The sequence below is a fragment of the Hymenobacter cavernae genome (genome assembly GCF_014641455.1).
GTDB classification, from domain to species: Bacteria; Bacteroidota; Bacteroidia; order Cytophagales; family Hymenobacteraceae; genus Hymenobacter; species Hymenobacter cavernae.
This window is the reverse complement of record NZ_BMHT01000001.1, coordinates 57,672-114,670: the sequence shown is the minus strand read 5'-3', so window position 1 is coordinate 114,670 and position 56,999 is coordinate 57,672. Positions and strand designations below refer to the sequence as shown.

Below are 56,999 nucleotides of genomic sequence, written 5' to 3'. Positions count from 1 at the left end.
GCGAAGTTTACCTTCGGCCCTTGATGAAGCTGCTCCGTGTTTCTGCCAGTTGGCTAATAGGCCTAGGTCTGCTGAGTAGCTGCGCGCTACGCTCGCAGTCTGATGGGAAGCTGCAACTAGAAGCTGGCTACTGCGACCCGCCGCAACTCTACTCGTACGATTCTGCGTTGGCGCCGCTGCCCGCTATTCAGCCGCTGCTCGATAGTGCCATCACCGCCCGGTATTCGCGACGCAATTTATTGATAGCCAACGCCGCCGGAGTGCTGCCAACCCTCAAAGTGCTCGTGCAGCTGGAGCGGGCCGCCCGGCAGCAACCCACCGAAGCCAACAAGCTTGCCACCGCTGCCCAGCGCCAGAAAGTGCTGGCTCACTTGCAGCTCATGACGGCCGCCATTGCCAGCACCGCCGCCGAACTGGACTGCGAAGGCGAGCGGGCCGACCAAGTGGCGGGTTACCTGGCCGAGCAGGAGAGCCAGCGCGCGCAACGCCTGACGGTACTGTCGATCGGCGTGGGTGCGGCGGCGGGTGTCGGCACCACGGTTTTTGAGCGGAAGGCCCCGCAATACGCCTTTGGTATCGGGGGTGGGTTGCTCACGGCCGGGCTAGGTTTGCTGACTCTGACCTCGCACCGCAAGATTGCCTTTGCGCACCCGCGTAACTTACTCACGGATGTGTGGACGGAAAAGCACACGTCGGCGCTGTATCCGCCGAGCGTGTGGTATTGCTTGCAGCAAAAAGCCTTCAGCAACCGCGGCGAAACCTCCGTGGCGCACAATACGCGGCAGCGCTGGCAGCACTACGGTCAGCTCGCCCAGCCTGATTCGCCGGAAGGCCGGCGCCAACAAGCGTTGTTCTTCGGGGAAGGCGGCACGTATAGCATGGAGGAACTGCGCATCCGGGCCAATATGCTCAACGAGCTGCAAGCTGCCGTACGGCTTATCAACCAGGATTTGCAAGCCTTACTGCTCATGCTCACGCGGACTTCCTAGCAGCTCCTGTACGGCCTTTTCTATCGTGGGCCACACCGGAGAAGGTGGATAAACCAGATCAAAATGACCAGCGTTGGGAAGTAGGACTACGCGTGCATCATCGCCCTTCGCTTGCGCTAGCGTGGCGAAATCCTGTGCCTGGCTCACGGGTACTATCGGGTCCTGATTGCCCTGGATGAGCCGTTGCGGCACGCGCAAGGGCAACAGTTGCGAGGGCGCCGCCGTCGCGTACCGTTCGGGTACGTCGGTGGGCAGACCACCTAGCAGCTTGGCAACTGCTGCGTTGCAGCTGCCGGACGCCGTGCTATAGGCAGCTAGGTCGGGGATGCCAGCCAGAGAAACGATGCCCCTCAGCTTCAACGGATTCTTGGAGTACAGCGGGCTATTGCGCGGCAAGCGGCGGCGCGCAGCCAGCCACAAAGCCAGGTGCCCACCCGCCGAATGCCCCAGCACTACTACTTTCTTCGGGAGAATAGGGTAGGTTTTGGCGAGTTGGCGGACATAGTCGGTGCCCTGCGCGACGTCTAGAAACGTGCCGGGCCAACCGCCGCCCGCATTGCCCACTCGCCGAAACTCTAGATTCCAGGTAGCATAGCCCGCCTTGGTAAGTGCCGCACCAATATGCGCCATATACTGCGCGTTGTACTCCGAAAGCCAGCAGCCCCCATGAATAAGGACCACAACCGGAAACGGCCCCGCGCCAGCAGGTAGGCGCAACTCGCCAAATTGCAGTGAATCAGAACTGTAGGAAATGCACTGGCCGGGTGCCGGTGCGGGCAGCTGCGCAATATCCTTCCAGGTAACTAAGCCCGTGTTTTGGGCACAACCTAGGTTCGGAATAAAGCTTAGAAATAAACCCAGGAGCAGGGCAAGGCAAGTACGTTGCATAGGTAGAAGTAGATAAGAAAGCTGGCGCTGGCTTACAGCCAGTGCCCAAAACCCAGCAGGCTTCCCAGCCTGCCTAAGTTTATTCGATAAGCAGCACATCCAGCAAAGGCAAATCCGAAGAGTAGTAATTCTTGGCCGAGCTATAAAGCCAATCTTCGGGCCGCTCGACAAAGCCGGCTACCACGGGGTTCTGATGAATGTAATGCAGCTTTTGGAGGAGCACCGTGGGCGTGAACACGGCAATCGGATGGTTGTCGTGCTGCCAAAACTGGTAGATGTCATTGCCGGGCATGCGGCGCCCGGCGCGCTCCATCATCCAGAGCATCCAGTCGTGCCGGCTTTCTTCCGGATGCTCGGCAAGGGCTTCCAGAATGCGTTTGGCCGTGAACTGCTTCATATCGCGCAGGGTATGCTCCATTTTACGCCCCCGCGTGCCGATAATCATGTGCAAGTGGTTCGTCATCAGGCACCACGCATAAATGTCCAGATCTTTTTCGCGCTGGCAGAAACGCAGGCTTTCTACTACAATATCCTTGTAAAGCGAACGGGTGAAAACGTCAATCCAGTTAATGGTGGCGGTGCTGATGAAGTATAGGTCGTCTTGCGAGCGAAACTTGTATTTGCGGCTCATGCCGGGCGGCTGGTGGGGCAGGCTAGGAAGCCTGCTTGGTTTAGGGCACTGGCTGCAAGACAGCGTCAGCACCTAGGCCAGTCGCGTGCCACGCTTACGTGCTCGTCGCATGGTACGCTTACACTTCATAAAATTCTAGGGGCAGATCATCGGGGTCGGCGATGAACGTGAAACGGCGGCCGGTGAATTCATCTACCCGGATGGGCTCGGCCGCTACCTGAAGCCGGGCTAGCTCCTGCACCGTGGCATCTAGGTCCGACACGGCAAAAGCCAGGTGGCGCAGCCCGATGGCTTCGGGACGAGATAGGCGCGGTGGAGCGCCCGGAAACGAAAACAACTCTATAATGTAGTGGTCGTTCAAAGCCAGGTCCAGTTTCCACGACTGCCGCTCGGCCCTATACACTTCCCGAATGATCGTGAGGCCCAGCACTTCTGTGTAAAAGCGCTTCGAAACCGCGTAATCGGAGCAGATGATGGCAATGTGGTGGACGTGGAGTAAGGGCAGCATAAGGCAGAAAAGCTAAAGACGAACTGCAAGGCTAGGTATAATTAGCCACTTCTTTCTGCTAATTGGGCAGAAAGCTAGGCTTGCCGCTTCGCCGTACAGGCAGGCAGCCATTTCTGATTAGCACAGCGTGGGCACTGGTGCGTACCCGAACCTAGCGCAGCCGTGTAGCCACACGTAGCGCAGGCGTAAGTGCCTGATTGAGAGAGTTGATCTTGCGAATTTCGTACTACTTCCGGCCAGATCGGGAGCCCAGGACGCACTTCTGCATCCGGAAAAAAGTACACGCTTACGTTGCCGGTCGCCTCCATGTACAGCTTGCGAACCTGCCCCAGGTGCTCTACCTGGTGCTGACGCAACTCGCCAAACAGCTCTTTCTGCGTCAGGTTCTGCTTTGTGAAGGTTTTCATATCTACCAAGCCATCTTCGATGAGGCAAACGGTAGCTCCTTCCAGCCAGTCGCTGAAGCGCACCGACTTCTCTGTCAGCCGATTGAAACCTAGGTATAGCGCTGTCACGACGACAAAAACCAGTGCTACGTGCGTGAGCGGCACATCGGAGTAGAACATGGCGTCGCCGGCGGCCGAGCCCAAGGCCAGGATGATGCTCAGCTCAAAAATGGAGAGCTGCCGCACGCCGCGCCGCCCCGTCACGCGCAGGGCCCCGAGCACCAGCAGGTAGGTGATAACGCAGCGCAGCGCCACCTCGCCCAGAAAAGCCGGGGGCGCGTCTTCCGACCACAGAATGCGTTGCCAATCGAAAGGCTCTATTTGCTCGGAAGCGGCCATGCAGGTAGGGAATGAGGCTGGTAGTAAGCAGGTTGCCACTTGCCGTAAGTGTGCAATTACCTGAGCATAACACGTACGGACGAGCTAGGTTTTGGAGCAAGCCAGGCCGTCGGGCGACTTCTGCACCCAAGCTCCGCTATATCCAATCTGGCTGGCTGTAGTACACTACCGAAGTACACTACCAGAAAGCACATGGCACGAGAACAGCAACAACGCGAATTCATTCTGGAAGGAGTGACCCTGGAGCAGGTGGTAGAGGGCGTGGAGGAGCTAGCTTTTCACACCAACCTAGGCCAAATGCCGGCCCGGCTGCACCCGGCCCCGATAGGCGCGCCCGCCGTGGTGTGGGTTGGCGGCGCGGGTGGCGGCCTCGACGGACCCGCCTGGGGCATGTACCCGCGCTTGGCCGGGCAGCTCGCGCACCTGGGTATTGCCTCGTTGCGCCTGCACTACCGCCAGCCTAATTATCTGGAAGATTGTGTGGCCGATACCTTGCTGGCCGTGCAACACCTGGTGCAGCAGCGCGGCTACGGCGCCATCGCGCTGGTGGGGCATTCGTTTGGCGGGGCCGTGGTGATTAGCGCCGGGGCACTCAGCGAGCAGGTGAAAGCCGTGGTGGCCATGAGCAGCCAGACCTACGGCACCGATCTGGCGCCGCAGGTGAGCCCGCGTCCGCTGCTGCTCGTGCACGGCACCGCCGACGAGGTGCTGCCCGCTGCCTGCTCCGAAAACATCTACGCACGGGCCGGCCAGCCCAAAGAGCTGCTGCTGTACCCCGGCTGTCGGCACGGCCTCGATGAATGCCGCGACCAGGTGGATGCCGATGTAGTGCGGTGGCTGCGGCGGCAGCTGATTGGTGGGGTAGGAGCGAAAACGCCAGAACCCAACAGGGTGCTCCTGTGAGAAGCGTCCTGTTGGGTTCTTTACAAAGTATTGAAATTTAGTCCCGGCGCGCCGGAGAGCTGGCCCAATCGGGGGTATAGCGCACGCCGCCAAACAGATACAGCATGATGGTGCGGGAATAGCGCAGCGAGAGCGGCGCGGTGAGCAGCACGCCCACGGCCACCGTCGTGACATACACCCAGGTATCCGGGTCGCCGGCCAGGTAGTAGAGCAACATGCCCACCACCAGCATGATACCGGTGCCAAAGGCGAAGCTGATGTACATGGCGCCCCAGTAAAAACCGGGCTCAATCTCGTAAAGCTGACCGCACACCGGGCAGCGCTCCGGCATGTCAGTGAAGTGGGCTAGGTTGTAGGCGCTGTGCGAGAACAGCGGCCCCTGGTGGCAGCGGGGGCAGCGCTGATCCAACATTGCCAGCGTGGAAGATTCGATGGGTTTCATAAGAGTAGCGGCAGACAATGACGTGGGCATCATAGGGCTCGGTAGTTAGTGTACGTTCCGGAGCTAGGCAGGCTGCCTTCTGGGGCAACTTTTCAGAAAATACCTCTCGGAAGCGCCACAAAATTAGGCAGGCCACGCACGCAACACACGGACTACTTCGGGGTTTGTACAGGACGAATCAACGCTGGTGGCGGTAGGTCTCGGGTGTGAGACCGGTGTACTTGCGAAAGTAGCGGCTGAAGTAAGAGGCATCATCAAAACCTAGGTCGTCGGCTATCTGCGCCACTGATTGAGCGGAGTGGGAGAGGAGGCGCTGGGCTTCCATAATCACTCGCTCATGAATCAGCGTGCTGGCCGTTTTGTTCAGCACCCGGCGGCACACCGCATTCAGGTGGTTGGCCGAAAGATGCAGCAAATCGGCGTAGGCGCCCACCGTACGCAAGGTGCGGAAATGCTGGTTCAGCAGCTGCCCAAACGCCCTGATTTGCTGCTGACTATACAGCGCCTCGTGGCTCTCAGCTTGTTGGTAGTGGCGGGCGGCCAGCTCCAGGCACAGGTGCAGATACGATCGGAAAACATCCGCCTGGTTTTCGTGCGCGCTAGCATATTCGACAAACATGCGCCTGAACAGCGGCCCAAACTCTTCTTCCGCACCAGGCAAGTACAGAACAGGTTGCTGCGTAGTGTCGAAAAACGGGTAGTCGTAGAGGCGGCTGCCGGGGTAGCGGAACAGGTAAAAGCTAGGGTCGAAGAACACGATAAAACCTTGGGCTTCTGCGTCCAACGCTAGGCTGTGAACCTGACCCGGTGTCATAAAAAACAGACTGCCCGGCTTAAGCTCGTACGTTATCAGGTCGATGGTGTGCGTGCCGTGGCCCTGCGTGACGTAGAGCAGCAAGTAAAAATCGTGGCTGTGCGGCAGGCTCAGGCCCGGAAACCGGGTTGCGTGTGCCGGCAGCTGCTCCACATAATAGGGCTTGCGCTGCGCGGAAGGCTGCGGGAAAGAAGCTAGGTGCAGTACCGGCAGGGTAGAGGCTTTCATGCGGGAAGAAGCTGGCAAGTAGCGCGACAGCCAGCAAAATACGCATATGGCGCGTGGATGTGTCCCTCAAAGCTAGGTCAGGAGGGCTTGGGTAGCCTGTCAGGCGCGGGGAGTAAGATCAAAACCTTATTTTACAGACAGCCAGTCAAAAAGGCTATCATGCATGCGTATTGCCGTCACGTCCGATGTTCTGCTCTTGTATGCGGTACTGGCGCAAGCTGTTTTTGCGACGGGCCTGCTGTGGTTTGCCCCGCACAACCGGCTGCCTAACCGCTTTCTAGCCCTGCTGATGCTGACGATGGCCCTCTGGTCGCTCGACGGCCTGTTGCGCGCCGCCGACGTGTACGGGCAGAACCCAAACTGGTATTTCAAGCCGATCTACTACTCGTTTGCCTTCGGGCCGCTGCTGTATTTCTACGTGCAGAGCTTAGTTAATCACGCTTTTCAGTTTAAACGGCGGCACTGGTGGCATTTTGGGCCCGTGCTGATGCAGGCGGCGCTGTATTGGTGGCTGTGCTTTCAGCCGTACGCGGTGAAGCTCTGGTTTTGGGAAAAGGTGCACCAGCCTTACACCTACCGCGTCGAGTTCATTGGTACCTGGGTGTCGCTCATCGTGTACCTGGGTTTATGCCTGCGCCTGCTGCAACAGTACCAGCGCTGGCTGCCCGACAACTTCTCCGAAACCTCGCAGCTGCGGCTATCGTGGCTGCGCGTGCTGCTGCTGGCGCTGGCCGTCGTGAGTGCACAATGGCTGGTGGAAGTGGTATTGCGCGAGTTTTTTGACCTGTATTACGCCTACGATTATTCGACCTGGCTGCTGGGCGGCGTGGTGCTGCTCATTGGGGTAGTTGGGTTGCGGCAGGCCAACATGGCGGCCGTAAACTTTGCCCCGGAAGAAGCGTTGTTCGAGCAAGTGGCACCGACCAATGAGGCTGTCGGACCTAGCTTTGGCGCTCCGCCCGCCATGCAGGCAAGCGCCGCACAAGTTGTTGTGGAAGCTCCGCGGCAGCTGGCGGCAGTAGAGCCCGCCATCGTGGCGCGGCTCCGACGAGCCTTGGAGGAAGAACAACTGTACCTGAATCCTACCTTGACGCTGGCTGAGCTTTCCGCCCACACCGGCCTGGCGCCCCGCTTGATTTCCTTTACCGTAAACAACGGCTTCGGTCAGTCCTTCAACGACTTGGTGAATAGCTACCGGGTCGAAGCCGTGAAGCGCCGCCTGGTCAACCCCGCCGATGTAGCCCGGCTCACCTTGCTAGGTATTGCGTACGAATGCGGTTTCAATTCCAAAACCACTTTCAACCGCATTTTTAAACAGTTTACCGGCGTAGCGCCCAGTGAGTACGGCCGCATGTGACATAGCCCATTAATGCGCAAAAATCTTGGTTATAGAGGACGTTTGCTGAGGGTGGTAAATGTCTGTAAAACAATCTATTTTCAAACGTTTGGAGTGCCGCTTGTAACGTTTCTTGAAGCAATATTCAGTTAACGTTATAGCCAGTTTACGTGCTGTAAAGGTCATTTTCAGTATGTAAAAGTCTCTTCACGACGAAAGCTGCTTTCTCATCTTTACCCAACAGCTTAATTAGAGTGAGGCGCTTTGCGAGCCTTGTACTTCCGGTTGGGAGTGGCCAGAACCTGGCGCACCTCCGCGGCCGTTTCGAACTCATCCAGATCGTCGCGATGCGGATACTCTTGGTAGTGCGGACGCTGGTCTTGTGCTGCCAGCCGATATCCATAGATGCGCGTGTGGTAGTGGGAGGTGTGCGCCTGCCAATTCACCCCGTCAATCACAGTGGGCGTCACGACCGAGGAATTCACGAGCACCAATAGTTCCTTCCGGCCGTCGTGGTTGGTGTCGGCAAAGAAGATGGCCGCGACACCAGCCGAATCAGAATCCTCACGCTCTACCTCAAACCGCTCGACCGCATACGTATCAGCCTGATAAGGGTCGAGCACAAAGACGTACAAACGGTAGTGTTCGTGTGCGTCGTATGCACTGAAGAAAAGCTGCTTGCCTAAAGCGTTCGGCCGCCACGCATAGTGAATAACTTGGGGCTGGCCATCCGGGTTGGCGAACGAAGCCGGAAGCACCCGCTGTAAAAAGGCCTCGTCCGACTCGGCGGACTGCCGCTTAGCAACGCCCTGCCGGAGCGTACGAGCCTCAATGGAATCAACCAAGGCACTGCCGTTCGTAGGTGGGAAAGGTGCAAAGGAAACGTGTTCTGCCTGGAGTAAGCCAAGTGAATCGGCGGCTAGGCAAGAGAAGCTGCCGAGTAGGCTCAGCAAGAACACGTAATAGCAGGAACAGGTAGCAGGATACTTCACGGAGCATTTAGTATACAAGGCAGCTAGCTAAAGTAGTACGATGGGCACGACAGCTAATTGAGCAAAGAATCGTCATTATTTCAAGAAGTCGGTTATAACTAAATTATGTTAATGACTTCTTCCGTGAAATGACTTTAAGGCACCAAGATATCCCAGAACGTATAATGCAATTGGTTATTGGCCCATCGAGCATCTACTCGAATTATGAGGTCACTAGGCTTCTGATCGACCCACAGAAAAAATTCCATCAGATAACCGCTCCCATCGTCATATCCATACACGTCCATCGTGTCATAAGCCGTTACAGGAGGTAAGGTCAGTTGTCCTGGATACAAGTGGATGGCATCGGCAATCCAAACGGCCTGTTGTCGGTCTTTCTGATGGCTCATCTCAACAACCGCTTGATAGTCTGCCGCAACGAGTAAGCTAACAAATTGCTGAATGGGTAGGCTAAAATCAGTTTGTTGCATCTGTCTAATAAGTCCGCTTATGTCACCTACATCACGCTTACAGGGAAGCTTATTCTTCCTGCACCTGCTGCACGAAGGAAGAGCGAAGGAAGAGCGAGAGGTCGTGCCAAGCTAGAATAGCAGAAGTTTCCTGCACAACCACCTGCCGAAACCGCGCACTACGCCCAAATCGTGATTCGGGACGTGCCACATCTGTAATTGGGGCGCTTGCTGGGCTAGGTTCTGCCACCTTCGGACCGTACTTCAACTCCGTTACGGTCATGAAAAAACGCTTGCTTTTGCTGATCGGCCTGCTGGTCGTCAGCTTTCAACTGGCGGCCCAGGCAACCTGGTCCGACCACTCCCGCGTGCTACCCGACAAGCTCCGGCAAGTACCCGTGGGACTTACGCTTTGGCACACGCCGAACCCGAACTATCCGGAGCCTGACCCGGCGCAGCCCGGCCATTACGTCTGGAAGCACAGCACCATGATCCGCTCCGAAGTCGGGGAGCTGGAAGTGGTGGAGTGCGGCAGCTTCATCTGGTACAGCGCGGCCGGTTGGCAGGCCAACATGCGCGAGACGCCCGCCGAGTTTGCCGAGCTGTTCAACTGCCCTGGTGGGCAACTCAAGACCGGTACTACCTACACCTTCGCTAAAAACTACCGCTTCGCCGACAGTGCCCAGCGCCTCTACGGCGGCGATGCGCTCTGGTACATTCTGGCCAAAGACAAGCAGGGCAAGCTCTACAAAGGCATGGGCCTGATCGAGACGGAAGCCAAACCTAGGTTCTGATCAGCAATGAACAGTGAACAATGATGAATGATCAATGCAAATCACTTACCGCTTGTAGCTTCCTGAACCTATGAAAACGCTCGTTCTCTTCTTGTTGATTTTAAGCACCCTAGCTTTTCGCCCGGTGGCCGTGCGCTACCAGATTGATTCGGCCGCCAGTCAGCTCACCTGGACGGGCCACGCCGAAGTGGGCACCTGGGCACCAACCGGTACCATTCAGTTACGCCAGGGCACATTCGACTACGATGGCACGGCCTTGCGCAACGGCCGCTTTGAAGTGGACATGCGCACCCTGGCGCATACCGATGCAAAGCTGCAAGAACACATGCGTAGCGCCGATTTTTTTGATGTTGCGCAGTATCCAACCGCTACTTTTCTGCTGAAAGAAGTGGTGCAAGGCCAGGCGACTGGGCAGCTGACCATTAAGAACGTCACCAAGACCATTCGCTTTCCGGTAGCCCTAACCCGTAGCGCCAACGGTCTGCGCCTGAGTGGTACCGCCACTATCGACCGCACGATGTTTGGCGTCACCTACAACTCCACGAGCTTCTTTCAAAACCTAGGTGACTACGCCATTCGCAACGATTTTCAACTCAGGTTTGAGCTGCAAGCGAAGCCGGTGCGACGCAAGCAAAAACAGCAGGAGCACTAGCGCGAAGTGCTTGCATAACAACAATCTAAAACAGAAAAAGCCCCAGCTGCCTAAGGTAGCTGGGGCTTTATAATGGAAGACGTACCGGCGCTAGGCGCTAGCCTGTGTCAGCTGATCCACAGCTGCCTGATCTAAGCTCAGCTCGGCGGCTTTCGCCAGGTCTTGCAATTGCTCGATTTTGGTGGCGCTGGCAATCGGCGCCGTGATGCTAGGCCGGGCAATGAGCCAGGCCAGCGACACTTCGGCCGGTGTGGCGTTGTAGCGCTCGGCCACTTCGTCTAGGGCTTTCAGAATGCGGAAACCACGGTCGTTCAGATACTTCTTCATGCCGCCGCCGCGCTGACTTTTCTGGAAGTCTTCTTCCGAGCGATACTTGCCGGTGAGGAAGCCGCTGGCTAGAGCGAAGTAGTTGATGACACCTAGGTTTTGCTCTAAGCACAGCGGCTCCAGCTCCTTCTCGAAGTCGGCGCGGTCGTAGAGATTGTAGTCGGGTTGCAGGGTTTCGTAGCGCGGCAAGCCGTGTTGCTGACTGATTTCCAGGGCCGAGCGCAGGCGGTCGGCGGTGAAGTTGGAGGCCCCGATGGCCCGTACTTTGCCTTCCTTGATCAGCTCGGCGTAGACTTGTAGGGTTTCTTCCTGCGGCGTGTTGGGGTCGTCGCGGTGCGACTGGTAGAGGTCGATGTAGTCGGTTTGGAGGCGGCGCAGGCTGTCTTCCACGGCTTGGCGGATGTACTTCGGCGACAAGCCTTTCTTGTCGGGTCCCATTTCGCTGCCCACTTTGGTGGCAATGATGAGCTGCTCGCGGTTGCCGCGCTGCTTGAGCCAGTTGCCGATGATGGCTTCCGACTCGCCGCCCTTGTTGCCGGGCACCCAGGCCGAGTACACGTCGGCGGTGTCGATGAAGTTGAAGCCGGCATCCACGAAGGCATCCAGCAGGTTGAAAGAAGTTGATTCGTCGATGGTCCAGCCAAAAACGTTGCCGCCGAAAGCCCACGGGGCTACTTGCAGACCAGATTTTCCTAATTCACGCTTTTCCATGAAGGGTGTTATGGAGGGTTAGAATGGAATAGAAAAGTCTAGGTATGCTCGAAATGTTTATACTGACGAGGTTTTGTACAACGTAGCAGCCAGCGAAAAATAGGTTGGTAAGCAGCTTTCCAGGCGCTTTCCCGTTCTTGACCAAAATCTGTTCTTGCCAACCCATCACCCATGAAGAAACGTTTGTTGCCCGGCCTGCTGCTCAGCGCCGGAATGCTCTTGTCTACGCTCGCCACGGCGCAGATGGGGGGGCCTGCCGCTGAATCCCGCTACAATGCCCGTGCGCTGTTTTCGCCCACGTTCCTCACTGAGCGCGGCCCCGCAACGCGCACCGCCGGTGGGGCGCCCTCGGCTACGTACTGGCAGAATTCGGCCGATTATAAAATTGCCGCCACGCTCGACGAAAAGCAGGCTAGGCTCAGCGCCACCGCCGATATCACCTACACCAACAACAGTCCCGATCCGCTGCCTTTCGTGTGGGTGCAGCTCGACCAAAATCTGTTCGGTCCGAAGTCGCGCGGCGCGGCCACTACGCCCATTTCGGGCGCGCGCAATGGCAACTCGGCTCCCGGCTTTCAGGGTGGCGATACGCTGCAAACCGTTGATATTGAGTTGCACGGCAAGAAAACTAAGGCGCAATACCGCGTGAACGACACGCGCATGCAGATCATCTTGCCCGAGGCCATGAAGCCGCACGGCGACAAGCTCACGATCCGCATTGCCTACGCCTTCAACATTCCGCAGTACGGATCCGACCGCCTAGGTCGCCTCCAGACCAAAAACGGCGAAATCTTCGAGCTAGCCCAGTGGTACCCGCGCATGGCCGTGTACGACGACATTGAAGGCTGGAACACGCTGCCGTACCTGTCGGCCGAATTTTACCTCGAATATGGCAACTTCGACTACACCATCAACGTGCCCGCCAACTTCATCGTGGGTGGCTCGGGCGAGTTGGTGAATAAGGCCGAAGTCCTCACCGATGCCCAGCAGCGCCGCCTGGCCCAAGCGGCCGGCTCCGACCAAACCGTAATTGTGCGCAGCGCCGACGAGGTGACGCAACCTAGCTCGCGCCCGACTGGCAAAAACGGCCGCCTGACTTGGCACTTCCGCTGCCAGCAGGCACGTGACGTGGCGTGGGCTGCGTCGTCGGCTTTCGTGTGGGATGCGGCCAAGATGAACCTGCCCAGCGGCCGGAAGTCGTTGGCCATGTCGCTCTACCCCGCGGAAGTAGCCCAGGATACCGCCTGGAACCGCTCGACCGAATACGTGAAGAAGAGCATCGAGTACAACTCGAAGCAGTGGTACGAATACACGTACCCAGCGGCTACCAACGTAGCCGGCATCGTAGGCGGCATGGAGTATCCGGGCATCGTGTTTTGCAGCGCCCGCTCAACCAAGGGCCGCCTGTGGGGCGTGACCGACCACGAGTTCGGCCACAACTGGTTTCCGATGATCGTGGGCTCAAATGAGCGCAAGTACCCGTGGATGGACGAGGGCTTCAATACCTTTATCAACATCTTATCCACCAAGGCTTTCAACAACGGCGAGTACAAGGCGTTGGCCGATGTGGAAGGTCGCACGGCGCCTACCATCATCCGCGCCATGCAGCTCCCGGATGCCGACGTGCCCTACACCGTGCCCGACGTGACGCAGGCCCGCAACCTAGGTTTTGCCGCTTATAGCAAAACGGGTTACGGCCTGTACCTGCTGCGCGAGGAAATCCTAGGTCCCGAGCGCTTCGATTACGCCTTCCGCAGCTACATCAAGCGTTGGGCCTTCAAGCACCCGCAGCCCCGCGACTTCTTCCGCACGATGAACGAGGTGGCCGGCGAAGACCTGACGTGGTTCTGGCACGAGTGGTTCTTTGAAAACTGGTTCCTCGACCAAGCTGTGACCGGCGTGGCCTACGTCAACCAGGACCCTGGCAAAGGTGCGCTCATTACCATCGAAAACCGCGGCCAGGCCGTTATGCCGGTTATTGCCGAAATCAAGGAAGCCAGCGGGAAAACCAGCACGGTGCGCCTACCCGTCGAGATATGGCAGCGCGGCGGCACCTGGACCTTCCGCCACAACTCCACCTCGCCGCTGACGTCGGTGGTGCTGAACCCCACGAAGCTCCTGCCCGACATCAACGCCGCCAATAACACCTGGCAACCGGTAGCCTTTCCGGATGCGAAGTAAAACCTCACCCCCAGCCCCTCTCCCCAGGAGAGGGGTGCCAGACGACAAACCTAGCTGCTTCTCTAGAACGCACCCCTCTCCCGAGGAGAGGGGCTGGGGGTGAGATTCAGCTTCGTGCTGTCGTTGCAACCCTGACAGGGCTTCAAGCCTCTGTCAGGGTTTTTGTTGTCGAATTATCAACGGGGTTACCGAAAATCGCGCAGCCGCTTCTTACTCAGCTCGTAGCTGATGACGGCCGGGATGTAGAACGTAACATCCGCCGCGAGCTTAGCCGCCAGAATGCCACCCGATAAAGTGCCCAGCCACAGCGGCAGGTAGTACATGAGCAGCGGCCGAATCAGAAAGCTGTCGAGCACCTCAGCGGCACCAAACTCCACCACGAGGGCCCGGATATTTTTACCAAACGTCTTGGTAGTATAGTCTTTACCGGCTGCGCGATGGGTGCGGCGCGTGGTGCGAATGTCTTGCAGCAGAATGCAGCCAAAATACGCCACGTTGCCGGCCCACGTTGCCGCTAGCGCCGTGCTGGTGCGGTTGTGCGTGAGGGCGAAGGTGGCGCCGCCCGCCGCCAGCGTCGCAGCCAACGAGAGCACCTCGGCGGGCAGGTAGCGTTTGACCCATTCAGCTAGCTTTTTCTTCATGCTATTTCAAAAGACGCAAAATCAGCTGGCCAGTTATGGCACAAGGGCAAAAAGCTAGGTTCTGAGCGAGCAGAACGCTAGCCGCCAATCGGATTCGGAAGTGCAAGATGCTGGCCGATACAACGTGGCTGCGGCGGAAGGCGTAAAGAGCAAACTAGTACGCTCCCTCACCTAAACTTTCTACGTTCATGGCTTCTGATAACCTCAACGATCAGCTGTACGCAACCAATCTGGCGATTTCCGACACCATCAACAACTCGCGTGATCCGCAGATTGCGCTTGACCACCTAGATACCTGGATTCCGTTTCTGCAAAACTCCAATATCGCCGCGCTAACGGCCATCGGCTCCGACCTTCAACAGCTCCGCGACTACGTCCGCAGCGGCGACAAAGCGAACACGCACGAGTTGTTGCAACGCCTCGGCGAGCAAACCTCACGCGCCGCCAGCAACATCCACACCTGGGCCGGCGACCACCTGCACAATGGCATCGGCGACCAGCTGCGCCACCTAGGTCAGTTGCTCGTGATAGTCGCCGGCAACGTAAAGGCCTCTTTATAAACTGATTTTACCGCCTGATTACCGACAGGCTTTTTTACCCTAACCCACTCGCTTTATGCCAACTGATCCGTCAAATCCGGATGCTAACCTGCGCTCCACCAAAGACATACTGAGCGGCAACCTGCATGCGGCCCTCATTGAGGCTCCCATCGTTATCGACAGCTGGATTACTGCCCTGCGCACGTTCGGCGTGACCGGCGGCAACGATATGGTTGAGGAGCTGCAAAACCTGAAAACCTACCTCAACGACAAAGACACTGACCGCATCAGCGGCTCTTTGCAGCGCCTCGGTGAAAGTACCACCAAAGCGGCCGATCAGGCCGGTGACGAATACAAAGAACAATTGCAGCAGCTCGGTCAGGTGCTCCTGCGTGCCGCCGATGGCGTAAAAGCTCCTTTAAACTCACCCGAATAACCCCGCAACGATGTCCATTTCACATTCAGATAGCGCCAAACAGTTCGAAACTACGTTGGCAGCACTCGGTATCGAAGATTTGAACCAGCTTGCCGCCGCTGCTCCCGCAAAAATTGACGGCTGGATCACGCTCCTGCAAGGCGACAACGGTACGACGTACAACACCATCATCGGCGACCTGGTGGCTCTGAAAGGCTACCTAACTGGCGGCGACGCGGCACAAATCTCCGCTTCCCTGCAAACGCTGGCCGAACACATCAACGCCCTGGCCGACGGTGCCAACCCCATCTTTCTGGACAGCCTATACAAGCTAGGTCAGAAACTCAGCGACCTAGCCCGCGAGCTGAAGCAGGTGCAGCAGTAATTGGCTGCTAGCATAGAGGAACGTCATGTCGACCAGCGGGAGACATCTCGCGTGCAGTAGTAACTCCATTCGTTAGGGTTTACCGCTGCACGCGAGATGTCTCCCGTTGGTCGACATGACGTTCTATGTGTAAGGGGATTTTCGTTAATACCCCACCGCCGTATCATCGCCCCTAGGGTCGGCGCCGCCTTGCAAGCGACCATCGGGCAGCACCCAGATGATTTCCATGCGGCCCCAGTGGCTACCTGTTTTGATGGTGTAGCCACGCTTTTGGAGCGTGTCTTGGGCCGCAGGCAGCAGGGCGCTTTCCTCAGCATCAATCTGATCGGGGAGCCACTGGTGATGCAGGCGCGGCGCCGCTACGGCTTGCTGGGCATCCTGGTGGTAGTCGATGACGTTCAAAATGCCCTGCATCACGCTGGTAATGATGGTGCTGCCGCCTGGCGTGCCCACTATCATCGCCAGCTTGCCTTTCTTCGTGAGAATGGTCGGCGTCATAGAGGACAGCATGCGTTTGCCGGGCGCAATGGCATTGGCCGCGCCGCCAATTAAGCCATACATATTCGCCACGCCCACTTTGGACGAGAAGTCATCCATCTCATTATTAAGCAGAAAGCCCGCGCCTGCCACCACGACTTTGCTGCCATAGGAGCCGTTGAGCGTCGTCGTGCACGAAACCGCGTTGCCCTGCGCATCCACAATGTTGTAGTGCGTGGTTTGGTCGCTTTCGTAGCCGGGCAGGCCGACGCCGGCTGTCACTTCGCTGCTCGGCGTGGCGCGGCCGTCGCGGCGAATGGTGGCCATGCGGTTCTTGTTGTACTTCTGATCCAGCAGTTGCGTCACCGGCACCCGGCCGAAGTCAGGGTCGCCGAGGTACTTGGCGCGGTCGGCGTACACGCGGCGCTCGGCTTCCGTGATGAGGTGGACGCCCTGCGGCGAGTGCCAGCCCAGCGCACCTAGGTTGTAGGGCTCCAACATTTGCAGCATTTGCAGCAAAGCCACGCCGCCGCTGCTAGGCGGTGGGAAAGCCAGCACATCGTAGCCGCGGTAGTGGCCGTGCAAGGGCGTGCGCCACTTGGCCTGGTAGTTTTGCAGGTCTTGCTTGGTGATAATGCCGCCGCCCCGCTGCATTTCCGCCACGATCAGGTCGGCCGTTTCGCCCTGGTAGAAACCGTCGCGGCCTTTGTCGCGGATGCGTTCCAGCGTGCGGACTAGGTCAGGGTACTGAATTAAGTCGTCTTGCTGCCAAGGGCGCGTTTGGCCGTCGGGGCGCACGTAGGCGGGCGGCGTTTGGGCATTATACTTCAGGAAGTTCTCGCGGTTATTATTCAGGCCAGCGGCTTCTTTCGCGGTGAGCCTCAGTCCTCTCGCGGCCAGTTCAACGGCTGGCTGCACAAGCTCGGCCCAGGGCAGCTTACCTAGCTTTTTGTGCAAAGCTTCCATCCCTGCTACCGAACCCGGCACGCCCGTGGCCAGGTGGCCGGCGGTGCTACGGCTGGGCACTACGTTGCCTTGCGCATCGAGGTACATGTCACGATTGGCGGAGGCAGGGGCCATTTCGCGGAAGTCAAGGGCGCCTTCCTGCCCATCGGCACCGTGGTAGAGCACGAAGCCGCCGCCGCCAATATTGCCCGCCGCTGGCAAAGCCACGGCCAGCGCAAACTGCACCGCCACGGCCGCATCATACGCATTGCCGCCTTTTCGCAAAACCTCCAGCCCAATGCGCGATGCCTCCGGGTGAGCGGAAACAACCATGGCCTTTGCCGCCGTTACGCTAGCCGTCGTGGTGGGCGGCGTGGCGGCCAGCGTCGCCTGCGAGGCCGTAGATGCTGACGGGCGCGTGGCCGTGCTGGTGCAGGCAAACAAAGCAGCCAGCGCGAGAGGGTAGAGGTGTCTTTTCATGCAGGTTAGGGTGAGGGCTGCTACCTTGCGCGGCAACAGGGCTTTCAAGAAAGGCAAGAATAGCGTAAGAGCCTAGCCTGTCATTCCGAGCTAGGCGAGGAATCTGAGTAATGAACCTAAAACAATTAAAGAACGGTCATGCTGAGCCTGTCGAAGCATCTCTACCGTACTGGTAAATCATATACTTTGGCGGTAGAGATGCTTCGACAGGCTCAGCATGACGTTAATGCTTTTTGGGCGATGTTTACTTCTGGCATTTAATCCAGATTCCTCGCTTAGCTCGGAATGACAGCTTGCCCTATCGAAGTTCTGCTTCTGCTTCAGCCGCAACTTATTTGTTATCGTAGCTTTAAAGCAAACCTTTCCGCGCCATGACACCTGAAACCACTCCCGCCCCCGTTGTTGCTCCCGTGTTGCCGCTTGTGCAGCAGGATACGTGGCTTGCGCCCTACGAGCCTGTGTTGCTGGCCCGCCAGGCTAGGTTAGAAGAACGTCTGGCCGCCATCCGGCAGGAATACGGCTCGCTATCCAAGTTTGCCTCGGCTCACCAATGGCTAGGTCTTAACTACGATTCGCGTCGCCGTGGTCATTGGTATCGCGAATGGGCGCCCGCCGCCGAAGCCCTCTACTTGGTAGGCGACTTCAACAACTGGGACCGGCACGCAACGCCCTTACAGAAAGGATCAAACGGTGTGTGGGAAGTGTTTTTGCCGGATGCTCAATACAGCGAAGCACTGCGGCACTACAGCCGCTACAAAGTGCACGTCGTGACCCAAAACGGCGCCAAAGACCGGCTGCCGGCCACCTTGCGCCGAGCCGTGCAAGACCCCGAAACCAACGACTTTGCCGGCCAAGTGTGGCGACCTAGCCTGCCGTTCACCTGGACCGACCAGAAGTTTCGCATCCCGAACTGCGTGCGCGAGCCGTTCATTTACGAGTGCCACATCGGCATGGCGACGGAAGAACATAGGGTAGGCAGCTACCTGGAGTTTGCGGAGAAGGTATTGCCACGGGTGCAGGCGCTGGGCTACAACTGTCTGCAAATCATGGCCATTATGGAGCACCCGTACTATGGCTCCTTTGGCTACCATGTCGCCAATTTCTTCGCCGTTTCCTCGCGCTTTGGTACGCCCGAGGAGCTGAAGCACCTCATCAACGAAGCCCACAACTGCGGCATTGCCGTGCTACTCGATGTGGTACATTCGCACGCCGTGAAAAACGAAGCTGAGGGCTTGGCTGACTTCGATGGCTCCGGCGGACAGTACTTTCACGAAGGTCCTCGCGGCAATCACGCCGGCTGGGATTCCAAGCTGTTCAACTACGGCAAGCCCGAGGTGCAGCAGTTTCTGCTGTCGAATTTGCGCTACTGGCTCGAAGAGTTTCACTTCGACGGCTTCCGCTTCGATGGGGTGACTAGCATGCTTTATCAGCACCACGGCGAAGGGGTAGCTTTCAGCGGCTACGATCAGTATTTCGGGCCTGAAGCCGACGATGATGCCATTCTGTACTTACAGCTAGCGGCCACGCTGGTAAAGGAGATGAAAGCCAGCGCCTTACTCATTGCCGAAGACATGAGCGGGATGCCCGGCCTGTGCCGGCCCATTCAGGAAGGCGGCATCGGCTTCGACTATCGCCTGGGCATGGGCATCCCAGATTACTGGATTAAGCTGCTCAAGCACAAGCCCGACGAAGACTGGAACCTAGGTGATCTGTGGTATACGCTCACCAACCGCCGCCAGGGCGAGAAAACCGTGGCCTATGCCGAAAGCCACGACCAGGCGCTGGTAGGAGATAAGACCTTGTCGCACTGGTTAATGGATACGGCGCTCTACAGCCACATGCGCCAGGATGACCCCGACCCGGTGGTGGCGCGCGGCGTGGCCCTGCACAAGATGATCCGGCTGCTTACGCTTTCCTTGGGCGGCGAAGCCTACCTGAACTTTATCGGCAACGAGTTCGGCCACCCCGAGTGGGTCGATTTTCCGCGCCTGGGCAACAACTGGAGCTACCAACACGCACGTCGGCAATGGTCGCTGGCCGACAACCCCGATCTGCGCTATCAGCAGCTGCAAAACTTCGATGGCGCTATGATTGCCACCGCCAAAGAGCGTCGCCTGCTCGCGGCCGGACAGGCTAAATTGCTCAACAATGATCCAGAAAACCAGGTGCTTATCTTCGAGCGGGGCGGCTTGGTTTTCGTGTTCAACTTCCACGTCAGCCGTAGCGTGCCCGACTACCGCTTCTTCGTGCCCACGCCCAAGCGCGCCCGTTACCGCATTATTCTGACCACCGATAATGGTCGCTTCGGTGGCTTTGATCGAATAGACGATGCCATCACCTACGAAACGTTTGGAGAGGATGGCGTTGAAAAGCTCAGTCTCTACGTGACCAGCCGCACGGCGCTGGTGCTGGCGAAGGTGTAAACGCAACAGAAAAGCGAACGTCATTTTTTCCGCCGGTCGAAATGACGGGCTATTCGGAACTGTAAACCATTAGTGATGAGCTTATAAGGCTAGTTTTTACGTGTTTTTAGGAAAGTAAATCCGTATTTATTCCTAATGGCTGGTCTCGTAAAAAGACGCACTACCTAGGCCGGCAGCGAAGCTCAGCAGCTACCTAGGTGCCTGCAAGCAGGGTAAATACAATAGTTTACTTCCATACCACGCCATGACACTGAAACTCAAGCCACTTGATCAACAAACAATCGTTATTACCGGAGCTTCCAGCGGCATCGGTCTGGTGACTGCTCGGATGGCGGCCAAGCAAGGCGCCAAAGTAGTTGTGGCGGCCCGCAACACCGAGGCGCTCGAACAGCTAGCCCAGGAAATCCGAAATCAAGGTGGGCAGGCCCTGGCCGTCACCGCCGACGTAGGCATAGAAGAAGACGTCGCGCGTATTGCCGCTGCTGCTATTGCGGAGTTCGGCACGTTTGATACCTGGGTTAATAACGCCGGAGTATCAATTTTCGGTACCTGCGAAGAGGTGTCGATTCCGGATATGCGGCGCATGTTCGACACCGTGTACTGGGGTGTGGTGTACGGCTCGCGCATTGCCGTGCAACACTTCAAGCAGCGCAACGAGCCGGGTGCCCTCATCAACATCGGCAGCTTCTTTGGCGACCGGGCCACGCCGGTACAGTCGACGTACTCCACCGCCAAGCACGCGCTGCACGGCTGGACCAATGCGCTACGCATGGAGCTAGAAATGGAAAAGGCACCAGTCTCGGTTACGCTGATTCACCCCGGCCGCATCGATACACCTTACAACGAGCACGCGCAGAGCTACTACGAGCACCAGGTGGCGCACCGCGGCATGGTATACCCACCCGAAACCGTCGCCGAATCCATTCTGTTTGGGGCCGCGCACCCCAAGCGCGATATGTATGTGGGCTTCCAGGCCAAAGCGCTTGCAGCGGTGGGGCACCTAGCTCCCCGGCTCATGGATAAGATCATGGAGGTGCTGATTCCGCCCACACAAATTGACCCCAAACGTCCTTCGCGCAACCCCGAAACCAGCGCCCTCTACAAAGCGGGCTACGGCCTCCACGAACGCGGCTCCCACGAAGGCTGGTTCCGCTCGGGCAGCCTCTACGTGAAGGCGCAAAAACATCCCTTATTAGCCACGATGGCCGTGGTTGGCCTAGGTCTGGCTACAGGTGCGCTGCTCAAAAAGCAGTAGACCTAGGTTGAGCATCAAAGAAGAAAGGCGCTCCGGAAATCTTCCGGAGCGCCTTTCTTCTTTGATATTCGGGCAATTAGTGTTTGGCGGTGCCGCCTTCCTGATTGCTGTCTTCTTTGGTTTCACCGGCGTCATTCATGGCGCGTTTCGTGTCGTCGCTGCCGGTTTCCTGCAACGGCTGCTGGCCGGGGTGCTTCTTGATCGGAAACTCATTCTGGCCGCTGTGCGCCATGCTTACGCGCTGAGCGCCGCTTGATTCTTCCGAGGTGGGGGCTGCATTTTCGTTGTTCATAGCAGTAGTGGTAAAGGAGAGCTAGGTGGAAAAAGTGACAAAAGCAGCGCGTAGCAAAATCTGACTTATATGAGCTGCGCAGCACCCATTTTACGACCCGGTTCGGGTAGTTGTGGCTGTGCGCGGCTCGGTAAAAAGCTCTCATCCGAATGGTTGAGCTTAATTTTCCTGTCGCTGCTGTAATGCGTTTTACGAAAATGCGGGTTAAAGCGACTGACGTAAAGCCGGACTTTTTTCCTGATGCCTTCAATTTTACAGCCACTGCCGAGCTTTATTTTGTTCTATTTGCCTGGCTTTGAGAAAATTAAAGAAAGAGGATGATTTTGGCTGCTGAGCTGAAAAATCATCCTTGTGCGCTTGCGGAAGTGACCCGAGTTGTTTTGGAAGGTTGCATTCTCCTGTCGACCTAGGTTTTCCAAGCGCCCGCGAGCAATGAGCGGGCATGTGCGCGTTTGGGCCACCACGAAAGCCGCGTTGCTACTCGGTAGCAGGTGCGTTGCCTTACTCCGCGCCGGATACAGATAAAGCAAGTGTACCTGCCTGCTTGTCCAAATCAATCTTGGTTAAGAAAAACTTTGCATACCATATCCGGCTGTTGACTTACCATAAACCGGCGTTGACTGCTCTATTACTATTGGCTACCTGCCTGATCTGCATATTTCTACTGTGAAAACAGTAGGCGCTCTGCACTTTCTCCTGATCTGAGAGCCTGCCGGGTTTCCGGCCAACTGTAAGCATGCCTTGCCACTGCTTCATCCTGACGCAATTCATTTCTTTATTCTATTACTTCTTATGGAGCCATTCATTGGGGAGATTCGGCTGTTCAGCTTGAGCTTCGCACCACACGGCTGGGCTTTTTGCCAGGGTCAAACGCTGCTTATCGCGCAGAATACTGCACTGTTTTCTTTGCTGGGCACCACCTACGGAGGCAACGGCACCAGCACGTTTCAACTGCCCGACTTACGGGGGCGGGCAGTTGTCGGGGTGGGGCAAGGCGCTGGCTTGAGCCAGTACGCGCCGGGTGAAGTCGCCGGTGCGGAAGCTGTTACCCTGGACGCTACGCAGCTGCCTGCCCATACGCATGGGGTCACCGCCACCATGCCGGTGAGCACCAGCGCCGGCTCGACCTTCAACCCGGCGAGCGGCTACTACGCCAGCGCCGGCGTGGAGCAGTACGGTGCTGCGGCAAACACGGCCACGATGGCCAGCAACCTGCTCAGCGGCACAACAGTGACTGCCGGGGGCGACCAGCCCCACGAGAACCGCATGCCTTTTCTGGTGCTGAACTATGCTATTGCCCTGGGAGGCGTTTTTCCCCAACGACCCTAGCTATAACGGTATTTGTCAGACTTCAATTTGCTTCTATGTCAACTCCTTATCTAGGCGAGATTCGCACTATTGGTTTCTCCTTTGCGCCGGTAGGCTGGGCTTTCTGCAACGGCCAAACGCTTTCTATTGCTGATAACGAAACCCTTTTCTCCCTGCTGGGCACTACCTACGGCGGCGACGGCCAAACCAATTTCAACCTGCCGAACCTGCAAAGCCGTGTGGTGGTGGGTACGGGCACGGGGAGCGGGCTTTCGGCCTACAACCCAGGACAGCAGGCCGGCACCGAAGCGGTGTCCCTGAACACCAGCCACCTAGCGCCTCACCAGCACGGCTTCGTCACGACGCTGAACGCAACCACGGGCGGCACCCCACAAAATGAGCCGAGCGGTGCTTACCCCGGCACTGCCAGGGAGGCACTCTACGCCGTAGTGCCCACGGCCGGCGCATACCTAGGTGCCGACGCTATTCAGGGCAGCGCGCAGCCAGTAGGGGGCAATCAGCCACACAGCAACCTTCAGCCCGTGCTGGCCTTGAACTACATCATCTGCACGGATGGCCTGTTCCCGCCTCATCAATAGCTAAGGTCTTAGTCTACTATACTTTCTTCTTTGATCATGGACGAACCATATATCGGCGAGCTGCGCGTGATTGCTGGCACTTATGCCCCGAAAGGCTGGGCTTTTTGCAACGGACAAACGCTGGCTATCAACCAAAACCAGGCTCTGTTCTCCCTGCTGGGCACCACCTACGGCGGCGACGGGCGAACCAACTTCAACCTGCCCAACCTGCAATCGAGGGTGCCGGTAAGTGCGGGGCAGGGAGCCGGGCTTTCGGCCTACACGCTTGGGCAAACCGGCGGCACCGAAGGCGTGAGGCTGTCGGTGGCGCAGATACCTAGCCACGCGCATCCTTTCAGCGGTACCATGCTGGTGGCTTCCGGCCCCGAGGAGGTGAGCCCGCTGGGGATGGTGCCGGCCCCCGGCAGCATGTTGCAGTATAGCGCCGGTCCGCCCAACGTGCAGATGGCGCCCAATGCCATTCAGGGCGTTACTACCTCCATCGGCCAGGGCATGCCCCACGAAAACCGCTCCCCCCTGATGGCAATGAACTATGTCATTGCCGTGCAAGGGGTTTTCCCCACGCGCGACTAGCCTGGCGCAGTTGTTTGCACTACTGACAACTGCTTTTGGGCAGCGCCTACGGAGAGTAGCGCTGCTCTCTTTTGAGCTGCCATCCCACCATCTAACCATTAGACACTATGAGGCAACGACTTCTACTTATTTTTCTTGGCCTGTTGCTAGCCTTGGGCGCACGGGCCCAAACCATTCTTCAGCAGGAGTCCTTCGAGACGGATGGCGAAGGAACCCGCTACGTATCCAACGCGCTGCTGCAGGGGACTGCCACGGTAGGCGTTAACCCGCCCAACCAGTACTTCCAACGCGCAACGGCCCCGTCGACTACGTCGCCGCCCAACACCATTCCGACGACTATATGGCCTCTCAACCCGGTAAGCGGCGGGGCGCTCACCGGCTCCTACTACTGGGCGGGCGAAGCCGTGCGGGGTTCCGCCTCACGGTTTGACCGGCTGCCGGGCGTGGTCACGCTGAACCCTGTGGCGGTGGCAGGCTACGGCAGCCTGAAAGTGACGGTGGCTTTCCTGGATGCCCGCAACTCGGGGGGGAACTGGGAAAACAACGATACGCTCAAGGTGCAGGTGCGCTTCAACAACGCGGGAGCCTGGACGACCATCGGGCAATTCGTGGGTGATAATCCTAGCCCCGGCTCGGGTGGGCACCTGCGCCAGGACACGAACCTGGATGGTAAGTCGTACGACGCGGCCGATGCCAGCTCGCCCTACCTGACCACGACCATGACCGATTATACGTTCAACGTGACCGGCAGCGGCTCGACGATGCAGACGCGGGTGGTGGCCTCGGAGGAAGGCCTCAGCGAGGAATTTGCCTTCGATAATATTCGGGTGAGCGGCGCGATGAGCAACAACGCCGTGCCGGTGCTGGCCAACATTGAAACGACCCCGCTTACTTACGTTGAAGGCGCCCCGGCCACGATTGTAACCAATACGTTAACGATAAGCGACGCCGACAGCCCCAACCTGAGCAGTGCGTCGGTGCGGATTACCGCTAATTTCAACAACACGGAAGACGTGCTTTCCTTCACGCCTGGCAGTGGCATTTCGGGCGTGTATACCGTGGCTACCGGGGTGCTGACGCTGACGGGCACGGCCTCGGTAGCGGCCTACCAGGCGGCTCTGCGTTCGGTGAAGTACCAGAACACGGATGGCGTTGACGCCTCTCCGCTCACCCGGCAAATCACGTTTTCTGTGACGGATAACGCTACTCCACCTGCTACCAGCGCGTCGGTGGCGCGGGCCGTAACCGTAACGGCCCGCCTCAACACTGCCGTTGCGCTGCCCTACACAGAAGACTTTACCTCCGATGGCGAGGGCACGCGCTACCTGTCCAATCACTACGTGGCTACCAACGGCTCGGCCTTCACGCGCACCAATAATCCGTCTTTCAACCAGACCTACAGTCCCATAACGTACGCCACGTTCACCAACATCAGCAACGGCTACTACTGGTTCAGCAGCGTGGTGAACAACACGACGAACCCGGACTCCAGGCGCATCGGCTACTTCCAGACCCAGCAGGTGAATGCCACCAACTACAGCAATCTGCATTTTCAGATCCGGTTGGGCGCATCGTTCGGGCAATGGGACGCCGCCGACTACGTGAAGCTGTACTACCGCGTGGGTGGTGAAGGCGGCAGCTGGGTGGTTTTTGGCTCGTTCCGCGGCGATGTCAGCGGGGTGAACAACAACGGGCAGCTTCGGCAGGATGTCAACCCAACCAACCCCAGCAGCCTGCCCACAGGCACTGCTCTCACGCCGGCCCTGGCCAACTTCGACTTTGCCCTGCCGGCCGCCGTCAACAACGCCTTGGTGGACTTCAAGCTGGAAGTGAACAGCAACGAGAGCTACGAGGAGTTTGCCTACGATCTGATTCAGGTGACGGGTTCGGTGAATAACCCGCCCACGAACATCACACTGAGCAGCAGCATCGTAGCTGAGAATCAGCCGAGCGGTACGGTAGTAGGCACCCTCAGCAGCACTGATCCCGACGTGCCGTCCCAGACCTTCACCTACGCGCTGGTGAGTGGCACCGGCAGCACCGACAATGCCGTGTTCAGCATCGTCGGCGACCGGCTGCGCACGGCGGCGGTGTTCGACTTTGAAGCGAAAAGCAGCTATTCTATTCGGGTGCGCACCACTGACAGTGGCTCGCCTGCCGCCAGCTTTGATAAGGTGTTCGCCATCACCCTGACGAACGTAAACGAGCTGACGGCCAGCATTTCCAGCCAGACGAATGTGAGCTGCAACGGCGCCGCCGACGGCAAAGCAACCGTGACGGCCGCGGGCGAACCTAGCCCTTACACCTACAGCTGGCGCAACACGACAACTAATACGCCCTTGGATCAAACCACGGCTACGGTCACGGGCCTCGCGCCCGGCAGCTACAGCGTGACCGTAGCCGCCGCCAATAGCTTCACGGTTACTACGACGCTCACCATCACCCAGCCCGACCCCCTGGCTACTACTGGCACGCAGAGCAACGTCACGACCCCTGGTGGCAGCGACGGCACGGCGTCCGTTGCGGTGACCGGCGGCACAGCGCCGTACACCTACAGTTGGCGCAACACCACTACCAGCACGAACCTAGCTCAGACGACCGCCACCGTTACGGGCCTCACGGCGGGCAGCTATACCGTCACTGTTGCCGATGCCAGCGGCTGCACCACCACGCGCAGCTACTCCATCACGCAGCCCGATTGCCCTGCTGTCGTGTTCACGCCGGCCACGGGTACGGCGCTGCCCGCCGCAACTACGGGCACGGCGTACTCGCAAACAATTAGCACCGCGCCAGGCGGTTACACTTACTCGGCTACGGGTTTGCCTGCCGGGCTTGCTATTGATCCTGGCTCAGGTGTCATCGGCGGAACCCCGACGGCGGCAGCCACCAACGCCGCTATAGTCGTTACCGCGACCAAGGGCATTTGCACCGCCATAGCCAGCTACACGCTGACCGTGAACCTAGCTTGCCCCGCTGTCGTGTTCACGCCTGCCACAGGCAGCGCTTTGCCGGCGGCAAGAGTAGGAGTACCGTATAACCAGACGATCAGCACGACGCTTACGGGCTACGCCTACGCCGCCACAGGTCTGCCCGACGGGCTAACTATTGATCCTAGTTCGGGCATTATCTCCGGAAGGCCAACAGCCGTAGCTACCAACGCCGCCGTGACCATCGCCGCCACCAAAGGCATCTGCACCGCCACAGCTAACTACACCCTGACGGTTACGCCAGCCAGTAACCTGCGTGTGCCCGAGAACCCCACGGGCACGGTAGCTGGCCTCAACTACAAGTACTATGAAGGTTTCTGGAATGCGTTGCCCAACTTCAGCACGCTCACCCCGCTGAAAAATGGTACGGTGGCTACGCCAGACCTGTCGGTGGCGCTACGTGAGGATGGTTTTGCCTTCCTGTTTACGGGCTACGTGACCGTGCCCACCGACGGCCAGTATACCTTCTCGACCGTTTCCGACGACGGCTCTACGCTCTACATTGGCTCGACGCTAGTGGTCGATAATGACGGCTTGCACGGCGGGCGAGAAGCGGCAGGCACTATTGGCTTGCAGGCGGGTACGCACGCCTTCACCGTAGCATTCTTTGAGAATGACGCCAACCAGATCTTGCAGGTAAGCTACGCCGGACCTAGCCTAGCAAAACAACTTATTCCGGCTGCCGCCTACAAGCGCGTGGCCAACACCACCAACCAGGCGCCGGTGGCTAATGCGGGCGCCAACCAAAGCGTGACACTGCCAGCCAACTCCGTGACCTTGAACGGCACCGCTTCCATCGATGTCGATGGTACCATTGTCTCTTATTTGTGGAGCCAAGTGAGCGGACCTAACCCAGCTAGTTTTAGCAGCACAAGTACGCCCACACCTGCCGTGAGCGGCTTAGTGGCTGGCACCTACGTCTTCAGCCTCGTCGTAACAGACAACCTAGGTTTGATGAGCAGCCCGGCTCAGGTGAGCGTCACCGTGAACCCAAGCGGCACATTGCGCACCCCCGAAAACCCGGCCAACACCGTAGCCGGCCTTGACTACAAGTACTACGAAGGGTTCTGGGAGGTGCTACCCAGCTTCAGCACGCTTACGCCGCTGAAGAGTGGCTCGACTACCGCATTGGATCTGAGTGCCCGGCAGCGTGATTATGGCTATGCCTTCCAATACACCGGCTTCGTGACGGTACCAACGGATGGCCAGTACACCTTCTACACTAGCTCCGATGACGGTTCGCAGCTCTACATTGGCTCGACGCTGGTGGTGAATAATGACGGCTCGCATGGCACCCTCGAAGCCAACGGGACCATTGGCCTACGAGCCGGTACGCACGCCTTCACGGTCACTTACTTTCAGAACGGCGGTGGCCAAGAACTGACCGTTTCCTACCAAGGACCTAGCCTCGCTAAACAGGTAGTGCCAGCCTCGGCCCTACGACGAGTGGCTCAAAGCAGCAACCAATTGCCGGTAGCGAATGCTGGCTTAAATCAAAGTATTATGCTCCCCATCAATAGCACGCAGCTGAGCGGCACCGGCATCGATACCGACGGTACCATCACGGGCTACACCTGGAGCCAGCTCAGCGGACCTACGACGGCTGGCTTCAGCAGCACAACCGTCTCTAACCCCACCGTGAGAGGCTTAGCAGTTGGTAGCTATGTGTTTGGCTTAGTCGTGACCGACAACCTAGGTGCCAACAGCCTGCTTAGTCAGGTAACAGTAATGGTAAATGCCAACAATAACCTGCGTGTGCCTGAGAACCCCACGGGCACCGTAGCCGGCCTTGACTACAAATACTACGAAGGCTTCTGGAATGCGCTACCTAGCTTTGATTCCTTGACACCGATCAAAACCGGTACAGTAGCAACGCCCGACGTATCGGTGGCGCTACGCAACTACGGCTATGCCGTGCAGTACACCGGCTACGTGACGGTGCCAACAGATGGGCAGTATACCTTCTCCACCATCTCCGACGACGGCTCCCGCCTCTACATCGGTTCCACGCTGGTGGTCGACAATGACGGCTTACACGGCAGACAGGAGCAACAGAATACGATTGGCCTGCGAGCCGGTACGCACGCCTTCACGGTCACCTACTTTCAGAACGGCGGTGAGCAGGTATTCTCTGTCAGCTACCAGGGACCTAGCCTCAGCAAACAGCTTATCCCAGCGTCGGCACTGCGGCGGGTAGTTCCTAGCACTGCCACCGCCGCCGCGGTGCTACGGCAGACTGTCAGCTCAGAAAAAATGGCTGGTACGCTGTTGGAGGTTTACCCCAACCCACTGACGGAAAATGGTACGCTTCATTTCCGTACGCAGCAAGGCGGTAAAACGCAGATCTACCTCTACAATGAGTTAGGACAGCTGATGACAACACTCTACAACACAGAAGCAGTTGGCAAACAGGAATACTACCTCCCGCTAGCTGATAGGAATATACCTGCTGGCGTGTACTTGGTACGTTTAGTCAGCAACGGCAAAGTTGAAAACCGGCGCATCACCATCACGCGGTAAGCAAACAGGTAGTTTGCTGGTTCTTTATTGCTAGCATGCGAATAATCTACCGCCGGGGCTGAACGCTTGTATTACCTATTAAAACGGCCCTGCAAACCTAGGTTCGCAGGGCCGTTTTTGTTTAATAACTCGGTAGGCGCTCTTCGCTAGCCTGGAGTGTGTACTTAGAGGCATATAAAAGCCACAGGCTCGTGCATTCCTGACTGGAACGCCCGAGCCCGCAGTAATTTACTCTGTAGCGAAAACTAGCGCTGGTTACGAATGGTAAAGCTGTCGAAGGCTACCGTAATATCCTCCGGCCCTTGCGCCAGCAGACCCACCCGGATACCCCGGTCCCAAGGTGGAAGGTATGTGCCATTCACGGCGAAGGTGTCCATCGGCATCGCTTCCCAGGTAACACCATTTGTGCTATAGGAGAAGCGGTAGCGCTGTCCGCCCCAGGCTTCTACGCGCAAACCTAGGTTCCGGGAAAGCTCGACACTTACCTCCGTCAGGCATTGGGTTTTGCCTTTCTTCACGTACCAGAGTTGCAGCTTGCCGTCGCCAGCCATAAGGGCCAGGGCATTATCCGGGTCACCAACTGCGGTCAGGCCAGCAAACGTACCAGCGGGTAGCGCGGCCGCATTAAGCGAAGTAGTCGCTTTATAGGTAGCAGCATACGTGCGCTGGGCTACCAGCGAGCCAAGTTGCTCGGGGCAGGCGTTCAGCAGCAGTTGGCCGTCGCTCACACCCACCACCGGCCGCTTGCCGATGGGCCAGTGCCAGGTGCCAGCCAACTGGTTGCCAGCGAAGTGATCAGTCAAGTTCATCATCCCTACGTTGTGTAGAGGAGCCGCCTGCGGGCTGTTGCCTTCAAACTCAGGCCAGCCTTCTTCGTTCCAGGTGAACTCGCTGAGAATACCTTGGCGACCCACAAACTCGTGGCTGCTAGCATGATACGCGTGGTGCAACAGGAACCAGCGGCCTTCATACTCGGCTACCGTGCCGTGACCGGGGCAGCTCCAGGTTTTGTTTTTCTTCAGAATAGGGTTCTGCGGGCACTTCTCCCACGGACCTAGCAGGCTCTGAGCGCGCGCCACGCCGGTAGCATAGGTGCAGCCGCTACCGCAGCAGCCGTTGCCGGCGTAGAACATGTAGAAATAACCACCGTGCTCCACAAAAGCTGAGCCTTCTACCAGGTTGCCCTCCCAAGGCGCATCGTTGCGGAACAGCTCATGCTTTTTGCCGATCAGCTTGGTGCGCTGCTCGTTCATGCGCTGTGCCCAGATGGGAGTCGGCTTGCCGTAAGCATTGCCGTCTTCTTTCCACACCAGGTACAACACGCCGTTCTCGTCGCGGAGCGGGAAGCCGTCGATGGAGCCGCGGCGCTGACCTACCAGCGGGCCGTGGTCTACGTACGGGCCAGCCGGATCGTCGGCGCTGGCAATAGCTACGCACAATGGGCCGCCCTTTTTACGGGCGGTGTAGCAGATGTAGGTTTTGCCGTCTTCGTGGCTAATCTCGGGCGCCCAGAAGCTAGCTTCGGCCCACTCCGGCTTGTCCATGAATACGTGGCTCACCAGTTCCCAATCAACCAGGTTGGTCGATTTGAACAGGGGAAAAACCGGACCCCATTCGGCCGAAGTGGCACTGGCCCAGTAAGTATCACCAATTTTTGTAATCGTAGGATCGGGGAAGTCGCCGGGCAGAACCACGTTGGCATACGTAGTTCTGGGCTTAGCGCTGACGGGTGGGGCCACGCTAACTACGGCAGAAGAATCGATAGGCGCTTGCCCTTGGCATTCCGAAGAGAGATCAAACAGAGCCGGTGCGAAGGCAGCTCCTGCTTCCAAATCAAAAGACACGGTAGGTAAGTGAAAAAGGGGGTGGAACGAGCGATTTACGAGAAAGCCTAAAAGACTGGCACATGATCGAGTGTGCGCCGACACCAGTTGCAGAATATGACCTAGGTTATGTAAATGGCTAAGCAGCACCACCTAAGCGGCAATGCGAAAAACCGGAATACATGCCGGGAGCCTGATTCGAAACGTGGGAAGGGGGAGGGAGCGAGAAGAACGTACGCTTCCGGCTTTTCTTGTGTGCCGGAAGACTGCTTAGTCAGTTGGTGGTCTAAAGTGTACTTTTCTGCTAAGCGTAAACTCTTAATATCAAAGCTCGTACCAGCTTGCAACTCGCTCAGTGTAAGTACAAACTTTTGTGTTAATAAATTTGAAACGGCCTATTCCTGCAACCAGCAACTGATTTGCGGTGGAAGAAAGAGTTGCAATAACCGCCGCAAATTCAGAAACGTTTTGTATAAATTAAAGAATATATGAAAAATAATAATGTATTTTTCTCCTTTTCTTCCGGCTGCGGCGGGTACCTGGCGGCGGCAGCAGCGGGTCGCAAAGCTTGAGCTATTGAGTGAAAATCCAACTCCTGATTCTGGTATATGTAAGCTAGGTTCTTCGAAGTAGCTTTTGTACTTAGATGATGCTATTGGATAACTGCTTTATGATCAGTGCCAAAGGTGTTATTTCTTTCGGCAGCAACTAGCAAGAGCCCCGGGGTGGCAGAGAAGGCACGGAGTCGCTACTAGAGTTACAAACCTAGGTTGTAGGCAGCCGCTGGCCTGACCTGCACACCACGCCTAACAAGAAACAGCCACTCAGAAGACCTGAGTGGCTGTGAGAGATCGGGCGGCTAAAACTCAAAAGCTAGCTCAGCTTTTTGCCGGCTTTTATCAGCTCAATAGCTTCGCGGAGGCGCTTCTGGCGGGTTTCCGGCTTTTTCGTTCGCTCAATCCACCGCGCGTATTCTTTGCGATGCGTGTAGGCTAGCTTCTCGAAGGCGGGGCGCAGGCCGTTGCTTTCCAGGGCACGCGCCAGATCATCGGGTATTTCGACAGCGCGTTCTTCGGTATCGGGTGCCAGCACCACATGCACCGTGGCGCCCCATGTCTTGTCAATGGCGTTGCGAATCTCTTTGCGAACCACCATGATGTGCTCGCCCTCAGGGGTTGTGGCCAGCGTCAGGCGAAATGGGAACCCGTCGATAGTGCCGCGCACGTGCAGCTGGCCTTCAGTACCGAACACCTCGGGCACGTTGAACGGGATGGTAACGAAAACGCCGCCATCGGTGCCATGTAGCTCCAGTTCAGCATCAAAGGACTGCTCAGTAGTAGTAGTATCACTCATCAAGTAAGGAGAAAGATAAAGTTAGGAAGCTAGGCTTAGCGGGCGTACCGCATCCAGCAGGGCTTCCTCATCAAAGGCGGATACAACGCGCACCTGCTCGGCCGAAAGATCATATTCCTCAACGAGGCGCTTTGCCACGACTTCCGAATCGGCCAGCACGAGGTCGGCGCGGCGCAGCGCCAGACGCTCCAGTTCCAGGCCCCAGCCGCGGTCGGCGGGCGTGTTGCGGTCGGCGGCCAGGGAATGTACGTGCAACACAAGTGGCCGGCCCGTGGCTTGGCGAATTTCGAGAGCAGCCAGCCACACGGGCCAATCCATGGCATAGATAACGGCAAACTGCTCCGCCAGCGCCAGCCGCGTCGCAAAGCGCGCATACTGAATGACGCGGAAGTTAAGGTTGGCGCTGTCGGCGGGGCTGGTGCGCAGGGTGCCCAGAGCTTCGGTCAGCGTTGCGCGGTCGTGCGAAAGCATCAGCGGCGTGAAAGGCTCGGCTGAGTCTTGCCCATCCGGCGACGCAGCCGGGGCGAATTCTTCTAAATCCTCTGCTTCGTCGGAGCTAGGTTCTGCTGCTTCAGCGGCAAAAGCATCGCGGTTCAGCAAGCCGCCGTCGGCCGGTTTATCGCCCTGGGCTGCGGCCTGCGCCTCGGCAGTAGCTTCTGGGCTGGCACCTGCGTAAGGAGCAGCAGGCGCTTCCCAGGCACCCGCAGGCCGGTTGACGGAGGAGCCAGCCGCCGTTTCCAGATCCGTCAGCGAAAGGTCTCCGAGGCCCGTGATATGAGCATGCGGCACTTTCTCGGCCGATGAAGTAGGCAGGTGCGGCAGGATAACCGACAGCGTCGTCTGGGGCGATAAGGCCCGCGCCAGCTCGAGGGCGGCAGGTTGTGGCGTCCCGGACTGCGGGGTGTCATCCCAGCCTAGCAATAGCAGCGTAAAGTTTTGAGAATTCATGAAAGCGGAACTGGCAAAAAATATAGGATAGGTTGAATGCTTATCAGGAAGCCATTGGCCCAGCTTTTGGGTAAGGCAGGTTTAAGGTAAGGCAAAAATCGCGGCAATCATTTTTAACCTTGTGAACTTAACTGTACGTATCCGGTTGAGCTAGAATTTATTCTCACTCTTTCTCCCCCTCTCAGACAAAAGTACCAGCTGCTTATGATTCAGGAAAATAATTACATGATCAATGATCTGGCCGAGCGCGCCAAACAGGAATCTTTTCCTGGACAGGTCGTGCGAAGCGAGCAGCAAGGTCATGACTTTCTCTTTACCTGCGAAAATAGTGTACAACTACAACTGCAAGTAATTACCGATAAGATTCTGCGTTTCCGCTACGCAACTGAGGTGGGTTTCGCCCCCGATTTCAGCTACGCCATTCCGGACGACCAACCTAGGCAGGCGCCGCAGTTTCTGGAGTTTCGTGAGAAGCCGGACCACTATCGCATCACCACCGACCGCCTGATCTGCACCGTTGCGAAGGCTGATTTGCACGTGCGCATCCTCGACCGCTCGGGCACGGTGCTCAGCGAAGATGATAAAGGCTTCCACTGGCAGCACAACGACGACACCGGCAACGACATCGTGAAGATGAGCAAGCAGGTGCAGAGCGGCGTCTGCTACTACGGCCTCGGCGACAAGCCCGAAAACATGAACCTGCGCGGCAAGCGTTTCGTGAACTGGGGCTCCGATACGTATGGCTACGTGAAAGGCTCCGACCCGCTCTACAAGAACATTCCGTTTTACCTGGAGCTGCACCAGAAGATTGCCCACGGCATTTTCTTCGACAACACCTTTAAGGCCTTCTTCGACTTTGCCGCCGAGCGCGCCGACACGACCAGCTTCTGGGCCGAAGGTGGGGAGATGAACTATTATTTCATCTACGGCCCCACGCTCACGGAAGTGACCGAGGAATACACGCGCCTGACGTGCCCACCCGAACTGCCGCCGCTGTGGGCCCTAGGTTACCACCAGTGCAAGTGGAGCTACTACCCGGAAAGCAACCTGAAGGAAATTGCGGCCGGCTTCCGCGAGCGGCAGATTCCGTGCGATGCCCTGTACCTGGACATCGACTATATGGATGGCTACCGGTGCTTTACCTGGAGCCCCACGCACTTCCCAGAGCCCAAGCGCATGATCAAGGAGCTAGCTTCGGATGGCTTCAAGCTGGTAGTGATCATCGACCCCGGTATCAAGATTGACCCCGAATACCCGGTGTACACTGAAGCGCTGGCGCAGGATTTCTTCTGCCGCCGCGCCGATGGGCCGCTGATGCGCGGCTCGGTGTGGCCCGGCCTGTGCAACTTTCCCGACTTCACCAAGGCCGACGTGCGCGAGTGGTGGTCGGGGCTGTTTAAAGGTCTGATTCAGGAAGATGGCGTGCGCGGGGTGTGGAACGACATGAACGAACCCGCTGTGTTCGAGAAAGGCACCTTCCCCGACGACGTGCGCTTCCACTACGATGGTCATTCCGGTTCGCACCGGAAGGCACACAATATCTATGGGATGCAGATGGCGCGGGCCACGGCAGCGGGCGTGAAGCGCTTCTCGTATCCGAACCGGCCTTTCACCATCACGCGCAGCACCTACTCGGGTGGGCAGCGCTACTCCTCGGCCTGGACCGGCGACAATATTGCTTCCTGGGAACACCTGTGGCTAGCCAACATTCAGTGCCAGCGCCTGAGCATTTCGGGGTTCTCGTTTGTGGGCTCCGACGTGGGCGGCTTTGTGGAAACGCCGGATGGCGAGCTGTACGTGCGCTGGGTGGCGCTGGCGGCTTTCCACCCGTTCTTTCGCACGCACAGCTCCGGCGACCACGGCGACCAGGAGCCCTGGTCGTTTGGGGAGCAATACATGGTGTTGGCGCGGCACTTCATTTCGCTGCGCTACCGGCTGTTGCCGTACATGTACACCACGTTCTGGCAGTATGCAACGAAGGGCACGCCCATGTTGCGCCCCCTCGCTTTCCTCGACCAGAACGACACGGATACCTACCTGCGGATGGCCGAGTTTGCCCTCGGCGACCACTTGCTGGTGTGCCCCATTACCACGCCCGGCGTAGATGGTCGCTGGATGTATCTGCCGAAGGGGCAGTGGTATTACTACTGGACTAACGAGGAGAAATCGGGTGGGGCAGAGGTGTGGGCCAGCGCCAACCTCGACCGGATTCCGCTATTCGTGCGGGCCGGCGCCGTTATTCCGTTCTACCCGCTGATGCAGTACGTGGGCGAGAAAGTGGTGGAAGAGCTGACCTTGCACGTATATTATAAAGACGGTAAAGAAGCCAGCGTCCTCTACGACGACGGCGGCGAAGGCTACGGCTACCAGGAGGGGCAGAGCACCACGCGCCGCTTCACGGTGGCGGGCACCGCTACCAGCCTCTCGCTCAAGCAGGAAATTGAAGGCGACTACCAACCTAGCTTTACCACCTACCGGGTCGTGCTGCACGGCTTGCCTTTCGACCTCACCGATGTGGCAGCTGACGGCGTCGCCGTTGAAGCTGATGAGCACATCACCGACACCGGCCTCACGCTGCCGAGTGTGGTGGTGAATGCTGGCTTCGGCGAAGTAGTAGTGAAGGGTAAAGCGGCCGCTGTACCGGCTACCTAGGTTCTTCCCGCGAAAGTCACACTGTCATTCCGAGCAGCGCGAGGAATCTGGCATTTTATAAGAACGGTCATTTCGACCAGCGGGAGAAATCTCGCGTGCAATGCTAACTCGAATCGTCAGGGTTTGCGACTGTAACATCATCGAACGTCATTCCGACCAGCGGGAGGAATGACGTTCGATGATGGCGCGCTGATAATCGACTAAAAGCAAAGAGGCCCGCAGACGTAGTCTGCGGGCCTCTTTGCTTACTCCAAACCTAGGCTATACGCCCTGAAAACCAGATGCCTGGCGCAAGGTGCGCTCGTTGCCGGACGCGGGGTCGGTGTAGCTCCGGTCGCCGACTTCGATGGAGAGCTGCTTGCCCAGCAGCTGCTTGGTATCGAGGTCTTTGCCGGCTTCGGGTTCGATGCCGACGGCTTCGTACAGACCTAAGATAATCGGCAGCCCGGCCGGCGAGTTGTAGAAGCGCTGGCTCACAAAGCCATCCTCGTTCTCGAACCGGACGGCGAAGAACGGCACATTCTGGTGCTCGCTCGTGCCTTCCTCAATGTCCGTGATTTCGACCGTGTGGCGGCCGTCGGGCAGAAATGGTTTATCCTGGCCTTTTTCAACTTGTATTTTCATAGCAATTCGATACGTGTTTACGAATTGCTAACGCAATGGCCTAGGTTACGGTTGACCTAGGTCTGTATTCAGCAAAAACGGCTGACATTCCGAGCGGGGCGAGGAATCTGAGTTGACGAACCTAGGTAGATAACCCAGATTCCTCGCCCCGCTCGGAATGTCAGCCGTTTAACGACTTCGACCTAGCTTACTGCACTTGCAGCTTGCGCACCACTACGCCCTCGGGCGTGTCGAGGCGGAGCAGGTACACGCCGGCCGGACGCCCGCGCAAATCGAGTTGACGGCCATTGGCTGCGCTGGCCGGGGCGGCAGCTTGCCGCACTACCACTTTGCCTAAGGCATCGGTCACGCTCAGCGGGGCCGTGGCTACGCCGGGGTTTTGCAGCGAAGCCAGCGAGAACAGCCCGTTGGTGCTAGGGTTGGGGTAAACCGATAACGAGCCAGCTACGGTAGGGTTAGCCGTGGCCGTGATGGTAGAAAACGAAATATCGTCGATGGCCATGGCCGCGCCGCTGGAAAACACCTGGTTGCCGCCGATGCTGAAGCCCATGCGAATAGAGTCGGGGGCCACCTCCGAGGTGTACGTAATCGGCAGGGTGAACCGGGTGTATTCCGTGGTCGAGGAGGTTAATGGCATTGTGGTGGTGCCGCCGCCAACGGTAAATCCTCCATTTTTCAAGTTGCCTTTGGTCAGGATTACGGCAACATTAGCCTGATCCGTGGGAGCACCGGCGAATACATACCAGAAGTTCAGCTGCGTAGGACGGCCGGTGAAAGGCACGCCCCGCGACCGGGTAATATCAGCAAGAGATGCTGGGTTCGCTAGATCTTCTATACTAACGCGAAAACGGTCACCCAGCAATAAAATGGCAGGAACAGGCCTGCTTCCAAATCCTACAACCGTAATGTTCTTGGGTGTAAGGAGTGCCGCGGACGGACCACTGTGTGTTTCAGAAACTTTTTCGATAAGACGTGTAGCTCTAGGAGTGAGAAAATCACCTAGTAGTTGATACAGAATGTCATCCGAAGTAAGCCAGCCTTGAGGCCGCTCATTGCTTAAGGGACGGTTTTCCCAGTTATCAAAGCTGGCGTTAGGCACCGTGTTTTGGGCGGTGGCAGCACCGGCCCACAGCAGGCCTGCCGCACAGAAAAAAGCGCGTAATTGGTTTTTCATAGAAGGAGATGCGAAAGGGTAGGAGAAAGGCGTAGCGGATGAGTGCAGCACCGCGCCCGTAAATATAGACGTACTGTATTAACAGAAGATGGGTTTGAATTTTATTTGTATATAAACAGCAGGAATTGGTATGTAAAAAGGGGAATAAGCGTGCTGAACTAGCTATATCAAGCGGCAGCTTTCCGGGGGAGTAGCCACCCCACCACGAAACCCGTGAGCAGGCCACCTAGGTGCGCGGCATTGTCCGTATTGCCGGCGCCTTCGAGGCCGGCGAGCAGGCTGGTGAGCATCAGGTAGAGCAAGAGGCCAAATAGCGGGCGGCGCTGCTGATGGCTTACGCCGCTATTTTTGGCCAGACTGAGGGCGAGCAACAAGCCATAAAGCCCGAAAATAGCCCCCGAGGCGCCCACCGAATTAACCCCGCCTGGCATGTGCCACCACAAGCTAGCCAAGCTACCGCCCACGCCGCTAAGCAGATAGCCCAACAGAAACCGCCCCCGACCTAGCAGCGGCTCGGCCAGCAAACCTAGCACCACCAGCGTGCCCGCGTTGAGCAGCAAATGCGCCGGGCCGCCATGCAGAAAACAGCAGGTAAGCAGCCGCCAGGGCTGCCCGTGTAGCGTAAGCGGCGAAAAATTAGACCCCCACGCCACCAGATCAGCGGAGCGCGGCACCAGCAGATTCACACCCTTGAGCCCCATAAGCAAGTAGATCAGCAGGTTGAGGTCGAGCAGGAGGGAGGTGACCAGGTGGGAGCCGGTGGGCCAGAACAGGGTGCGGAGCAGGTCGCGCGCATCGTGGAGCCCGCCGCGACCTAGGTTTTCCGGTGTCGGTGCCGGTGCGGGAGCGGCGGGCAGCTCCGCCGGAATCAGTTCGCGGCGTTGCAGCTCGCGCACGGCGGCCTGCACCAGCGGTGCCGGGTAGCGGCGGGCGTTCTGCGTGAGGTAGAGCAGCTCGGCGTTGGTTTTGCGGGCCAGCGGCTCCGATGAGGTGGTGTGTTGTTCGGGCTCCATGGCCTTAGAACAGCTAATCCGCCGGTTCGTCCTGCATCGAGCGCAGTGTGGCTTTGGTGTAAATAACCACGGCCCCGTCGTGGGCCTGCGGACCAAACTCGCGCACGGCCAGCGCGGGCTTCAGCACCACAATCCGGCCGAGCGACTCGGGCGGTAGCTGCTGCACCACCGTGGGCGGCTCGCCGGTGCCGGGGTTGCTGTGCAGCACTTCGCCGTCGAGCACGTACACCGGGTTCTGACCGGCCTGCGGCGCGGGTAACGTTGTGACCAGCTGAGCGGCAGCTTGATCTTCAGCGGCTGGCTGCTCCAGCGGCACGCTGCCCGGAACGATACGCTGGTTGGCGGGTATACCTAGCACCATTTGGCGCAGATAAAAGGCGGAGTCGCGGCTGGTTTGCATGGGCGCTATCAGCAGCGGCAGGCCCTGCGTGCTGCGAAAGGCCAGCTGATTGATGACAGCCATGCGCAAGTCGGCGGCCCGGTTCATCAAAGCTAGCTTTTGCTGCATGGCGGGCCGCAGCTTGTGGTTATAGCCGAGCACACCCGTGAAGCTGTGCCACTGCTCGGCGTTCAGCCTCAGCAAGCCGGCAAATCGGTCATCGGTCTGATTTTGAGCAGCTAGAGTATAGATATATTCTGCCTGATTTTCGGCCGTCCAGTAGCGGCGGGCCAGTAGCAGATACTTACGCGTGGCAGTCGTATCAATTCGGTCGGCGGCGGACAGCAGTACTTTTTGCTGCCGCACCTGCACGGTCGTCAGCGAGTCGAAGGAGCGGAGCGGGCGCAGCGCTACGGCTTGCAGCGTGGCCGGGAGCGGCTTCGTAGCTTTCGGCGCTGCGGGTCGCGCACCTTCGTAGGAGCGCCAGCCCAGCAGCGCCAGCAGCAGCAAACCTAGGCCAGCGGCCGGGGCCGCCCAGCGGCGCTCGGCCGGCAGCTCGGCAAATTCAGGCTCAGCTGATGGGGCAGGCGGCGCGGCTTCGGTGGGCGTATTGACGCCGCGCCGGTGCAGCTCGCGCCGGGCGGCGGCTACCACATCGGGGTGGTAAAAATCGGGGTGCTGCACCAGGTAGCGCAGCTCGGCTTCGGTTTTCTGATAGAAGAAATCGGATGGTTGGGCAGCCGAAGAGGAGGGCATAGGAAGGAAAAATTCAGCGGAGCGTAAAAAGATTGAGATAACTCCCCTAAGTTGCGCAAAAGCCGCGCAACATTCGCATAAGCACAAAACCACCTTGCCAAGGCCGCGTATATCGTGTGCTACTTCTCACCTCTTACTCCGTCAGACAGACGCTAGGACTATGGCAGAAAACAAGGAAATACCCACCGACGCCCAGGCTATTGAGCAAGAGGGCACCGCACAGCCGGATCAGCGTCAGCCGGAAGGCCGTCAGTTCCCCGACAACCATTCGGATGCGTTGCGCGGCCTCAACGCCGACGACAACTCCGGCAGCGGCGGCACCGAGGGCGGCCACGAAATCAAAGGCAAAAACGTCAGCACGAGCACCCACTACGATAAGCCCGGCAACGCCGATGAAGGCGATGTAGGGGGCAGCACCGCTTCCAGCGGAACCGGTGTTTCGGGCGGCGAATCCGGCAAAGTGTCGTTGTAACTAGTACCTTTCTGCCGCCGGCAGCAACAAGCGGCGGTTTCTTTCCTATCCACACTTTCTTCAGTTTCACTTATGGCTATCAAAACCAACAACAGCCCGGTATTCGGCGGTCAAACGGCCTTCGAGGATGATGACGATTTCACCCTAACCGCGCCGCGCGCCGCACAAGGTGGCCCGGACGACGACGATGATGACGTCGATGACGACGACGACCTGGACCTTGATGACGACGATGATCTGGACCTTGATGACGATGATGATATCGATGACGTAGACGACCTGGACGATGACGACCTGGCCGACGACGACTTCGAAGACGATGATGATGACGACCTAGCCTAGGTTTTCGCCTGATAATGTTGCGCCCGGCGAGTTAATAAGACCGCCACGGCCAGCTGGAAAACGGTAGTGCGAGGTAGTACGGAAGTTCGGGATAGGTTATCTTCCCGGCCCATGACTACTTCGCTTTCCGCGCTCCGCTGGTGGTGGCGGTCTTTGTTATTGCTGACTGGCTTGCTCAGCAGTCAGGCGGTGCTGGCTCAGTTAGGCAACCCGCTGCGCCACTTGTTGCGGGCCGATACGGCTAGGTTTGGGCGCGTGCTGCGCGACCCGGCGCGCTACCGCGTGCAGATTCTCTACACCCGCATCAACCGCGACGCGCAGAACCGGCCGCACTTTCGCACCTACCGCTACCGCGTGCGGCCCCGCGAATATTTTTACCCGGCCAGCACCATAAAGCTGCCCGCCGCCGCGCTGGCGCTGGAAAAGCTGCGGAGTTTGGCCGCGCAAGTGCCGGGCCTAGCTCCCGATTCGCCGCTGCGCATCGACTCGGCTTATGCCGGTCAGACGCGTGTTGTAGAGGATACATCGGCTGCAAATGGGCGAGCCAGCATTGCGCAGTATATCCGCAAAGTGCTGCTGGTTAGTGATAACGACGCCTTTAATCGACTTTACGAGTTCGTCGGGCGCGGACCATTGAAAGCTAGGTTGCGGGCACACGGCTACCGCAACACGCGCATTCTGCACCGCCTGTCGGTCGGCGATTCGGGGTTTCGCACGCTCCACACCAATCCATTCGTTTTTTACGCCGACTCAAGCTTGCAGCGGCCTCTTTATGTGCAGCCGGAAGGCGTGCAGCCCGCCCGCGCCATGTAAGAGTTGCCGCGCTGGGGCGAAAAGATTGGGAATAGTTACCTGGAAGGAGGGAGGCTGATCAGCAAGCCCATGGACTTCAGCCAGAAGAATTTTGCGTCGCTGCCCGACTTGCAGAACGTACTGCGCGCCATTCTCTTCCCGGAAGCTGTGCCCCAAAAGCAGCGCTTTCAACAGCTCACGGAAAAAGACTACGTCTTTCTGCGGCGCTACCTGAGCATGTTGCCCCGCGAAAGCCAACATCCGCGCTACAATGCGAAGGAATTTCCCGACAACTACGCCAAGTTTCTGCTGGCGGGTGGCCCGGCTGGTCCGCTGCCGCCGGGCGTGCGCATTTTCAACAAGATCGGGCAGGCGTATGGCTTTCTGATCGACAACGCATACATCGTGGACCTCGACCGCAACGTGGAATTTATGCTCGCCGCCGTGATTTACGTCAACGCGGATGAGGTGTTGAACGACGACCACTACGACTACGACACGGAGGGCTTCCCCTTTCTGCGCAACCTAGGTCGGGCAGTGTACCAGCATGAGCTGCAACGGCCCCGGCGCCATGTGCCCGACCTAGGTCGGTTTCGGCTGCGCTATGATGAATGACTTTTGGGCTGGCCTCCCGACGTGGCTGGGTGAGCAGGGGAGGCAGGTGGCTGCCGACCCGTTCCGGGTAGCTGAAATGGCGAACTGGTTGGCTAAGTAGGCGAGTCAGTTGACAACGGCGCTGAACCAGTTCGTTTTCGCCGCGAAGTAGTTGGCCAAAAACAGGAAGTAGTTCGGGTCAGACCCCAACCGGAAGGCTGTTTTGGCGAACTGGTTGGCTAGTGCGGCAAACTGGTTGTGGTCGGTGCGAAACAGCAGTAGCAGTTGCCCCGCCGTTGTGCGTACTTTGCGCACGTTTCCGTTTATGCCCTGATGCTCCGATCTTTTCCCGCCGTTTGCTCCGTTGCTTTTCGTGTTATTTTCAGCTTGCTGCTAGGTTTGCCGCTGCTCGCTGGCGCCCAGGATGGCCCGCCCAAGCGCGAGCTGCGCGGCGTCTGGATTGCGACAGTTGAGAATATTGACTGGCCAAGCGCCCGCACGCTGCCGCCCGAGCAGCAGCGCCGCGAGTACCGCCGCATGCTCGACGCGCAGCAGCGCAACGGCATCAACGCGGTGTTCGTGCAGATTCGGCCGTCGTCGGATGCCTTCTACCAAAGCGAGCTGGAGCCCTGGAGCAAGTGGCTGACCGGCCAGCAGGGCAAAGCACCTAGCCCGTACTACGACCCCCTGCCGTTCCTGATTGAGGAAGCCCACCTGCGCGGCATGGAGTTTCACGCTTGGTTCAACCCTTACCGCGCCTCCACCGACACGGCCACGCGCCGGCTGGCTTCCACGCACCCGTTTCGGCAGCACCCCGAGTGGTTTCTGCGCTACAGCGGCAAGCTGCTCTACAACCCCGGTCTGCCGGCGGTGCGCGACTACATCACGCAGGTAATTCTGGATGTGGTGCGCCGCTACGACATCGATGGCGTGCATTTCGACGACTATTTCTACCCGTATCCCGAAGCCGGGCAGGCGATTCACGACGAGCTGGCTTTCACCCAGTACAACCCCAACGGCCTGAAGCTAGCCGATTGGCGGCGCCAAAACGTGAACGTGCTGATCCGGGATTTGCACGCGGCGATTCAGCAAAACAAGCGCTGGGTGAAGTTCGGCGTGTCGCCTTTTGGCGTCTGGATGAACCAGAACGAAAACCCGGATGGCTCCGCCACGCGAGCTTTCCAGGGCTACACGGGCCTGTATGCCGACGCCCGCGAATGGATGCGCCAGGGCTGGGTCGATTACATTTTGCCGCAGCTTTATTGGAGCAGCAACTTTCGGTCGGCGCCCTACCCGGTGCTGGTGGAGTGGTGGGCGCGCAACCACTTCGACCGCCATTTGTACATCGGGCACGGCGCGTACCGCATGCTGGAAAACACGAAATCGGATACGACGTGGCGCAACCCGCGCGAGCTACCCAGGCAAGTGCGCCTGAACCGCTCGTACCCGACCGACGTGAGCGGCAGCGTATTTTTCAGTGCCCGTTCGCTCATGGCTAACCCGCGCAATACCACCGATTCCTTGCGTCAGCACGAGTTCCGCTACCCGGCCTTAGTTCCCACAATGCCGTGGCTGGATGCCTTACCGCCGCGCCCGGTCCAGAACCTGGTACTCACGCGCACGGGCCTGGCCGTCACGCTGGCCTGGCAGCCCAGCCCCGCCGCTTCCGACGGCGACCTGGCTCGATACTACGTAGTATACCGCTTCGCCCAGGGTGAAACCGCCACGCCCGACGATCCGCGCCGCATCCTAGGTTTGGTACCCCAGCTTGCCACGCACGCGCCCGTGCTGATCGATACCACGGCCCAGGCCGGAACCGCCTACGCCTACTACGTGACGGCCGTCGACCGGCTGCACAACGAAAGCCCACCCGCCCGCGTGACGACCACCGGCCGCTCCGCCGAAATTATTGTAGCGCAGGCGCCAACGGCCACGCCCCCAACCAGTCCGCAGGCTCCGGCCCCGGTTACGCGGCCCGCACCCACGCCGCGCCCCAGCGTAGCCAGCCGCCCGCCCACTTCTGAGCCGACGATGAAAGTGAAAGTCAAAACCAAGCACCGCAAGCGGGGCGGCTTCTTCCAGCGGCTGTTTGGGGGAAGACGGTAACGTTATCTGTACTTCAGGCTAAGCTAGGTCTCACGCAAGCTGCCGGTTCTGAGGCGAGCCGCCGGCGCTTGCGCGTCGGAACAGCAAAGCCGCGCCAACCCACAGTGCGGCGAAGAACACATTCACACCCAGCACATGCACGATACCGCCGATAGGTGCTTCTTCGGCGATGATCAGCGGCTTCCAAATAAGCAGCGCCAGCACGGGAACTGCCATTTGCGCCAGTGCCGTCGCGAATAGCGCGTGCGACATGCCACGCGGCTGCAAGCGCGCAACGATGGTCCCGATGAACAAGACGCCGAGCACGCCGCCATACAGCAGGTTGGCGGGGTTGTTCTCGCTGCCGATGAGCCCCACGGCTAGGTTCGTCCAGACCAGGAAGAGTGCCACCGCCACCGTTACGCCAACAGCCACGCGGTACGCGGGTGTATTTGCCTGTCGTGCAGCCAGCTCAAAGGTGAGCCCCGCGCCGAAAAGTAGGAGGCCGGCAACAACGAAATCGGACAAGGTCCAGACTACTTCCGGGGTGAACTGCATGGCTACTAAAGGAATCAGCAGCAGAAACGCCGTAGCAACGGCAAGGCGAGTAACGCTTTTGGTAAGAGTCATGATCGTCGGGCTTTTGGTTGATGCGTGGAAGAAAAACTCCTAAAAACGGGACATGGTAACGGAAAGCGTAGGTTTCGGGGTGAGCTGTAAAACCTAGGTTTGCGTGAGTAGTGTAAAGCAAATAAAAGAACTTTGTAATTCAAAGTAAATACGGCTGTTTTTAGTTTTGGGTTCTTATGCAGCTAGCAGCCGGCAACTGCTATTTGCCCGAAACCTAGGTCGTCGGACCGGCAGGCGCGAGTTTTTGAGAATAAAAAAGGCCGCTCCTGAAGAAGCGGCCTTTTTGTTGAAGCTTGAAGCTGATACCTAGGTTACAGCGCCTTGATATCCATCGTGAGCGTCACGGCAGTAGCGGTGCGGTTGATGCCGGTTACGGTGAAAATGGCGTACTGATCAGCGTTGCGCAGGCGAGCCACATAAACGTCGCCAACAACGACGGCGTCGAGGGTGCTGAGCTGGTTCGTGGTGGCCGCCGTCAGATACGTCTGCCGGATGCTGTTGAGCGTGGCGCTGCTGTATACGGCAGCGGCGCTCTTTACAAACTTCGTGGTATTCAGCGCTTTCAGCTGCACAGCATTAGAGGCAGTGCTGGTAATGGCAACATCCTTCGTGTCGACCGCGCTGGCCGCCGGCACGGCCGCGAAGCCGACCAGATCATAGGCCGCCAGGTCGCCGCCGGTGGTGCCGGTGTAGGTGAGCGTGGCGGTGCGCGCCGCGGCCAGGCTGGTAGGCGTGCCCGGCGTAATGGCGGCGCTGGTCGCGGAGCCGGTCCGGCTTCTCGGCGTACCTAGGTAGTTGGTTTTAGCCTCAAACCGGAACGTAACGGCTTGCCCACCAGAGCCGGCCGGAATAGTTACGGGAACCGTAAGGGCCGTGGCCGCTCCCGTTTGGGTACCGCTGGCGGGCACACGCTGCCGGATGTAGCGGCGCTCGGCGGCCGTGCCCACCTTCACGTAGGTAATCAGGCTGTCAAGGTCTTTGTAGAGCGTGCCCGCGGTGGTGAGGCTGCTGGCGGAAGTGATGCCGCCTGCGTTTAGTGTTAAGACATAGTTAATTATGTCGCCGGGCACGGGCGTGGTGTTGCCGGGTGCCGTCACGTTGGCCGAGGAGTTGATGGCAACGGTGGGCGTTGCCTCAGCCAGGCGGAAGTAGAAGGCGCGTTGTTTGACCTGCCCGTTTTCGGCCCGCACGATGGCCGCTACCCGCACATTGGCTTTGTTCACGCCGGCCGGAACGGTGTAGTTGACCACCAGCGTATCCGCGTTTTTACGCTTAGAGAAGGCCGCTTTGTACGGAATCGTCTGCACCAGCGTCGAGTCGGTGTTAGGTTCTATCCGCTGGTAAATGCGCACGTCGGTGAGCGGGGAGGTTTGCTGGGCGTATTGCAACTCAAATGAGAACGTTTCGCCGGTGGCGTACTTCGTTGTGGTAGGCAGCGCGTTGCTCAGAACGGTCGGAATCTGGGTGCCTACTTCGGTGTAGTAGGTGTCGATTTCCTTTTTGCAGCCCGCCAAACCTAGCCCAAGAAAGGCCAGCTTCAGCAGACTACGAGAAGCTATAGAGTAAGCCATGAAAAGTCAGTTAACGAGTGAGAAGAAGTGCGGCGGACAAGCGGCCGCCGCTGACCATTGCAGCACAGAACCTAGCCTTACGGCTGGTCCCACCACAGGGGCTTCGTGACGTAGTCGCCGTTGGAAGTGGCCCCTACATCGGAGAATAGCTTGGTGGTAGCCTGCGGGTTATACATCACCTCGGTAGCGCCCGGCAGCATGCGCCGCGGCCACTTGCCTCCTAGCTCGGGGTTCGCAGAGGCCGGGTAGCGCAGGTTCGGGTAGATGGTCGGGTCGTAGTCGAAGCGGCGCAGGTCCGTCCACGATTCCGGGTTCAGGAACATAGCAATGTACTTCTGCTCCATGATGTTCTTCATCGTGAGCTGATCTGCCGTTTGGGCCACGGCGGCGCTGCTCAGATACGCGTCAATCTGAGCCGTGGTGAGCACCGGGAACGTGACGGGCGGCGTGCCGTTCGTGCCGCCCTTGCCGATTTTGGTCATGTGGGCCCGAATGCCGGCTTTGTAGGCCGTGAGGGCGCGGGTTTTGTTGCCGGCGCGGAAGGCGGCTTCCGCCTCAATAAACTTCAACTCGTGGTAGGTTATCACCTCGAACGTACCTAGGTCGCGGGCGTACCAGCCGGAGTAGAAGTCCGTAACGTTATTGACCAACAGCGCCCGCGTTGCATCGGGGACCGGTACGCCAGGGTCGCTGCCGGTGCTGCTGGAAGTAGCCATAATGGTAAAGCGCGGGTCGACGACCCCCGGAAAGGCCGCGCCCGGTATGTTCCCATTCAGGTACTTGATGATGTTGCTCGAAAAAGTAGAGGTGCCGTAGTTGGCACGGGTAGGACCGAAAATGTTGGTCGTGTTGGTCAGTGGCGCAATGGCCGTCTGTAACTGAATCTGCGCATCATCGTCGGAACTGGTGAAGCCTTTGTCCACCAAATCGAGCACCTGCTGGGCATTATTCCCTTTGCGCGTAAGGTGGTTCAGCTGACGCGCCTTCAAGGAGTTTGCAAACCGAATCCACCGGCCCGCATTTCCCTGGTATAAAATATCGCCGCTGATGCTGGGGCTGGTGCTGTAAAAAGGACGAAACTCCTGGCTGGCTGGCGCTTGCATCAGCGTGATGCCTTCGTCGAGCAGCTGGTTGACGGTGGCGTAAATCTGCTCCTGCGAATCGTACTTGGGGGTGTAGTTGGCCGCGCCTTTGAACGCCTCCGTGTACGGAATATCGCCGATCATATCGGTGGTGTGGGCCAAGTCCATCGCCGTGATGATCTTGCCGGCGCCCACGTAATAGGGCGAGCCTTCTGCTTCCGCCACCGCCGTCATCGTGGGGACGTTGCCCGCCGAGTAATAGAAGTTGTTGTTGAAGGTGTTCGTGCTGTTGGCGTTCGTCAGGTAAAACTGGTCGGTGCTGTTGCCGGGCGGCGATTTGCGCACCGTGTACTCGCTCAGATAGGTAGTGGTGAGCGAGGTAAACATCTGCGTTTGGATGCCCTGCGAAATGATGCCCGGCAGCAGGAAGTTCGGCGTCGAAGAGACGGGGTTGTTCGGGTCGGTATTCACGTCGAGGTAGCTTTCGCACGCCGTTAGCGCGCCGCCACCTAGCAGCAGACCTAGGAAGAAAAGATATCGTTTCATTGAAGTTGATTGCTGATTTGTTGATTGCTAAATGGTTGCCGGCTAGCCTGTCATGCTGCGCTGGCCGAAGCATCTCTATCGCAGTAGTAATATCATTTACTGTGGCGGGAGAGATGCTTGGCTTACGCCTTCCTCCGGTTCGACAAGCGCAGCATGACGTTCTGATTGGCCTTTAACCATTCAGCCATTTACCTAAAAATTCACCCGCAGGCCCATATCCACGCCGCGTGTAGCGGGTACGCCGCCGTAGTCGAAGCCACCCGAGCCGCCGCCGCGCACACCGGCACCGGCCGTCGCGGTTTCTGGATCGACGCCCGAGTATTTGGTGAGCAGCACCAGGTTGCGGCCCGTCACGTTCAGCTCCACGCCCTTGATGAACTTGCCGCCACCCAGCCAAACGGTCGGCAGGGCGTACGTCAGCGATGCATAGCGCAGGCGCACCCACGAGCCATCTTCAATGAAAGGCGTGCCGATAGCACCCAGCACGTTCTGATAATAGGATTGTGTCAACTCCACGGGGCGCGTGTTCTGGGTATAGGAGCCGTCGGGGTTGGCCACTACGCCGTCGAATACGACCTGCTTGTAGCGCTCTTCGGTGCGCCGGCTCAGGCCACTGTTCGTCAGGAACTGGTCATTGCCATTGAACACTTTGCCGCCCTTACGGAAATCAGCCAAAAAGGAGAAAATCAGTCCTTTATAGCTGAACGTGTTCGTGATCTGCACCGAGTATTGCGGCGCCCGGTTGCCCGCGTACATGAAGTTGGTGGTGCTAATCAGCGGGTAACCCGTCAGCGGGTTGATCAAAACCTGACCGGCGGCGTTGCGCTGAAAATCGGTGGCGCTGATCGAGGAAATGGGACGACCGACGAAAGCGCCGCCGCGGGCACCTACCAGGTTCACGTCCGACTGATAAACCTCAGTCAGAAAGCTAGGTAGCGAAAGCGCCTTGTTGCGGTTGAGGGTGAAGTTAGCCAGCACATCCCAGTTGAAGCCGTTATCGGTCTGCACGGGCGTGCCGGTCAGGGAAAGCTCCAGGCCCTGGTTTTCCACCTTGCCCGCGTTGATGTACTGAAGAATAAAGCCGGTGGCCTGACTCACGCGTGGCCCGATGATCTGGTCGCGGGTGACTTGATAATAGTAGGTGGCATTCAGGCCCAGACGGTTTTGCAGGAAGCGGAAGTCCAGGCCGCCTTCCACGGCGCGGGTGCGCTCAGGCTTCAGGAAAGGATTAGAGCCAAAGAAACCATTGCGGAAGCCGCCGCCAATGTAGGTAGACTGCGCCAGCGGCGAGAAGACGCGGTACGGGTCGGTGTCCTTGCCTACGTCGGCCACGGCCACCCGAATCTTACCGTAGTTGAGGTGCTGATTCTGATCCAGACCTAGCATGTGGGTGAACTGCCAGCCGGCCGAAGCCGAGCCGTAGCCGAAGAGCTTACCGAAGTTCTTGTTTTCGTCGGGGCGGGGCAGGGTCGACGATTGGTCGATGCGGCCGTTCAATTCCAGCGTCAGCTGCTGCAACAAATCCAGGTTGAGGCGAGCAAAGTTGCCGATCAGCCGGCGGTCCTGGGTGGTTACCAGCGCATTACGGTTTACCGTGTTGTTGATGCTCGGAAAGTCCGGGTTCTGGAACACCGTACCTAGCTGGTCGGTCGTTTCGCGGTGCTGGTATTCGATCGTGTTGCCCAGCACCAGCGAGGAGTTGAAGTTCTCGCTAAACTGGTGCGTAACGGTAGCGAGTAAGTTGCTGGTGATTAGCTGATTGAAGGTATTCGATTCTGCCACGGCGCCGTTTTGGTAGCCGGGCTGGGTGGTGCCCACAGCCCGCACCGAGCGGTCCTTCTGAAAGTAGAAGTCGTTGCCGACGTTGTAGCTGAAGTTCAGCCAGTCGGCCGCCTTAAAACCTAGCTGCACGTTGCCGAGCATGCGGTTGGTGCGGCTGGTCTGCGGGTTTTTGTAGATGATGAAGTACGGGTTATCCGTCTCGGTAGCGTTCTGAGGAGAGGGGAGCAGGCGGCGCACCGAGCCATCCGGATTCAGGTAGTTGCGGGCATCGTCGTTGCGGGGCCAGTTGAGCAAGCTGAGCAGATAGCCACCCGAATAGCCCGTCGTGGTGTTGTAAAAGCCGTTGCCCTGAATTGGGGTGCGGCCGCCCGTACCTAGGTATTCGACCGAGCCCGAAGCACTCAACCGATTGGTAAACTGCATGGTACCGGCCAGGCGCACCGTCGATTTGTCGAACTGGCTGGTGGGCGCTACGCCGGTCTGATCGAGGCGGGAAGCCGACACGAAGAAGGTACCCTTGTCGCTGCCGCCCGATAGGGTGAGGTAGTGCTGCCAGGTTTTGCCCTTCTGAAAGAAGTTGCCTAGGTTGTCGTAGATCGGTTCGCCGGGCTGGAAGCGCGGACCCCACGAAACGCGCGACAGTGGGTCAACGACGCCGTTAGCCCCCTGGCGGTACTGATCTTGCAGCTTGGGCAACCGGTTCACCTCATCCACCGAAAATTGCGTGCGGTAATTGAGGCTGACGGTGCCCTTCGTGCCTTTTTTGGTGGTGATGACGATGGCGCCGTTGGCCGCGCGCAAGCCGTAGATGGCCGAAGCGGCCGGGCCTTTCAGCACCGTCATACTCTCGATGTTTTCCGGGTTCAGGTCGCCGGCCCGGTTCTGATTGGCCGTCGAGCGACCTAGGGTGCCGTTGAAGGCCGAACCGCCGCCCGGCGCCGTCGACTCCGAAAACGACGAATTGTCCATGATGATGCCGTCAATCACGAACAGCGGCTGGTTGTTAGAATCCAGCGAAGCGCCCCCGCGAATCACGATGGAAGCACCTTCGCCGGGCGCTCCACCTGAGCTGGTAATCTGCACGCCGGCCACCTTGCCCTGAATGGCATTCACGATGTTGGGCTGGCGCGATTCGATGATGTCTTTGGCCTTCACCACCTGCACGGCGGAGTTGATCTTGTCCTCTTCCTGCCGGATGCCGTAGCCGGTCACGACGGCTTCCTTGAGCTGCTGCGTGGACGACGACAGCGACACGTCGATGGTATTAGCGTCGGCTTTGCGCTCCTGCGCCGTGTAGCCGATAAAGCTGAATACCAGGGTGCTGCCTTCCGGAACGCTACCTAGGGTATAGCGTCCATCGCCGCCGGTTTGGGTGCCGTTGGTGGTGCCTTTCACGACGATGTTCACGCCCGGCAGGGGCGTCCGGTCGGCTACCGCCGTAACGGTTCCCGTGATGGTTCGGCCGCTGGTTTGGGCGTAGCTGCGGGGTGCCAACAGCACGCCGAGCGCCAGGAAAAACCATAGAAGTTTCTTCATGCGGAAAAAATGAAAGTGAAAAAGAAAGAAGGTGGTGGAAGTCATGAAAAAGGCCGAAACCTAGCTACACACTGAGTTTCGGCCCCGCAAATGCTTGGTCAAACAAAAAGACGGATGCAACAGAAGTAACTGTCTGGCATAGATAGGTAGCTGATTTCTTAAGGTTAGGCGAAAAAAAGAAAAAACAGATTTAAAGCTAACCGGCGAGCCTAGGCAAGTCAACTATATATAAAGCTGCTAATAATGAATTTTGCTTTTGCTGGTAGGTCGGGGCGCTGTTTTAAGTGCCTTTTGTCTATTATAGGCTGTCATGCTGAGCTTGCCGAAGCATCTCTACTGCAATGGTAAACAGGTTACTTTGGCGGTAGAGATGCTTCGGCAAGCTCAGCATGACAGCCTTTTAGTTTTCTCGAAGCAGACCTAGGTAGTAGCGGTTCACCTAACTCCGTTCTTTTATGCAGACCATTACCCAAGCCGCCGTCGAAACGACGGGCGCGGCGCCACTGGTAGAAGCGTCCGGCCCGGGGCGCCTCGTCTCGCTCGATGTGTTTCGGGGCATCACCGTTATGGCCATGATTCTGGTGAACAACCCCGGCGACTGGGGCCACATCTATGCGCCGCTGGAGCACGCCAAGTGGCACGGCTGCACGCCCACCGACCTGATTTTTCCCTTCTTTCTGTTCATCGTGGGCGTGTCATTGGTGTATGCCCTAGGTGCGGTGCGGCAAAAAACTGAGAACCACGGCCGCGCTATGGCGCGTATTGCCCGGCGGGCGGCGGTGCTCTACGGCCTAGGTCTGTTTGGCGCTTTGTTCCCCCATTTCGACTTCAGCACGGCACGGCTGCCGGGCGTGCTGGCGCGCATTGCGCTGGTGTTCCTGATCTGCGGCATCATCTTCCTCAAAACCAATTGGCGCACGCAAGCCAGGTTGCTGGTCGGTATTCTAATTCTTTATAGTGTGCTGCTCCAACTGGTGCCCGTGCCGGGAATCGGCCCCGCTAACCTGGAGCCGGAAACCAACCTAGGTGCCTGGCTCGACCGCCTGTTGCTGGGCACGGCGCACCTCTGGAAGCAAAGCAAAACATGGGACCCGGAAGGCGTACTAGGTACGCTGCCTGCCGTCGGTACGGGCTTGGCGGGCATGCTCGCGGGCCAGTGGCTGCGCCGCCCCGCGCCCGATGCAGCCACGAAAGTAGTCTGGCTTTTTGTGTTCGGGGCGGGTGCCGTGGTGCTCGGGATGATCTGGAACGGCTGGTTCCCGATCAACAAAGCCTTGTGGACCAGCTCGTTCGTGCTCTACACGGGTGGCTTAGCCACGATGGCGCTGGCGGCTTTGTACTGGCTCTGCGACGTGCAGGGGCTGCGCAACTGGATCAAGCCTTTCGTGGTGTTTGGCGTGAATGCCATTACCGTATTTTTCCTCTCCGGCCTCGTGCCGCGGCTGCTCAACATGATCAAAATACCCGCAACAAATGGTAAGGCAGTGGGGTTGTGTGCGTGGCTCTACGATACGTTTTTCGTGCCCTATTTGAGTCCGATCAATGCGTCGTTGGTCGGGGCTATCGTCTGCGTTCTGATCTGGCTAGGTATTCTGTGGGTAATGTACGAGAAGCGAGTGATTATCAAAGTATAACCTGGCTTTCGGGTGCGCTTGCTGTTGCGTTGAGCTTGCAGGTAGCGCAACAAACTCTATTTTCACAATCGAAAGCTAGCTACTGCGAAGGCTACTACTAGTACGAAGCTTCCTGATTCAGATGAATCAACGGCAAGCAGCTATTTTCTTTATAAGCAGATATCTACCCCCCATTCCCACCTAATGACTATTACACGTTCTGCTAATGCACATTGGACCGGTACGGGTACGGCCGGGCAAGGCAACCTGGATACGCCTAGTAAAGTGCTGAAGCAAGCTCAGTATTCGTACCTGACGCGCTTCGCCGACGGCATCGGTACCAATCCGGAAGAGCTGGTGGCGGCAGCCCACGCCGGTTGCTTTTCGATGAAGCTGGCCTTTAACCTGCAAGCTGTTAGCCTCGTGCCGCAGTCCATTGATACCCGTTGCGAGCTGGTGCTGGAAAATGGCACCATCGTCAGCTCGCACTTGCAGGTGGAAGCGGTGGTGCCGGGTCTGTCGCCAGAGCAGTTTGAGGAGTTGGTGGAAGATGCCCGCCAGAACTGCCCGGTGTCGAAGCTGCTCACGGTTCCGGTTACAGCCGAGGCGCTGCTCAAGCAAACGGCGGTAGCGGCAAGCTAGCTTTTTAGTTACATCCGATTCCAGGCTTCGCCGCTGTATTCCACGTAGCGCACCACACCTAGGTCTTTGGTGTAGTAGATGTGCTCGGCAGTGTTCGGGTATTTGATCGTGTTCGGATACTGCGTAACGGAGTACACCACCACATTCTGATACGTGCGCCCGTTGAACGTGGCTTGCGGCAACAGCTGATAAGGCGGCGACAGCACCAATTGGCCAGTGGTTAGCTCCCGCATCGGCAAGGAAAAGCTGGTGCCCTCCCAGTTGATCCGGAAAAATACATTGTCCCAGTACGTAGTAGGCGACTCGACCTGTGCCTGGAGCAGAAAGTCCTGTGGGTGAAAGTTATACGCGGGCCGCACGATAGCCGAGTCGGTCCGGTCAATCTGCGCATATAGCTCCTGCCGGTAGTAGGCGACCTCCACGCTGAGCTTGCCCTTGGTGTTAGGCTGCTTCTTATCTACCGCGTTATGAATACGATACGTGCGCTCGTACCCGTTGGCTTCACTCCGGAAGCGCCACGTAGCCTCCTGTTGGTAAATAGCAGCCCAAGTGCGCTGCTCCGGCGTGATCTGGTAATACGGCAGCTTATCATTTTCGCCAAACCAGCCGCAGCCGGCCAGCAGAAAGCTAGCGGCAGCCGGCAAACCATAACTGATCTTGCGGGAGCGAGCAACAAGGGACATAAGAGTGGAAGTCGTAAGCGGTTAGATAAAGTCTGCGGGATTATAACCGGTCCCAGGTGAGGCCTTTGCTCACATAGCGTACCACTCCTTGCTCTTTCGTGTAGAACACATCGCCCGTCACAGATTGATTCAGCACGGGTTGGGTGAAGTGGTAGTGCAGCACGTTCTGGTAGGTGCCCGTGCTGGTCGTAAACAGCGGAAGCAGCTCGTAGCCGGCCGGCAAGGGCTGCTGCGTGGCTAATTCATTGATTGGCAGATCCGTGAAGCAGTGCTCAAAGTGGAAGTGAGCAGGATTGACAGCTAGGGAAGTGCGTTGGCCGGTGAGCAGGAAAGTTGCCATTGGTTTGGCGACCGTATCGGCGCGGTAGAAGAGCGCTTCGAAAATGTCGATGTAGCCTTCCGCTTGCCCATTTTTCCTCGGGAAGTCTAACTTCTGATCCGAAAATCGCTGCACCCGATACGTGCGCTCGACACCCCGATTGCTGCGGAAGCGCCATTCCGTATTTGCCTGGTAGGGCGCGGTCCAGGTCCGCTGTTCGGCCGTGAGCTGATTGTAGAAAGGAGGATCTTCCTTTTTGCACGCACCTAGGCCTAGGATTGCAGCAAAAGCTAGGTTGGCAAACGTACGTGGGAAAGCAGGACGAATCATAAGAAGCAGGTGAGCATCAGGTGCTTGATAGTGGCTTTGTATTGTGCAAACCTACAGTGAGGAAAGCTAGCCTAAAATCACATGTACATGTGATATGTCTAAAACGGCAAAACGGAACAAGCCCTGACGATTGCCGCAAAGCAACCATCAGGGCTTGTTCCGTTTTGCCGTTGAATGTCATTCCTCCCGCTGGTCGGAATGACGTGCTGGTTATTATTCCTTCGGCACGGCCGATTCTACCGATGCTTTGCCAACCTTCTGCGCGGCTTCGATGGCGACTTGCAGGATGTTGGTACGCACGTTCAGCGACGAAATCTTATTGTTGCGCCGGGTCGGGTTCACGCGGTTGGAGAGGAAGATTACCACTAGGTCTTCCTTGGGCTCAACCCACCAATACGTGCCGGTGAAACCCGTGTGTCCGAAGCTGCTCTGCGACGCGTTTTTAGAAGCGTTAACGGCCGGGTTCGTCGCAGGGCGGTCGAAACCTAGACCACGGCGGTTGTCGGGGCAGAACTGGCACCGCTCGTACTCAGCCAACGTCTCCGGCTTGATGAGCTGCTGCCCGCCGTAGCGCCCGTTCCAGGCGTACATCTGCACGAGCTTGGCTAGGTCGTTGGCATCAGCAAAAAGTCCGGCGTGGCCGGATAAGCCGCCGAGCAGCGCCGCGCCTTCATCGTGCACGGTGCCGTGGAGCTGCTGTTTCCGAAACAGCGAATCGTACTCCGTGGGCACGATGCGGGCCAGCGGGAAACGGCGCGTGGGGTTATAACCTAGGGTCGTGGCGCCGAGTGGCTTGTAGAAATTTTGCTGCGCAAACTGGTCAATCGTCTGCCCCGAAGCTGCCTGCACAAACGCCGGGTACATAATAAAGGAAAGGTCAGAATACACGTAGCCCGGCTTGTCGTTCAGCGGCGACCCGCCAATAGCCTTGTGGATGCGCGCCGGAAAATCTTTGCGCGCCCAAATGTTGCGCGCTACTGGCAACGGATACCGCCGCGACGAATCGGCGTGGAAGAAGCGGTGGCGCAAGGTGCCGTCCTTCTTCACGTAGTTCTGCCAGAACGGAATCCAGGCTTTCAGGCGGGCCTGGTGGGTAAGCACATCCCGCAGCTTCAGATCGTTTTTGTTTGTGCCTTTAAACTCCGGAAACACCTGACCCATGGTCATATCCGGGTTGAACTTGCCTTCGTCTTGCAGCTTCATCAGCGAGGGCAGCGCCGCCGATACTTTCGTGACGGAAGCTAGGTCGTAAATGTCGGTGTTGCGCACGGGGCGGCTCGACTTGCCGGCTTGCGCGGGCGCGTCGGCGAAGCTGTGGGTGCCGTAGCTTTTGCGCAGCACCACTACGCCTTTGCGAGCAATCAGCACTTCCGCGCCGGGCAGTGCCTTGGCAGCAATAGCGCCGTTGACAATCGAATCGACCCTGGCTTCCAGGTTGTTGTTCATGCGCGCCGCCTCGGGGTAGCTGTAGGCCAAGCGAATGCCGCCTTGGGTGGTCAGGCCGGCGCCAATCGGGTAGCGGCTGCTCACCGTCACGGGCAGCTTGCCGGTAGCACCTAGGCCGCCGAAGATGATTTCGGCCGTTACCTCCTGCGCGTTTTGGCTTTCCTGGTAAGCCAGCAGCACCGCGTCAGCGCGGTCCAGGTCACGGATGCGGGACAGGGAATACGCGTTGCCGAACACGCTGACAATCATTTTTTGCTTTTGCCCGACCAACTCGTGCAGCATCACGTTCACTTCCGGCGTCACGCCGAAGTTGGTGGCGGGCAGGCTACCTAGGTTGTTCACC

General features: G+C 58.3%; 51 protein-coding genes (1 of these 51 only partly in view). 23 read left to right on the top strand and 28 right to left on the bottom strand.

Annotated features, from left to right (window positions below; genetic code table 11):
• Positions 1–23 precede the first annotated feature (23 nt).
• Positions 24–989, top strand: a complete 966-nt coding sequence (locus IEX74_RS00505; RefSeq protein ID WP_188809925.1) for a hypothetical protein — start codon at positions 24–26, stop codon at positions 987–989.
• Here the strand turns inward: IEX74_RS00505 and IEX74_RS00500 are convergent.
• The 4 genes from IEX74_RS00500 to IEX74_RS00485 all read right to left on the bottom strand — a co-directional run bounded on the left by IEX74_RS00500 (position 960) and on the right by IEX74_RS00485 (position 3,801).
• Complete coding sequence (locus tag IEX74_RS00500; protein WP_188809923.1) at positions 960–1,877, bottom strand: alpha/beta hydrolase family protein; 918 nt, start codon at positions 1,875–1,877, stop codon at positions 960–962. The two genes, IEX74_RS00505 and IEX74_RS00500, sit on opposite strands and share 30 nt — an antisense overlap.
• 79 nt (positions 1,878–1,956) lie before the next feature.
• Entirely contained in the window at positions 1,957–2,508 is a 552-nt protein-coding gene (locus tag IEX74_RS00495; protein ID WP_188809922.1) for an REP-associated tyrosine transposase, read from the bottom strand.
• A 118-nt stretch (positions 2,509–2,626) separates the two neighbouring features.
• A complete protein-coding gene (gloA2, locus tag IEX74_RS00490; protein WP_188809920.1) occupies positions 2,627–3,016 on the bottom strand; it encodes an SMU1112c/YaeR family gloxylase I-like metalloprotein in 390 nt (129 codons plus the stop codon).
• Positions 3,017–3,090: 74 nt separating this feature from the next.
• A complete protein-coding gene (locus IEX74_RS00485; RefSeq protein ID WP_229755058.1) occupies positions 3,091–3,801 on the bottom strand; it encodes a DUF421 domain-containing protein in 711 nt (236 codons plus the stop codon).
• Positions 3,802–3,993: 192 nt separating this feature from the next.
• On the opposite strand from IEX74_RS00485, the gene IEX74_RS00480 reads away from it, so the two are divergent.
• Entirely contained in the window at positions 3,994–4,704 is a 711-nt protein-coding gene (locus tag IEX74_RS00480) for an alpha/beta hydrolase (RefSeq protein ID WP_188809918.1), read from the top strand.
• Positions 4,705–4,741: 37 nt separating this feature from the next.
• Here the strand turns inward: IEX74_RS00480 and IEX74_RS00475 are convergent, their stop codons facing one another.
• Positions 4,742–5,146, bottom strand: coding sequence for a DUF983 domain-containing protein (locus IEX74_RS00475; protein WP_229755057.1), 405 nt, complete (start codon positions 5,144–5,146; stop codon positions 4,742–4,744).
• Between the two features lie 178 nt (positions 5,147–5,324).
• Positions 5,325–6,188: an AraC family transcriptional regulator gene (locus IEX74_RS00470; RefSeq protein ID WP_188809916.1), complete on the bottom strand. Its 864-nt coding sequence runs from the start codon at positions 6,186–6,188 to the stop codon at positions 5,325–5,327.
• Between the two features lie 163 nt (positions 6,189–6,351).
• Here IEX74_RS00470 and IEX74_RS00465 point away from each other — a divergent pair, with 163 nt between their 5' ends.
• Complete coding sequence (locus IEX74_RS00465; RefSeq protein ID WP_188809913.1) at positions 6,352–7,545, top strand: helix-turn-helix domain-containing protein; 1,194 nt, start codon at positions 6,352–6,354, stop codon at positions 7,543–7,545.
• A gap of 224 nt (positions 7,546–7,769) precedes the next feature.
• On the opposite strand, the gene IEX74_RS00460 is transcribed toward IEX74_RS00465, so the two are convergent.
• The 3 genes from IEX74_RS00460 to IEX74_RS00450 all read right to left on the bottom strand — a co-directional run bounded on the left by IEX74_RS00460 (position 7,770) and on the right by IEX74_RS00450 (position 9,248).
• Positions 7,770–8,516 (bottom strand): hypothetical protein, encoded by a 747-nt coding sequence (locus IEX74_RS00460; RefSeq protein ID WP_229755056.1) that lies wholly within the window; start codon positions 8,514–8,516, stop codon positions 7,770–7,772.
• Between the two features lie 134 nt (positions 8,517–8,650).
• Complete coding sequence (locus IEX74_RS00455; RefSeq protein WP_188809909.1) at positions 8,651–8,986, bottom strand: DUF7668 domain-containing protein; 336 nt, start codon at positions 8,984–8,986, stop codon at positions 8,651–8,653.
• Positions 8,987–9,035: 49 nt separating this feature from the next.
• On the bottom strand, positions 9,036–9,248 hold the full coding sequence (locus IEX74_RS00450) for a hypothetical protein (RefSeq protein ID WP_188809907.1): 213 nt from the start codon (positions 9,246–9,248) through the stop codon (positions 9,036–9,038).
• On the opposite strand from IEX74_RS00450, the gene IEX74_RS00445 reads away from it, so the two are divergent.
• Together IEX74_RS00445 and IEX74_RS00440 are read left to right on the top strand one after the other, a co-directional pair.
• Complete coding sequence (locus IEX74_RS00445) at positions 9,247–9,759, top strand: hypothetical protein (RefSeq protein WP_188809905.1); 513 nt, start codon at positions 9,247–9,249, stop codon at positions 9,757–9,759. The two genes, IEX74_RS00450 and IEX74_RS00445, sit on opposite strands and share 2 nt — an antisense overlap.
• A 70-nt stretch (positions 9,760–9,829) precedes the next feature.
• A complete protein-coding gene (locus IEX74_RS00440; RefSeq protein WP_188809903.1) occupies positions 9,830–10,411 on the top strand; it encodes a YceI family protein in 582 nt (193 codons plus the stop codon).
• 90 nt (positions 10,412–10,501) lie between these two features.
• Here the strand turns inward: IEX74_RS00440 and IEX74_RS00435 are convergent, their stop codons facing one another.
• Positions 10,502–11,449 (bottom strand): aldo/keto reductase, encoded by a 948-nt coding sequence (locus tag IEX74_RS00435; protein WP_188809901.1) that lies wholly within the window; start codon positions 11,447–11,449, stop codon positions 10,502–10,504.
• A 171-nt stretch (positions 11,450–11,620) separates the two neighbouring features.
• On the opposite strand from IEX74_RS00435, the gene IEX74_RS00430 reads away from it, so the two are divergent.
• Positions 11,621–13,630, top strand: coding sequence for a M1 family metallopeptidase (locus tag IEX74_RS00430; RefSeq protein WP_188809899.1), 2,010 nt, complete (start codon positions 11,621–11,623; stop codon positions 13,628–13,630).
• A 185-nt stretch (positions 13,631–13,815) separates the two neighbouring features.
• On the opposite strand, the gene IEX74_RS00425 is transcribed toward IEX74_RS00430, so the two are convergent.
• On the bottom strand, positions 13,816–14,271 hold the full coding sequence (locus IEX74_RS00425; RefSeq protein ID WP_188809897.1) for a hypothetical protein: 456 nt from the start codon (positions 14,269–14,271) through the stop codon (positions 13,816–13,818).
• Positions 14,272–14,459: 188 nt separating this feature from the next.
• Here IEX74_RS00425 and IEX74_RS00420 point away from each other — a divergent pair, with 188 nt between their 5' ends.
• The 3 genes from IEX74_RS00420 to IEX74_RS00410 are packed head-to-tail and all read left to right on the top strand — an operon-like array spanning position 14,460 to position 15,610.
• Positions 14,460–14,831, top strand: a complete 372-nt coding sequence (locus IEX74_RS00420; RefSeq protein ID WP_188809895.1) for a hypothetical protein — start codon at positions 14,460–14,462, stop codon at positions 14,829–14,831.
• A gap of 55 nt (positions 14,832–14,886) precedes the next feature.
• Entirely contained in the window at positions 14,887–15,246 is a 360-nt protein-coding gene (locus IEX74_RS00415; RefSeq protein ID WP_188809893.1) for a hypothetical protein, read from the top strand.
• 10 nt (positions 15,247–15,256) lie between these two features.
• A complete protein-coding gene (locus tag IEX74_RS00410) occupies positions 15,257–15,610 on the top strand; it encodes a hypothetical protein (protein ID WP_188809891.1) in 354 nt (117 codons plus the stop codon).
• Between the two features lie 144 nt (positions 15,611–15,754).
• Here the strand turns inward: IEX74_RS00410 and ggt are convergent, their stop codons facing one another.
• Positions 15,755–17,512, bottom strand: coding sequence for a gamma-glutamyltransferase (gene ggt / locus IEX74_RS00405; protein WP_188809889.1), 1,758 nt, complete (start codon positions 17,510–17,512; stop codon positions 15,755–15,757).
• 371 nt (positions 17,513–17,883) lie between these two features.
• Between ggt and IEX74_RS00400 the strand changes: the two genes are divergently transcribed.
• Together IEX74_RS00400 and IEX74_RS00395 are read left to right on the top strand one after the other, a co-directional pair.
• Positions 17,884–19,935 (top strand): alpha-amylase family glycosyl hydrolase, encoded by a 2,052-nt coding sequence (locus tag IEX74_RS00400; RefSeq protein WP_188809886.1) that lies wholly within the window; start codon positions 17,884–17,886, stop codon positions 19,933–19,935.
• A gap of 244 nt (positions 19,936–20,179) precedes the next feature.
• On the top strand, positions 20,180–21,190 hold the full coding sequence (locus IEX74_RS00395; RefSeq protein ID WP_188809884.1) for an SDR family oxidoreductase: 1,011 nt from the start codon (positions 20,180–20,182) through the stop codon (positions 21,188–21,190).
• A 76-nt stretch (positions 21,191–21,266) separates the two neighbouring features.
• On the opposite strand, the gene IEX74_RS00390 is transcribed toward IEX74_RS00395, so the two are convergent.
• On the bottom strand, positions 21,267–21,482 hold the full coding sequence (locus tag IEX74_RS00390) for a hypothetical protein (protein WP_188809882.1): 216 nt from the start codon (positions 21,480–21,482) through the stop codon (positions 21,267–21,269).
• A gap of 792 nt (positions 21,483–22,274) precedes the next feature.
• On the opposite strand from IEX74_RS00390, the gene IEX74_RS00385 reads away from it, so the two are divergent.
• The 4 genes from IEX74_RS00385 (at position 22,275) to IEX74_RS00370 (ending at position 29,469) form a co-directional block, all read left to right on the top strand.
• Positions 22,275–22,811 carry a phage tail protein gene (locus IEX74_RS00385; RefSeq protein WP_188809880.1) on the top strand — a complete coding sequence of 179 codons (537 nt, stop codon included), beginning with the start codon at positions 22,275–22,277 and terminating at the stop codon, positions 22,809–22,811.
• A gap of 35 nt (positions 22,812–22,846) precedes the next feature.
• The gene (locus IEX74_RS00380; protein WP_188809878.1) at positions 22,847–23,389 is read left to right on the top strand and encodes a phage tail protein; all 543 of its coding nucleotides are present in this window, start codon (positions 22,847–22,849) and stop codon (positions 23,387–23,389) included.
• Positions 23,390–23,425: 36 nt separating this feature from the next.
• Positions 23,426–23,962 carry a phage tail protein gene (locus IEX74_RS00375; protein ID WP_188809876.1) on the top strand — a complete coding sequence of 179 codons (537 nt, stop codon included), beginning with the start codon at positions 23,426–23,428 and terminating at the stop codon, positions 23,960–23,962.
• A 107-nt stretch (positions 23,963–24,069) separates the two neighbouring features.
• Positions 24,070–29,469, top strand: coding sequence for a PA14 domain-containing protein (locus tag IEX74_RS00370; RefSeq protein WP_188809874.1), 5,400 nt, complete (start codon positions 24,070–24,072; stop codon positions 29,467–29,469).
• 245 nt (positions 29,470–29,714) lie between these two features.
• Here the strand turns inward: IEX74_RS00370 and IEX74_RS00365 are convergent, their stop codons facing one another.
• The 3 genes from IEX74_RS00365 to IEX74_RS00355 all read right to left on the bottom strand — a co-directional run bounded on the left by IEX74_RS00365 (position 29,715) and on the right by IEX74_RS00355 (position 33,593).
• Positions 29,715–31,313 (bottom strand): family 43 glycosylhydrolase, encoded by a 1,599-nt coding sequence (locus IEX74_RS00365; protein ID WP_229755055.1) that lies wholly within the window; start codon positions 31,311–31,313, stop codon positions 29,715–29,717.
• An 852-nt stretch (positions 31,314–32,165) separates the two neighbouring features.
• A complete protein-coding gene (locus IEX74_RS00360; protein ID WP_188809872.1) occupies positions 32,166–32,645 on the bottom strand; it encodes a YdeI/OmpD-associated family protein in 480 nt (159 codons plus the stop codon).
• A 21-nt stretch (positions 32,646–32,666) separates the two neighbouring features.
• Positions 32,667–33,593, bottom strand: a complete 927-nt coding sequence (locus tag IEX74_RS00355) for a glycosyltransferase family 4 protein (protein ID WP_188809870.1) — start codon at positions 33,591–33,593, stop codon at positions 32,667–32,669.
• A 204-nt stretch (positions 33,594–33,797) separates the two neighbouring features.
• Between IEX74_RS00355 and IEX74_RS00350 the strand changes: the two genes are divergently transcribed.
• On the top strand, positions 33,798–36,245 hold the full coding sequence (locus IEX74_RS00350) for a glycoside hydrolase family 31 protein (protein WP_188809868.1): 2,448 nt from the start codon (positions 33,798–33,800) through the stop codon (positions 36,243–36,245).
• A 261-nt stretch (positions 36,246–36,506) separates the two neighbouring features.
• Here the strand turns inward: IEX74_RS00350 and IEX74_RS00345 are convergent, their stop codons facing one another.
• From IEX74_RS00345 to IEX74_RS00330, 4 genes are all read right to left on the bottom strand, one after another.
• Positions 36,507–36,869 carry a hypothetical protein gene (locus IEX74_RS00345; protein WP_188809866.1) on the bottom strand — a complete coding sequence of 121 codons (363 nt, stop codon included), beginning with the start codon at positions 36,867–36,869 and terminating at the stop codon, positions 36,507–36,509.
• Positions 36,870–37,056: 187 nt separating this feature from the next.
• Entirely contained in the window at positions 37,057–38,043 is a 987-nt protein-coding gene (locus tag IEX74_RS00340; protein ID WP_188809864.1) for a T9SS type A sorting domain-containing protein, read from the bottom strand.
• A gap of 167 nt (positions 38,044–38,210) precedes the next feature.
• Positions 38,211–39,056 carry a rhomboid family intramembrane serine protease gene (locus IEX74_RS00335; protein WP_188809862.1) on the bottom strand — a complete coding sequence of 282 codons (846 nt, stop codon included), beginning with the start codon at positions 39,054–39,056 and terminating at the stop codon, positions 38,211–38,213.
• A gap of 13 nt (positions 39,057–39,069) precedes the next feature.
• On the bottom strand, positions 39,070–40,191 hold the full coding sequence (locus IEX74_RS00330; protein WP_188809860.1) for a hypothetical protein: 1,122 nt from the start codon (positions 40,189–40,191) through the stop codon (positions 39,070–39,072).
• Positions 40,192–40,351: 160 nt separating this feature from the next.
• Between IEX74_RS00330 and IEX74_RS00325 the strand changes: the two genes are divergently transcribed.
• From IEX74_RS00325 to IEX74_RS00310, 4 genes are all read left to right on the top strand, one after another.
• On the top strand, positions 40,352–40,663 hold the full coding sequence (locus IEX74_RS00325; protein WP_188809858.1) for a hypothetical protein: 312 nt from the start codon (positions 40,352–40,354) through the stop codon (positions 40,661–40,663).
• Positions 40,664–40,735: 72 nt separating this feature from the next.
• The gene (locus IEX74_RS00320; RefSeq protein WP_188809856.1) at positions 40,736–41,005 is read left to right on the top strand and encodes a hypothetical protein; all 270 of its coding nucleotides are present in this window, start codon (positions 40,736–40,738) and stop codon (positions 41,003–41,005) included.
• A gap of 111 nt (positions 41,006–41,116) precedes the next feature.
• Positions 41,117–41,818, top strand: a complete 702-nt coding sequence (locus IEX74_RS00315) for a serine hydrolase (protein ID WP_188809854.1) — start codon at positions 41,117–41,119, stop codon at positions 41,816–41,818.
• Positions 41,819–41,887: 69 nt separating this feature from the next.
• Positions 41,888–42,412: a hypothetical protein gene (locus IEX74_RS00310; RefSeq protein ID WP_188809852.1), complete on the top strand. Its 525-nt coding sequence runs from the start codon at positions 41,888–41,890 to the stop codon at positions 42,410–42,412.
• Positions 42,413–42,517: 105 nt separating this feature from the next.
• On the opposite strand, the gene IEX74_RS00305 is transcribed toward IEX74_RS00310, so the two are convergent.
• On the bottom strand, positions 42,518–42,706 hold the full coding sequence (locus tag IEX74_RS00305) for a hypothetical protein (protein ID WP_188809850.1): 189 nt from the start codon (positions 42,704–42,706) through the stop codon (positions 42,518–42,520).
• 18 nt (positions 42,707–42,724) lie between these two features.
• On the opposite strand from IEX74_RS00305, the gene IEX74_RS00300 reads away from it, so the two are divergent.
• Entirely contained in the window at positions 42,725–44,497 is a 1,773-nt protein-coding gene (locus tag IEX74_RS00300) for a family 10 glycosylhydrolase (RefSeq protein WP_188809848.1), read from the top strand.
• 30 nt (positions 44,498–44,527) lie between these two features.
• On the opposite strand, the gene IEX74_RS00295 is transcribed toward IEX74_RS00300, so the two are convergent.
• The 4 genes from IEX74_RS00295 to IEX74_RS00280 form a co-directional block, all read right to left on the bottom strand.
• Entirely contained in the window at positions 44,528–45,106 is a 579-nt protein-coding gene (locus tag IEX74_RS00295) for a hypothetical protein (protein ID WP_188809846.1), read from the bottom strand.
• Between the two features lie 311 nt (positions 45,107–45,417).
• Positions 45,418–46,677 carry a hypothetical protein gene (locus tag IEX74_RS00290; RefSeq protein WP_188809844.1) on the bottom strand — a complete coding sequence of 420 codons (1,260 nt, stop codon included), beginning with the start codon at positions 46,675–46,677 and terminating at the stop codon, positions 45,418–45,420.
• A gap of 77 nt (positions 46,678–46,754) precedes the next feature.
• Positions 46,755–48,305, bottom strand: a complete 1,551-nt coding sequence (locus tag IEX74_RS00285) for a SusD/RagB family nutrient-binding outer membrane lipoprotein (protein ID WP_188809842.1) — start codon at positions 48,303–48,305, stop codon at positions 46,755–46,757.
• 192 nt (positions 48,306–48,497) lie between these two features.
• Positions 48,498–51,623: a SusC/RagA family TonB-linked outer membrane protein gene (locus tag IEX74_RS00280; RefSeq protein WP_188809840.1), complete on the bottom strand. Its 3,126-nt coding sequence runs from the start codon at positions 51,621–51,623 to the stop codon at positions 48,498–48,500.
• 455 nt (positions 51,624–52,078) lie between these two features.
• Between IEX74_RS00280 and IEX74_RS00275 the strand changes: the two genes are divergently transcribed.
• Complete coding sequence (locus IEX74_RS00275; RefSeq protein WP_188809838.1) at positions 52,079–53,257, top strand: acyltransferase family protein; 1,179 nt, start codon at positions 52,079–52,081, stop codon at positions 53,255–53,257.
• A gap of 183 nt (positions 53,258–53,440) precedes the next feature.
• A complete protein-coding gene (locus IEX74_RS00270; protein WP_188809836.1) occupies positions 53,441–53,878 on the top strand; it encodes an OsmC family peroxiredoxin in 438 nt (145 codons plus the stop codon).
• A gap of 8 nt (positions 53,879–53,886) precedes the next feature.
• On the opposite strand, the gene IEX74_RS00265 is transcribed toward IEX74_RS00270, so the two are convergent.
• From IEX74_RS00265 to IEX74_RS00255, 3 genes are all read right to left on the bottom strand, one after another.
• Positions 53,887–54,561, bottom strand: a complete 675-nt coding sequence (locus tag IEX74_RS00265) for a hypothetical protein (RefSeq protein WP_188809834.1) — start codon at positions 54,559–54,561, stop codon at positions 53,887–53,889.
• Between the two features lie 40 nt (positions 54,562–54,601).
• Positions 54,602–55,210, bottom strand: coding sequence for a hypothetical protein (locus IEX74_RS00260; RefSeq protein WP_188809832.1), 609 nt, complete (start codon positions 55,208–55,210; stop codon positions 54,602–54,604).
• Between the two features lie 213 nt (positions 55,211–55,423).
• Positions 55,424–56,999, bottom strand: partial view of a serine hydrolase domain-containing protein gene (locus IEX74_RS00255; RefSeq protein ID WP_229755054.1) — the 3' portion only. Its footprint extends 1,571 nt past the window's final position; the window shows 1,576 of its 3,147 coding nt (coding positions 1,572–3,147); its start codon lies beyond the right edge, outside the window — the gene reads right to left on this strand; the stop codon is at positions 55,424–55,426.

Bases quoted from the DNA above. Each gene is read 5' to 3' on its own strand.
- IEX74_RS00505 (WP_188809925.1), top strand. From the start codon at position 24: ATGAAGCTGCTCCGTGTTTCTGCCAGTTGGCTAATAGGCCTAGGTCTG.
- IEX74_RS00500 (WP_188809923.1), bottom strand. From the start codon at position 1,877: ATGCAACGTACTTGCCTTGCCCTGCTCCTGGGTTTATTTCTAAGCTTT.
- IEX74_RS00495 (WP_188809922.1), bottom strand. From the start codon at position 2,508: ATGAGCCGCAAATACAAGTTTCGCTCGCAAGACGACCTATACTTCATC.
- gloA2 (WP_188809920.1), bottom strand. From the start codon at position 3,016: ATGCTGCCCTTACTCCACGTCCACCACATTGCCATCATCTGCTCCGAT.
- IEX74_RS00485 (WP_229755058.1), bottom strand. From the start codon at position 3,801: ATGGCCGCTTCCGAGCAAATAGAGCCTTTCGATTGGCAACGCATTCTG.
- IEX74_RS00480 (WP_188809918.1), top strand. From the start codon at position 3,994: ATGGCACGAGAACAGCAACAACGCGAATTCATTCTGGAAGGAGTGACC.
- IEX74_RS00475 (WP_229755057.1), bottom strand. From the start codon at position 5,146: ATGAAACCCATCGAATCTTCCACGCTGGCAATGTTGGATCAGCGCTGC.
- IEX74_RS00470 (WP_188809916.1), bottom strand. From the start codon at position 6,188: ATGAAAGCCTCTACCCTGCCGGTACTGCACCTAGCTTCTTTCCCGCAG.
- IEX74_RS00465 (WP_188809913.1), top strand. From the start codon at position 6,352: ATGCGTATTGCCGTCACGTCCGATGTTCTGCTCTTGTATGCGGTACTG.
- IEX74_RS00455 (WP_188809909.1), bottom strand. From the start codon at position 8,986: ATGCAACAAACTGATTTTAGCCTACCCATTCAGCAATTTGTTAGCTTA.
- IEX74_RS00445 (WP_188809905.1), top strand. From the start codon at position 9,247: ATGAAAAAACGCTTGCTTTTGCTGATCGGCCTGCTGGTCGTCAGCTTT.
- IEX74_RS00450 (WP_188809907.1), bottom strand. From the start codon at position 9,248: ATGACCGTAACGGAGTTGAAGTACGGTCCGAAGGTGGCAGAACCTAGC.
- IEX74_RS00440 (WP_188809903.1), top strand. From the start codon at position 9,830: ATGAAAACGCTCGTTCTCTTCTTGTTGATTTTAAGCACCCTAGCTTTT.
- IEX74_RS00435 (WP_188809901.1), bottom strand. From the start codon at position 11,449: ATGGAAAAGCGTGAATTAGGAAAATCTGGTCTGCAAGTAGCCCCGTGG.
- IEX74_RS00430 (WP_188809899.1), top strand. From the start codon at position 11,621: ATGAAGAAACGTTTGTTGCCCGGCCTGCTGCTCAGCGCCGGAATGCTC.
- IEX74_RS00425 (WP_188809897.1), bottom strand. From the start codon at position 14,271: ATGAAGAAAAAGCTAGCTGAATGGGTCAAACGCTACCTGCCCGCCGAG.
- IEX74_RS00420 (WP_188809895.1), top strand. From the start codon at position 14,460: ATGGCTTCTGATAACCTCAACGATCAGCTGTACGCAACCAATCTGGCG.
- IEX74_RS00415 (WP_188809893.1), top strand. From the start codon at position 14,887: ATGCCAACTGATCCGTCAAATCCGGATGCTAACCTGCGCTCCACCAAA.
- IEX74_RS00410 (WP_188809891.1), top strand. From the start codon at position 15,257: ATGTCCATTTCACATTCAGATAGCGCCAAACAGTTCGAAACTACGTTG.
- ggt (WP_188809889.1), bottom strand. From the start codon at position 17,512: ATGAAAAGACACCTCTACCCTCTCGCGCTGGCTGCTTTGTTTGCCTGC.
- IEX74_RS00400 (WP_188809886.1), top strand. From the start codon at position 17,884: ATGACACCTGAAACCACTCCCGCCCCCGTTGTTGCTCCCGTGTTGCCG.
- IEX74_RS00395 (WP_188809884.1), top strand. From the start codon at position 20,180: ATGACACTGAAACTCAAGCCACTTGATCAACAAACAATCGTTATTACC.
- IEX74_RS00390 (WP_188809882.1), bottom strand. From the start codon at position 21,482: ATGAACAACGAAAATGCAGCCCCCACCTCGGAAGAATCAAGCGGCGCT.
- IEX74_RS00385 (WP_188809880.1), top strand. From the start codon at position 22,275: ATGGAGCCATTCATTGGGGAGATTCGGCTGTTCAGCTTGAGCTTCGCA.
- IEX74_RS00380 (WP_188809878.1), top strand. From the start codon at position 22,847: ATGTCAACTCCTTATCTAGGCGAGATTCGCACTATTGGTTTCTCCTTT.
- IEX74_RS00375 (WP_188809876.1), top strand. From the start codon at position 23,426: ATGGACGAACCATATATCGGCGAGCTGCGCGTGATTGCTGGCACTTAT.
- IEX74_RS00370 (WP_188809874.1), top strand. From the start codon at position 24,070: ATGAGGCAACGACTTCTACTTATTTTTCTTGGCCTGTTGCTAGCCTTG.
- IEX74_RS00360 (WP_188809872.1), bottom strand. From the start codon at position 32,645: ATGAGTGATACTACTACTACTGAGCAGTCCTTTGATGCTGAACTGGAG.
- IEX74_RS00355 (WP_188809870.1), bottom strand. From the start codon at position 33,593: ATGAATTCTCAAAACTTTACGCTGCTATTGCTAGGCTGGGATGACACC.
- IEX74_RS00350 (WP_188809868.1), top strand. From the start codon at position 33,798: ATGATTCAGGAAAATAATTACATGATCAATGATCTGGCCGAGCGCGCC.
- IEX74_RS00345 (WP_188809866.1), bottom strand. From the start codon at position 36,869: ATGAAAATACAAGTTGAAAAAGGCCAGGATAAACCATTTCTGCCCGAC.
- IEX74_RS00340 (WP_188809864.1), bottom strand. From the start codon at position 38,043: ATGAAAAACCAATTACGCGCTTTTTTCTGTGCGGCAGGCCTGCTGTGG.
- IEX74_RS00335 (WP_188809862.1), bottom strand. From the start codon at position 39,056: ATGGAGCCCGAACAACACACCACCTCATCGGAGCCGCTGGCCCGCAAA.
- IEX74_RS00330 (WP_188809860.1), bottom strand. From the start codon at position 40,191: ATGCCCTCCTCTTCGGCTGCCCAACCATCCGATTTCTTCTATCAGAAA.
- IEX74_RS00325 (WP_188809858.1), top strand. From the start codon at position 40,352: ATGGCAGAAAACAAGGAAATACCCACCGACGCCCAGGCTATTGAGCAA.
- IEX74_RS00320 (WP_188809856.1), top strand. From the start codon at position 40,736: ATGGCTATCAAAACCAACAACAGCCCGGTATTCGGCGGTCAAACGGCC.
- IEX74_RS00315 (WP_188809854.1), top strand. From the start codon at position 41,117: ATGACTACTTCGCTTTCCGCGCTCCGCTGGTGGTGGCGGTCTTTGTTA.
- IEX74_RS00310 (WP_188809852.1), top strand. From the start codon at position 41,888: ATGGACTTCAGCCAGAAGAATTTTGCGTCGCTGCCCGACTTGCAGAAC.
- IEX74_RS00300 (WP_188809848.1), top strand. From the start codon at position 42,725: ATGCTCCGATCTTTTCCCGCCGTTTGCTCCGTTGCTTTTCGTGTTATT.
- IEX74_RS00295 (WP_188809846.1), bottom strand. From the start codon at position 45,106: ATGACTCTTACCAAAAGCGTTACTCGCCTTGCCGTTGCTACGGCGTTT.
- IEX74_RS00290 (WP_188809844.1), bottom strand. From the start codon at position 46,677: ATGGCTTACTCTATAGCTTCTCGTAGTCTGCTGAAGCTGGCCTTTCTT.
- IEX74_RS00285 (WP_188809842.1), bottom strand. From the start codon at position 48,305: ATGAAACGATATCTTTTCTTCCTAGGTCTGCTGCTAGGTGGCGGCGCG.
- IEX74_RS00280 (WP_188809840.1), bottom strand. From the start codon at position 51,623: ATGAAGAAACTTCTATGGTTTTTCCTGGCGCTCGGCGTGCTGTTGGCA.
- IEX74_RS00275 (WP_188809838.1), top strand. From the start codon at position 52,079: ATGCAGACCATTACCCAAGCCGCCGTCGAAACGACGGGCGCGGCGCCA.
- IEX74_RS00270 (WP_188809836.1), top strand. From the start codon at position 53,441: ATGACTATTACACGTTCTGCTAATGCACATTGGACCGGTACGGGTACG.
- IEX74_RS00265 (WP_188809834.1), bottom strand. From the start codon at position 54,561: ATGTCCCTTGTTGCTCGCTCCCGCAAGATCAGTTATGGTTTGCCGGCT.
- IEX74_RS00260 (WP_188809832.1), bottom strand. From the start codon at position 55,210: ATGATTCGTCCTGCTTTCCCACGTACGTTTGCCAACCTAGCTTTTGCT.